33 protein-coding genes and 1 tRNA gene (1 of these 34 running past the window's edge) are annotated in these 57671 nt (G+C 68.3%); 18 read left to right on the forward strand and 16 right to left on the reverse strand.

Features of this window, described 5'->3' with window-relative positions; genetic code table 11:
- The 7 genes from CLV54_RS18150 to CLV54_RS14125 all read left to right on the forward strand — a co-directional run.
- Window positions 1-69 carry the 3' portion of a hypothetical protein gene (locus CLV54_RS18150; RefSeq protein WP_259978500.1) on the forward strand. 57 nt of this gene lie to the left of the window's left edge, so 69 of the gene's 126 nt are visible here — the last part of the coding sequence; its start codon lies beyond the left edge, outside the window; it ends in the stop codon at window positions 67-69.
- Window positions 70-168: 99 nt separating this feature from the next.
- Complete coding sequence (locus tag CLV54_RS14100; protein ID WP_100345630.1) at window positions 169-1953, forward strand: DEAD/DEAH box helicase; 1785 nt, start codon at window positions 169-171, stop codon at window positions 1951-1953.
- Complete coding sequence (locus CLV54_RS14105) at window positions 1946-2173, forward strand: hypothetical protein (RefSeq protein WP_100345631.1); 228 nt, start codon at window positions 1946-1948, stop codon at window positions 2171-2173. The genes CLV54_RS14100 and CLV54_RS14105 overlap by 8 nt, the downstream gene beginning before the upstream one ends.
- Window positions 2170-2676: a hypothetical protein gene (locus tag CLV54_RS14110; protein ID WP_157802981.1), complete on the forward strand. Its 507-nt coding sequence runs from the start codon at window positions 2170-2172 to the stop codon at window positions 2674-2676. Before CLV54_RS14105 ends, CLV54_RS14110 begins: the two co-directional genes overlap by 4 nt.
- A gap of 6 nt (window positions 2677-2682) precedes the next feature.
- Complete coding sequence (locus tag CLV54_RS14115) at window positions 2683-4011, forward strand: hypothetical protein (protein WP_100345633.1); 1329 nt, start codon at window positions 2683-2685, stop codon at window positions 4009-4011.
- 4 nt (window positions 4012-4015) lie between these two features.
- Complete coding sequence (locus CLV54_RS14120; RefSeq protein ID WP_157802982.1) at window positions 4016-5464, forward strand: recombinase family protein; 1449 nt, start codon at window positions 4016-4018, stop codon at window positions 5462-5464.
- Between the two features lie 141 nt (window positions 5465-5605).
- The gene (locus CLV54_RS14125; protein ID WP_245861771.1) at window positions 5606-6859 is read left to right on the forward strand and encodes a recombinase family protein; all 1254 of its coding nucleotides are present in this window, start codon (window positions 5606-5608) and stop codon (window positions 6857-6859) included.
- Here the strand turns inward: CLV54_RS14125 and CLV54_RS14130 are convergent.
- From CLV54_RS14130 to CLV54_RS14140, 3 genes are all read right to left on the reverse strand, one after another.
- Window positions 6848-8011 carry a helix-turn-helix domain-containing protein gene (locus CLV54_RS14130; protein WP_100345636.1) on the reverse strand — a complete coding sequence of 388 codons (1164 nt, stop codon included), beginning with the start codon at window positions 8009-8011 and terminating at the stop codon, window positions 6848-6850. The two genes, CLV54_RS14125 and CLV54_RS14130, sit on opposite strands and share 12 nt — an antisense overlap.
- The gene (locus CLV54_RS14135; protein WP_100345637.1) at window positions 7998-8723 is read right to left on the reverse strand and encodes a hypothetical protein; all 726 of its coding nucleotides are present in this window, start codon (window positions 8721-8723) and stop codon (window positions 7998-8000) included. Before CLV54_RS14135 ends, CLV54_RS14130 begins: the two co-directional genes overlap by 14 nt.
- Before the next feature lie 109 nt (window positions 8724-8832).
- A complete protein-coding gene (locus tag CLV54_RS14140; RefSeq protein WP_100345638.1) occupies window positions 8833-9543 on the reverse strand; it encodes an ATPase, T2SS/T4P/T4SS family in 711 nt (236 codons plus the stop codon).
- Window positions 9544-10264: 721 nt separating this feature from the next.
- Between CLV54_RS14140 and acs the strand changes: the two genes are divergently transcribed.
- On the forward strand, window positions 10265-12214 hold the full coding sequence (acs, locus tag CLV54_RS14145) for an acetate--CoA ligase (protein WP_100345639.1): 1950 nt from the start codon (window positions 10265-10267) through the stop codon (window positions 12212-12214).
- Window positions 12215-12363: 149 nt separating this feature from the next.
- Here the strand turns inward: acs and CLV54_RS17580 are convergent, their stop codons facing one another.
- From CLV54_RS17580 to sp36, 3 genes are all read right to left on the reverse strand, one after another.
- Window positions 12364-12825: a hypothetical protein gene (locus CLV54_RS17580; protein ID WP_157802985.1), complete on the reverse strand. Its 462-nt coding sequence runs from the start codon at window positions 12823-12825 to the stop codon at window positions 12364-12366.
- Window positions 12826-12983: 158 nt separating this feature from the next.
- On the reverse strand, window positions 12984-13454 hold the full coding sequence (locus CLV54_RS14155; protein ID WP_100345641.1) for a RidA family protein: 471 nt from the start codon (window positions 13452-13454) through the stop codon (window positions 12984-12986).
- Window positions 13454-13633 carry a Sp36 family protein gene (sp36, locus tag CLV54_RS14160; RefSeq protein ID WP_100345642.1) on the reverse strand — a complete coding sequence of 60 codons (180 nt, stop codon included), beginning with the start codon at window positions 13631-13633 and terminating at the stop codon, window positions 13454-13456. The genes CLV54_RS14155 and sp36 overlap by 1 nt, the downstream gene beginning before the upstream one ends.
- 119 nt (window positions 13634-13752) lie before the next feature.
- On the opposite strand from sp36, the gene CLV54_RS14165 reads away from it, so the two are divergent.
- Window positions 13753-16278, forward strand: coding sequence for a transglycosylase domain-containing protein (locus CLV54_RS14165; RefSeq protein ID WP_100345643.1), 2526 nt, complete (start codon window positions 13753-13755; stop codon window positions 16276-16278).
- A 7-nt stretch (window positions 16279-16285) separates the two neighbouring features.
- Window positions 16286-17281, forward strand: a complete 996-nt coding sequence (locus CLV54_RS14170; protein WP_100345644.1) for a metallophosphoesterase — start codon at window positions 16286-16288, stop codon at window positions 17279-17281.
- 120 nt (window positions 17282-17401) lie between these two features.
- Here the strand turns inward: CLV54_RS14170 and CLV54_RS14175 are convergent, their stop codons facing one another.
- From CLV54_RS14175 to CLV54_RS14195, 5 genes are all read right to left on the reverse strand, one after another.
- On the reverse strand, window positions 17402-18874 hold the full coding sequence (locus CLV54_RS14175) for an asparaginase (protein ID WP_245861747.1): 1473 nt from the start codon (window positions 18872-18874) through the stop codon (window positions 17402-17404).
- 357 nt (window positions 18875-19231) lie between these two features.
- Entirely contained in the window at window positions 19232-19837 is a 606-nt protein-coding gene (gene lepB, locus CLV54_RS14180) for a signal peptidase I (RefSeq protein WP_100345645.1), read from the reverse strand.
- A 2-nt stretch (window positions 19838-19839) separates the two neighbouring features.
- On the reverse strand, window positions 19840-20787 hold the full coding sequence (locus CLV54_RS14185) for a DUF305 domain-containing protein (RefSeq protein WP_100345646.1): 948 nt from the start codon (window positions 20785-20787) through the stop codon (window positions 19840-19842).
- Window positions 20788-20908: 121 nt separating this feature from the next.
- A complete protein-coding gene (locus CLV54_RS14190) occupies window positions 20909-22810 on the reverse strand; it encodes a copper amine oxidase (protein ID WP_170062006.1) in 1902 nt (633 codons plus the stop codon).
- A 28-nt stretch (window positions 22811-22838) separates the two neighbouring features.
- Entirely contained in the window at window positions 22839-23570 is a 732-nt protein-coding gene (locus CLV54_RS14195) for a hypothetical protein (protein ID WP_100345648.1), read from the reverse strand.
- Window positions 23571-24146: 576 nt separating this feature from the next.
- On the opposite strand from CLV54_RS14195, the gene CLV54_RS14200 reads away from it, so the two are divergent.
- A tRNA-Pro gene (locus tag CLV54_RS14200) sits at window positions 24147-24220 on the forward strand.
- 260 nt (window positions 24221-24480) lie between these two features.
- Here the strand turns inward: CLV54_RS14200 and CLV54_RS17825 are convergent.
- Together CLV54_RS17825 and CLV54_RS14210 are read right to left on the reverse strand one after the other, a co-directional pair.
- Window positions 24481-32070: a discoidin domain-containing protein gene (locus CLV54_RS17825; RefSeq protein ID WP_157802986.1), complete on the reverse strand. Its 7590-nt coding sequence runs from the start codon at window positions 32068-32070 to the stop codon at window positions 24481-24483.
- 167 nt (window positions 32071-32237) lie between these two features.
- Complete coding sequence (locus CLV54_RS14210; RefSeq protein ID WP_211294562.1) at window positions 32238-33452, reverse strand: ROK family transcriptional regulator; 1215 nt, start codon at window positions 33450-33452, stop codon at window positions 32238-32240.
- 78 nt (window positions 33453-33530) lie between these two features.
- Between CLV54_RS14210 and CLV54_RS14215 the strand changes: the two genes are divergently transcribed.
- The 6 genes from CLV54_RS14215 (at window position 33531) to CLV54_RS14240 (ending at window position 41224) form a co-directional block, all read left to right on the forward strand.
- Window positions 33531-34394, forward strand: a complete 864-nt coding sequence (locus CLV54_RS14215) for a LacI family DNA-binding transcriptional regulator (protein WP_157802987.1) — start codon at window positions 33531-33533, stop codon at window positions 34392-34394.
- 78 nt (window positions 34395-34472) lie between these two features.
- Entirely contained in the window at window positions 34473-35765 is a 1293-nt protein-coding gene (locus tag CLV54_RS14220) for an ABC transporter substrate-binding protein (RefSeq protein WP_100345651.1), read from the forward strand.
- Between the two features lie 80 nt (window positions 35766-35845).
- The gene (locus CLV54_RS14225; RefSeq protein WP_211294563.1) at window positions 35846-36796 is read left to right on the forward strand and encodes a carbohydrate ABC transporter permease; all 951 of its coding nucleotides are present in this window, start codon (window positions 35846-35848) and stop codon (window positions 36794-36796) included.
- Window positions 36797-36807: 11 nt separating this feature from the next.
- Window positions 36808-37704: a carbohydrate ABC transporter permease gene (locus CLV54_RS14230; RefSeq protein ID WP_211294564.1), complete on the forward strand. Its 897-nt coding sequence runs from the start codon at window positions 36808-36810 to the stop codon at window positions 37702-37704.
- Window positions 37701-40256, forward strand: a complete 2556-nt coding sequence (locus tag CLV54_RS14235; protein WP_100345653.1) for a glycoside hydrolase family 2 protein — start codon at window positions 37701-37703, stop codon at window positions 40254-40256. The genes CLV54_RS14230 and CLV54_RS14235 overlap by 4 nt, the downstream gene beginning before the upstream one ends.
- A 335-nt stretch (window positions 40257-40591) precedes the next feature.
- Window positions 40592-41224, forward strand: a complete 633-nt coding sequence (locus tag CLV54_RS14240; RefSeq protein WP_100345654.1) for a hypothetical protein — start codon at window positions 40592-40594, stop codon at window positions 41222-41224.
- Window positions 41225-41325: 101 nt separating this feature from the next.
- On the opposite strand, the gene CLV54_RS14245 is transcribed toward CLV54_RS14240, so the two are convergent.
- A complete protein-coding gene (locus CLV54_RS14245) occupies window positions 41326-42336 on the reverse strand; it encodes an LLM class flavin-dependent oxidoreductase (RefSeq protein WP_100345907.1) in 1011 nt (336 codons plus the stop codon).
- 184 nt (window positions 42337-42520) lie between these two features.
- Between CLV54_RS14245 and CLV54_RS14250 the strand changes: the two genes are divergently transcribed.
- Window positions 42521-43012: a VanZ family protein gene (locus tag CLV54_RS14250; RefSeq protein ID WP_100345655.1), complete on the forward strand. Its 492-nt coding sequence runs from the start codon at window positions 42521-42523 to the stop codon at window positions 43010-43012.
- A 46-nt stretch (window positions 43013-43058) separates the two neighbouring features.
- On the opposite strand, the gene CLV54_RS14255 is transcribed toward CLV54_RS14250, so the two are convergent.
- Both CLV54_RS14255 and CLV54_RS14260 read right to left on the reverse strand, forming a co-directional pair.
- Entirely contained in the window at window positions 43059-43364 is a 306-nt protein-coding gene (locus tag CLV54_RS14255; RefSeq protein ID WP_100345656.1) for a hypothetical protein, read from the reverse strand.
- A 37-nt stretch (window positions 43365-43401) separates the two neighbouring features.
- On the reverse strand, window positions 43402-57321 hold the full coding sequence (locus CLV54_RS14260) for an Ig-like domain repeat protein (protein ID WP_100345657.1): 13920 nt from the start codon (window positions 57319-57321) through the stop codon (window positions 43402-43404).
- Window positions 57322-57671 lie beyond the last annotated feature (350 nt).

Consider the following 57671-nt stretch of genomic DNA (forward strand, 5'->3'; position numbering starts at 1 on the left):
CGCTTCGTGAAGCTCAGCTACGCGAAGCGCAACCCGAGAACGACGGTAGTCCACAAGAAGAAGAGCTGAGCGGCTGAGACTTCGCGTGAACCAAGCGGGGCCGCCTTGGAGGGCGGTCCCGCTCCCAGCATAAACAACAACCCATCAGCATCATGTTCGGAGCAGTAAGTGAAGACCGACCAGTACGTCGTCGTGCAGCCCACGGTTGCCGGCAATCCCGAGCTGCGCGAGCCGCAGATCCTCGCCTATGAGGCGATCGAGAACCACGACTTTCAAGCTGCCGACGCCCGCGAGGTGTCGGTCGTCCTGCCAGTGGGGTGCGGCAAGTCCGGACTCCTCGCCCTCGCGCCCTTCGCCGCGAGGTCGAGGCGCACCCTGCTCGTCGCGCCGAACCTGAAGATCGCCGACCAGTTGCTTGGCGACCTCACACCGAGCAACCCGAAGTATTTCTACACGAAGCGGAAGGTCCTCGACCGCGAGCCGTTCCCTGAGCCCGCGGAGATCCGCGGCGCCTCGAGCAACGTCGGCGACCTCGAGGAAGCCGACATCGTCGTCACGAACATCCAGCAGCTGCAGCGCGAGAACAACAAGTGGCTCGCGAAGCTCCCCAGCGACTTCTTCGACCTGATCCTCTTCGACGAGGGCCACCACAACGTCGCCGAGAGCTGGGACGTGCTGCGACGCAAGTTCCCCGATGCGCGAATCCTGAACGTGAGCGCGACCCCGGCTCGAGCAGACGGAAAAGTGATGACCGGCGAGGTCATCTACAGCTACCCGATCTCCAAGGCCGTCGAGAAGGGGTACGTCAAGCGCATCAACGGATACCGGCTGAACCCGACGACGCTGCACTACGTTCGCCACGAGGGAGACGCCGAGGTCGAGGTCTCTCTGGATGAGGTGCGCCGTCTCGGCGAGGAGGATGCCGGCTTCCGACGCAGCATCGTCAGTTCCGAGGCCACCCTCACCACGATCGCCGAAGCATCCATCCGCAAGCTCCAGGAGATGCGAGAGGCCACCGGACAGCCCCGCCTGAAGATCATCGCCTCCGCTCTCAACATGGAGCACTGTAAGCAGGTCGTCGCGAAGTACCGCGAACTGGGGATGCGTGCCGACTTCGTCCATAGCCAGCTCGCGGAGAAGGCGAACGAGCGCATCCACGAAAAGCTCGACAACCACGAGCTCGACGTCATCGTGCAAGTGCGGAAGCTCGGCGAAGGCTTCGATCACCCGTACCTCAGCGTCGCCGCGGTGTTCAGCATCTTCAGCAACCTTGGCCCGTTCATGCAGTTCGTCGGCCGCATCATGCGCACCATCCCCGGCGTGGATCCCTTTGACCCCGTCAACGACGGAGTAGTGGTCTTCCATGTCGGAGGCAACATCACCGGGGTCTGGACAGACTTCCAGCAGTTCGCCGAAGCCGACCAGGCGTTCTTCGCCAACCTGATCGACGAAGACCTCATCGAACCCACCCCGACCCGCGAACCCGGCCCCGGAGGCAACGGCGGAGGCGGCAGCCTTCCGGTGATCACCGCTCAAGACGATGTCCTGCTCGAGAGCCTCACCCTGCTCACCGCCGACCCCAAGGTCGCAGCGGCGCTCGCAGTCCTGAAAGACGCCGGCATCAGCACGGGTGAGCAGTTCGACCGCCTGCAGCGGATCACCCCCACCAAGCAGGCGTCCCGCAAGGCGAAGCGGGCGCTTCTCGACGAGCTCGTGAAGACCGCCGTCGGCAAGCTCCTCGCCAAGCACAGCCTCAAGCACGCCGGCCGCGACTTCGATAAGACCCGTGAGAACTTCAAGGTCGTGAAGTCCGCGATCGACCTCCGGATCAAGAAGACGGTCCCCAGCGGCGCAACCACCCGCAGCGAGTACTCCGCCGCAGACCTGGACCATCTCATCAACGAACTGCCGAAGATCGTCGACAGCGTGGAAGAGGAGTTGCGTCATGGGTAGCCAACGATCCCTGCTCAAATCGCTCACTGCGGGTGTCGCGGGCAAAAAGCACTACTGCAAAGGGAACAAGCGCCACGTCCTCCTCAAGGGCGACCGCATCTTGGTGATCAAGATCGAGCGCGATAGCTTTCACTATTGCCTCGACTGCGGGCTCAAGTTCATCGCCACGGCCCGGAAAGACCTTGCCGCGCTTGAGACCGACCTGCTGGCGACACCATGACATTCGGCCCGCACCCGACAGCCTGGACCTTTGCTCTCGACAAACGATCCACGCACTCGTCGATCGTTGTGACCGGCAATGAGTCTGGCCCGATCTTCATGACCCCTGAGACGGTGTCAGTACACGCCCAGACCTTCCCTCGCACGACGAGTACCCCCGCGAATGTAGCCGCGCTCCTTCAACTGTCCGTCGACCTGCTCGAAACGAGTGTTATCCACTACGAGTTCGCGGCCCTCGCGATGGAGAAGAGTTTGCAGGCTGTCGAGGCCGCTCTTCGTCACCGTTTCACCGCGGGCAAGAACACCACATATAGCCAACTGATTGCACGTTTCCAACGAGAGACTGACCCTGAGTCCGATGTGGTTGAGACGCTGACGTTTGCCCGAGAGTTGAGGAACATGGCTGCGCACCCGGTGACTGCCCCGGCCTTTCCGATCGTCGTCACCGTTTCCTCCGTTCGCCGCTCCCACGACCTCGTGGCTGAGATCTTTCCTGAGCTCTGAGGTGCCATGAACGTCGTCCTTTATCGCGTCGCGGACGGCGCCGAGCTGGATGCGTTCCACCGACGGGCTCAGTTATCGGAACGCATGACCGTCGCCCTGCGTCGGGATGAAGTTCCTGGTGCCGGCAGCGTGCGGCTATGCATCGTGCTCGCTGACTCCGATGCGATGGAGTACTCCGACGGGGGCGCCGCCCCGTCCCCTGGGGTGTACATCGTCGGTGCCGGCGTTATGCGACCCGCGGGTCGCGCCACTACCGTGCAGACACGGTATGCATTCGATCCGCTGATCATGTTCGACTTCTTGCTCGATGTCGAGGAATTGCGCGCAGAGATCGATCTCACGACAGACCAGAAGCGCGTCTTCGAGGAGGGGCTCGACGGTCGACTCCTGTCGCCGAAAACCTCGCAGCTGGTTTGGGACGGACTTCTTCGAATCGCGGAGCCCACCCGCGCGAGGCTGAGGTTCTTGTCTGATTCCGTTCGTCCCTTCACGCCCCCAAGCGCTGCAGAAGGGCGCATACTTCTCCAGGAACGCGACGCTGTGATGGTCGCCACGGAGATTTTCGGAGGCAGCACCAATCTTCGAGGGGGCCTGCGATACATGTCGCGGGAGACCTCCTCGGCCCCCTTTCTCGCCCGGCTTGCGGATGCTCATCAGCTTGAAGACCAAGTGATCGATAAGGACGCCCGGAACTTCCTGGACTGGGTTGGCCTCGAGACAGAGCACGCAGCGGCGATGACCTTTCATAGCGGGCAGCGGACGCTGACTGTAGTGAACGCAAACAAAGGTCCGATCGAAAAGGCAACCGGCGCCGATCTCATCTACTACAACCACTCGAACGAATCGTTCGTGCTCGTCCAGTACAAGATGATGGAGCACCGCACCGCCGAGTGGGTCTACTACCCCGACCAACAATTCGAACTCGAGCGCCAGCGGCTCGTTGCAGTGGAGTCGATCCATCAGCAGGCCGCATTCGACTCGTCGAACCACTTGAACTACCGGCTGGGCGCACCCGTCACCTACTTCAAGTTCTGCCGCCGAAATGCGGCATTCGACGTAAACGATCTCAAGCTGATGCCAGGCAGCTACGTGCCCACCGACTATGTCCAATCGCTCATGGCGTCCATGCACGGCGAAAGAGGCGCCGCCCGCATCGTAGAAGGACCACTCAAGGCGAGATCTCTGGGCAACACATCCTTCGCTGCGCTGGTCAGCACGGGACTTATCGGGACACGCGGAACGGCAACCGAGGACCTTGTATCCGTCGTCCAAAACGCTCTCGACGCTGGCCGCAGTATCGTCATCGGGGTGGAGACCGGGGCACCGGACTCATGATCACGTGAACGACTTGAACCTGGACAGGGCCGAACGGGCCGCTGCGGCGGTGTATCTACGGATCTCGCAGGATCGCGCCGGGGTGCGTGCCGGGGTGCTGCGCCAGCAGGAGGACTGCCTGGCCTTGGCGGCGCGGTTAGGTTTCGATGATCCGCCGGTATTCATCGACAACGACGTCTCGGCGTTCGACGGGGGCCGGCGCCCCGGCTATGACGCCCTCATCGCGCAGGTGGAGGGCGGTGTCACCCACATCGTGGTGTGGCATGTCGATCGCCTCTACCGGCAGCCGCGCGAGCTGGAGGGCCTCATCGACCTGGTCGAGCACCATCCGGTGCGGATCGAGTCGGTGCAGGGCGGCGGGTTCGATCTGAACACGAGCGAGGGCCGGCTGATGGCCAGGCAGCTCGTCGCGATCGCCGCCTACGAGTCCGGGCACAAGTCCGACCGGGTCAAGCGCGCGAACCAGCGACTGGCGGAGCAGGGCCGCTGGCACGGGCCGGCCCGCTACGGCTACGGGCCGGGCGGGGTGCTCATCGCGGAGCAGGCCGCGGTGATCCGGCAGATGGCCGACCGCTTCCTCGCCGGCGAGTCGATCCGATCGATCACCGCCTGGCTGAACCGCTCACAGATCCCTCCGCTGCGCGCCGGGAGCGACACGTCGGGGCTGTGGCACCCGTACACGGTGCGCAGCGTGCTGGCCTCTGCGCGCATCTCCGGGCAGCGCGCGTACTCCCCCGGCACCCGCGCGGATCCCGCCGGCGGGCGGGAAATCCTCGGTCCTGGTGATTGGGAGCGGATCATCACCCCGGAAGAGACGGCGCGGATTCGTGCGATCCTCGCCGACCCGGCCCGGCGGCGCACCACGACGGCGCGGCCGAGCCTGTTGGGCGGGATCGCACGGTGCGGTAAGTGCGGTGCAGGCCTGACAATCGCCGGCCACACATCCGCCCCCGGCGCGAACCCAACCCTCCGATACGTCTGCCAGAAGGACCCTTCCCATCCGGAACGGGGCGGTCTGAGCATCAGCGCCCCATTGCTTGACGACGAGGTCACCAGGGGCATCCTCCACCGGCTCGGGCGGCCCCGGCCTGCCTCCGACACCTCGCCGATCAGTGCCCTGGTGGAACAGATCGTGGAGACCAACCAGCGGATCGCACTGCTTGAGCAGGACAGCGCCGCGGGGCTCATCACCCCAAGGGAACGTATGTCCGGGCAACGGGCAGCCGAGGAGGCGCTGCAGGCGGCGCACCGGCAGCTCGCCGCGGCCGGCGCCGTCGGGCTGCTAACGGTGCCGATCGGCGATCCTGCCGGGCTGGAATCCTGGTGGCGGCGCCTGAACGTGGCCGATCGACGCGCGGTGATCACGACGCTGATCCGCAAGCTCACCATCGCCCCCGGCCGCCCGGGTCGCGGCTTCGACCCTGCCCGAATCCGCATCACCTACGCGTCCTGACCTCGCGCCGCTGCGCACCCTCATGCCCCACAGCGGAGTGGCGACCAGGAGTGCGCGGCGGCGCCGGAGCCTGCCATCCAGCCCGACACCGCCCTGATCTACCTACGAATCTCCGCCAACCGCACCAGCGAGCACGCGTCCATACAGCAACAGCGCGACGATTGCACCGCCCTCGCCGCCCGCCTCGGCTACATCCGCACCGTCGAGTTCGTCGACGAAGCGGTCTCCGCCTACGGAGAACGAACCCGCCCCGGCTACCAGCAACTGCTGCAGCGGATCGCGGTTGCGCCGGCGACGGTGGTCGTGTGGCATCTGGATCGGCTCTACCGACGCCCGAACGAGCTCGAGCAGCTCCTCGATCTGCTCGACACCAGCCAAGTGCGGATCGAGGCGGTCCAGGGCGGCTCGTTCGACCTGAACCGACACGAAGGGCGACTGTTCGCGCGGCAGCTCGTCGCGTTCGCGAACTACGAGTCCGCCCACCGGGGAGCTCGCGTCGCCCGAGCCCAGCAGCAACGTGCCGGACGCGGGCTGCTACACGGCGGAAGCCACTACGGTTACCAGCACAACGGCGCGCTCGAGCCGTTCCAGGCCGGGATCGTGCGGCAAATCGTCGACGACTACCTCATCGGGCTCTCCCCCACCGCGATCGCCCACGAACTGACCCGAGACGGTGTGCCCGCCCCACGAGGCGGAAAGTGGAATGGGACAACCGTCAGCGAGATCCTCACCAGCGACCGACTCCACCACCGGCGCTTTCATCGCCCGACCGCGAACCTCATCGTTGCCATCTGGGACCAGCTCATCTCCGACGATGAATCGACGCTCGTCCAGCTAGGACTACTCCTCCCGCCGCGCGATGCAAGCCGCTCCTCAACCACCCTCCTGGGCGGCATCCTGCGCTGCCGAGGGTGCGGTCGGCGGCTGGTTGCTGGGGTGACCCGATTCGGGCGACGGATCTACAGCTGCCGCACTGCGCTCGCCCGATGTCCCGGCCCAACTCTTGATGCCTGCCAGATGGATGAGCAGATCACCATCGCGGCCGTGGAGCAGTTCAGCCACGCGTGGCGCCCTCATGTGCCACCCCCGGAAGAGCTGCTGCAGACTATACGAACTGCCCGCGAGGACCTCGCTTCGTTCGCCATCAGCTTCGGCGCCGGTCGCCTCGACCACAACGGCTACCTGACCATGCGTGATCCGCTCGACCGGGTGTTGACCGTCGGCGGGATCGGCTTCGCCGCGCACCGCCAAGCCCGGGTTCTCCGTCTCGCGACCGCCGAGTTTCACCACCGTTGGGCGACGTCGCTGCCCTTCCGGAGAGCGGTCATTTGCGCCCTACTCCCCGACCTCGACGGCACTAGTCCGCTCGAGCCGCGCGCTGATCTATCCGGGTGAAGGATCGGTGACAAGCTTCAACGTCGGCCGGGGATCGTCGACACCCAGGACTTCGCGCACCCGTGCCGGGTGCCAGCGCAGCTCGCGGGCGAGGTCGATCTGGGCGAAGCCGATTTGATCGGCAAGCCGGGCAGCCTCGGCCAACATCGATGGCATCTCACCCGGGTACGCGTTCACCGGCTCGGAGGCATCCAGTGAGGAGCTGCGCAGCTGGTTCAGCTTCTGATAGCCCCGACGGATCGAGGCGTCGGAGACCGTACCGGTCTCCTTCATCCGCAGCAGCAGCGAATCCACCGACACACCCCAATGTCGCGAGAGCTCATCGAGCCGGGAAAGATTCACCGTCCGCGGCAGCAAGTTCACGATCTGGGAACGTGGCGTCAGAAACTCAGCAGCGAACTGATCGGCTTCACGCTCCTGTTGCTGATCGCCCGGCACAGCCTCGCCATGCAACAGCAGGTGCCCCAACTCGTGGGCAACCGTGAACCGATAGACGAACACCGACTTCGCACGCTCGGGCGTCACCACGATGACCGGGCGAGCCAACCGAGACGTCGAAAACGCACCCACCCGGGCCACATCGGCATTCGCCAGCGTCAGCAGGCTCACGACGATCCCATGCGACTCCGTCAAAGCCACCAGATGCTTGACCGGCTTCACGCCCAGGCCCCAATGCTGGCGAAGCGCCCGCGCCGCGGAAACGGGATCTGCTTGCTGTCGATCCACCGCGGGCAAGTCGACCTCGGGGAACCGAACCTTCTTCTCCAGCGCGAACGTCAGCTCCCAGACCTGCTCAATGAACGCGATCGCCTTGGACCGATCCCGTGCAGTGGTCGAGCGCAGGCTACGGAAATGCGCCTCGGAACCGTCGACACGGCCGATCGGCCGACCCGTCGCGAAGTAGTCCACGGGAACATCGAGCTCACGCGCGAGCACCGGCAGCAAGTCACGACGCGGCGTAACCACCCGCGACTCGTACTGACCGATCGCCGCAGGCGTGACCCCGACAAGCTCGGCCAGTCTCGCCTTCGACAGGCCGGCTGCGAAACGTGCCTGTGTCAGACGGGCCGGATCGAACGCATCAGCGACGGCATCAAGATCGGGACGGTCGGCTGATCCGAGGAGCGAGAACAGGGTGTCACGGTCGTCCATCAGCCTCTCCGTCCACCTCGTCGCCCTTCACCCCCAGATCCGGGCGCGGGATCGGCCCGTCGGAGAACGACTCGTCCGTCAGGTCCACATCCACCAGCGAGCCCGTGCCCACCTCAAGCAGCGACTCCATCGATGCAAAGGTGAGATACCCGTCCCCACCCAAGGTCGCCTCGCCCCAGTTGACGCTGTAGAGCGCGAACGGGTTGCTCGCGTACGGCACGACGACCACGCGGGAATGCGTCGACAGCGCCTCCTCTAGCGCCTTGCTCTCGGTGTCGAGTAGCTCCCGTTCTTCCTCGGTCAACTCGGGGTGCTCGAACTCGATGTCCAGCTGCTGGGACGACTCACGCTCCTCACCGAAGAGGGAGACCCGCGTGTCCGACACGGCGAACGGGCGCGACCCGATGTCCGTGGACCGCTCCCGTGCGAACCGCCACGGGAACAGGATCACCCCGTTGAACGAGACCAGCTTGTAGCCCCGACGCGGAACGATCTCGGCCGAGGGCAGGCGGCCGAGCACAGTGACGAACTCGTCCAGGCACTTCCGCCAGATCTGCCCGTACACGCCGGTGTGCTTCATCTCGGCTTCCGCCTGCGCATTCGCCATCTTCTCGTGGCAGTCACGGATGATGGACGAGATCTGCTCTCGCACCAGCACACCGTCGGCTCCCAGCGTTCGCAGCGCCCACGCGCGCCCCTCGTCGATCGTCACAATAGGCTCCCTTCATCCGGATGCCCAAAATCTACCACATTGCTTTAGTTTTCGACGCCAAACGCTCAAATGGGGCTGTCGCGGGTCGCCGACGCGGTGTCTAGTGGAGTCAGAGATGCCATGTGGTATTGCCACTGCCGCCCGCACCTGTGATGAGCAGGTTGTGCCTCGCGGCCACGGCCGCCCGCACCACGCCCGCCTGGGGCGGCCCGAGCATTCCCGACTCCTCGAGGGCACGAAGGCTGAACGCCTGCGGGCTCGGGATGCGCACCGAGAGCAGCGTGCCGCCCGTCGAGATCGGCGGCAGCACGGCGTGCACACGGATGCCGCCGCGCAGACGCACGTCGACACAGGGGGCCGCCTCGTCGATGTGCCGGCCTCCGAGGGCGATGAGCCGAACGGCGAGCTCTCTCAGCGACGGCTCGTCGGCCTCGAAGCCGGGGGCGCGAACCAGACCGTCTCCGGTGTCGACCCACAGACCGTGCTCGCCGTTGACGAAGACATCTGTGGCCCCGAGGGCGAACGGCGCGAGCGAGCCGAGCTGCTCGAGATCCGGCGCGGTGAGCGCTCCCCCACCACTCGCACGGATGCCGCCGAGCGCGGGTTCCGGCGCGGGTTCCGGCGCGACCGTGCCGCCCTCGGCCCCGAAGCTCCCGCCGGGCGGCGTGAGCTCCGGCCTCCGCGCGACGAAGCGCGGCGGCGCATCGCGGTGGCGGGCGGAGGAGGCCACGAGGGCGACGGGCTCGACTGCGGCAGGGACACCGGATCGAAAGGGAACGGCCTCGGAGCCGGGGCTGAAGGATGCCGGAACGGGAAGCATGCGCCGATCGTAGGATCAGGCTGCCGCACGCGCCCCGGCTCGGGGCGCCGCTGGGGAGAACCCTCCCGCGCGGCTCTTGTGGAGGGGCAGAGCCTTGCCCCTGTCATCCGAAGACGTCACCCGCGAGTCGCGGCAAACCGTCGCATAGACGCGCGGATGCGACGGTTTGCCGCGACTCGCGAACGGCGGGCGGGCCGTGCACCGGCAGACGAAGGATGCCCCGCCGGCAACCGGCGGGGCATCCTGTGATCGTGCGGCACGTGCCCGGAAGACACGTGCTTAAAAGAAGGGGGCGGCACCTATTGGGGGGAACAGGTGCCGCCACAGCGGCGCGGGATTGGGGGGAATCACGTGCGCCGCATGCCAGAACTTTCATTCGGCCGTATGCAAGTGTACGCACAACGATCGCTTTCGCAAAACGTTTTGTCCCCCTAAACACCGACACTCACAGGGGGTACACGGGTTGCCCGAGGCTTTCCCTCAGCCACCCATCGCACACCCACGGGAAAAGGTCCCGGTCAGGCCCCAGACCGACCGTTCTCACAGCGGTCGAGTCCGCCTCGGGAGGCGTCGCGACGCCCCGAAAACCACCCTCCCTCTGGGGCCACACAAGGGGTGGTGAAAACTCTTTTCGCACAGCGAGAGACACGCAGACGGCCCGCGGGGCCTCTCGGTGTAGCCTCGAACTGTTTTCGACATCGCAAAGGAGCGGACCCCGCCGATGGCATCCCAGATCGACCACCTTCTCAACGAATCGCGTCGCTTCCCCCCGAGCGAGGAGTTCGCGGCGAACGCCGTCGCATCCCCGCAGATCTATGCGCAGGCCGCAGCCGGCAGCGCCGAGTTCTGGGCCGATCAGGCGCGCGAGCTGCTGCACTGGCACACTCCTTTCACGCGCACCCTCGACTGGTCGAACCCGCCGTTCGCGAAGTGGTTCGACGACGGCGAGCTCAACGTCGCCTACAACTGCCTCGACCGCCACGTGCTCGCCGGCAACGGCGACCGCATCGCCATCCACTGGGAGGGCGAGCCCGGCGACAGCCGCAGCATCAGCTACGCCGAGCTGACGGCCGAGGTCAAGAAGGCCGCGAACCTCCTCACGAGCCTGGGAGTCCGCACCGGCGACCGGGTCGCGATCTACCTGCCGATGATCCCCGAGGCGGTCATCGCCATGCTCGCCGTCGCCCGCCTGGGCGCCGTGCATTCCGTGGTCTTCGGAGGCTTCAGCGCCGAGAGCCTGCGCGCCCGCATCGACGACGCCAACGCGAAGCTCGTGATCACGGCAGACGGCGGATGGCGCAAGGGCAAGGTCTCGCCGCTGAAGCCCGCGGTCGACGCGGCGCTCGAGTCGCCCGGCCACAACGTCAGGAACGTGCTCGTCGTTCGGCGCGGCGAGAACACGGTCGATTGGGTCGAGGGCCGCGACCTGTGGTGGCACGAGGAGATCGCCGCCGTCGACGCCGATCACGTCGCGAAGGCCTTCCCCGCCGAGAACCCGCTCTTCATCCTCTACACGAGCGGCACGACCGGCAAGCCCAAGGGCATCCTGCACACGAGCGGCGGCTACCTCACGCAGGTGGCCTTCACCCACAAGAACGTCTTCGACCTGCGTCCGGAGAGCGACGTCTACTGGTGCACGGCCGACGTCGGCTGGATCACCGGCCACAGCTACGTGGCCTACGGCCCCCTCGCCAACGGCGCGACGCAGGTGCTCTACGAGGGCACCCCCGACAGCCCGCACCCCGGCCGCTGGTGGGAGATCATCGAGAAATACGGGGTGAGCATCTTCTACACGGCGCCCACCGCCATCCGCTCGTTCATGAAGCTCGGGCGGCAGATCCCGCAGGGCTTCGACCTCACGAGCCTGCGCGTGCTCGGCTCGGTCGGCGAGCCGATCAACCCCGAGGCCTGGATCTGGTACCACGACGTCATCGGCGGCGGCTCCGCCCCGATCGTCGACACCTGGTGGCAGACCGAGACCGGCGCGATCATGATCTCGGCTCTGCCGGGCGTCACGAGCCTCAAGCCCGGCTCGGCGCAGGTTCCGATCCCCGGCATCCGCATCGACGTGGTCGACGACGACGGCCAGCACGTGGGCACCGGCAACGGCGGCCTGCTCGTCGTGAGCGAGCCGTGGCCGAGCATGCTGCGCGGCATCTGGGGCGATCCCGACCGCTACCGCGAGACCTATTGGCAGAAGTTCGGCGACAAGTACTTCGCCGGCGACGGCGCCCGGCTCGACGACGACGGCGACATCTGGCTGCTGGGCCGCGTCGACGACGTGATGAACGTCTCGGGCCACCGCCTCTCCACGGCCGAGATCGAGTCGTCCCTCGTCTCGCATCCCTACGTGGCCGAGGCCGCCGTGGTGGGCGCGTCCGACGAGACGACCGGCCAGGCCGTCGTCGCCTTCGTCATCGTGAAGGCCAGCCAAGCGGATGTCGCGTCCGCCGCCGAGGCGAGCGATCTGTTGCGCGCCCACGTCGCCCAGCAGATCGGCGCCATCGCCCGACCCCGGCAGATCTTCATCGTCGCGGAGCTGCCGAAGACCCGCTCCGGCAAGATCATGCGCCGCCTGCTGCGCGACGTCGCCGAGGGCCGCGAGGTCGGCGACACGACAACCCTCGCCGACACCTCCGTCATGCAGATCATCACCGACCGGCTGCAGTAGCCAGCGGTCCGGCCCCGTCGGCAGGCCCAGCCGGTCACGGCACGTAAAAGTCCCACAGGCCCGTGGAATTCCACGGGCCTGTGGGACTTTGTCTTCATTCGGCCTAGCCGCCGACCAGAAGATTCCTCTTGGTTTCGGAATCACCGATTTTAGAGGCCAAAGTACTGAATCTTGACCGTCAGGGCAACTCCGTTCCAACTATTAACACCCATAACCCCGTCCTGAGGGCCGCCATAGTGACCGGCATCAGCAGCCCACTTCTGCATCGCACGATAGGTATTCGTCCCCGGCACGCCATCGATGGGACCGGTGTACCCATGACTCTGTAAGAACGTTTGCATGCCCTTCCAGCTGTTGACGCCCATAACACCGTCGATCGGCCCGGTGTACCCATGGGCTTCTGCAGGGCCGTCCTGGAACTGGCACCACAATGTCTGGTTGGGCAGGGCACCATCGTTCGCTGCGTTGTTGAAGACGTGGGTTTGACAATAGGGCGTCGGGACTCCCGCTTTAACTACTGTTCCAGATGCGTTCGCTGGAGATGCCCCGAACAACGCTGCACTCAGAGCACCCATCACAGCAGCCGTTGCCACTATTTTTTTCCATCGCATTTATCGATCCTTTCTTGCAAAGAGAGCACCTTGCCCTCACCTCAAGCTAGGGCCGAGTATTGATTTGCACAGTCGGTAAAAATGACGACATGTTTTTTTAAAAAAATGCTATACATAGCACATAGGCCGCATCGGAAATTCGTGTGCCTACAACGCCACTACTCGAAGGCGAGGATGACCTCGACCTCGACGGGCGAGTCGAGGGGAAGCACGGCGACGCCGACGGCGGAGCGCGCGTGACGACCCTCCTCGCCGAAGATCTCGCCGAGCACCTCGGAGGCGCCGTTGATGACGCCCGGCTGGCCGGTGAAGGAGGGGTCGGAGGCGACGAAGCCCGTGACCTTGACGACACGGGTCACCCGGTCGATGTTCCCCAGCACGGACGCTGCGGCCGCGAGGGCGTTGAGTGCGCAGATCCGCGCGTACTCCTTCGCGTCGTCGGCCGGCACCAGGCCGTGCCCGTCACCGACCTTGCCGCTGGCCGGGAGGGCGCCCGACACCATGGGCAGCTGGCCCGAGGTGAAGACGAGAGGGCCCTCGATGACGGCCGGGACGTAGGCCGCGACGGGCGGAACCACGGCGGGGAGCTCGATGCCGAGCTCGGCGAGACGCTGGGTGACGGTAGACATCAGGCACCCGCCCCGGAGACGTCGGAGCCGGCGACCGGGCGCTTGAGGTAGGCGACGAGTCCGCCCTCGGGGCCCGTGACGACCTGCACGAGCTCCCAGCCCTGCGAACCCCAGTTGTTCAGGATCGCCGCCGTATTGTGGATCATGAGCGGTGTGGTCAAGTACTCCCAAGAGGGCATGAAGACTCCAAATCGTGACCACCTCCGCCCCGCGCAGTCGGCACGAATCGGAGAATGGTATTGCGGGGACAGCGCTCGGTTCCGGCGGTTTGCCAGCTTTATCGCCTACTCTCAATTCTATGTCTGCCCAAAAACGTACCGCTAGCGGCGCGCTCGGAGGCCTCCTCGGCTTCGTCGGCGTGAGCGCTGTGGCCGGTGTGCTCGTCGTGGCCGCGGTGACCCCCGCGATCGCCGTGACCGGCATGGCCGCCAACAGCACCATCGGCATCTTCGAAGGCCTGCCCAGCTACCTCCAGCCCGACAAGCTCATGGAGCGGTCGAACATCTACGCCACGACGAACGAGGGCACGCCGTACCTGCTCGCGTCCTTCTATGACCAGAACCGCGTCGAGGTGCCGTGGGAGAACGTGTCCCAGTTCGCGAAAGACGGTGCGGTCGCGACCGAGGACCCGCGTTTCTACGAGCACGGCGGCATCGACATCCAGGGCACCGTGCGTGGCGCTCTGACGACGGCCTTCGGCGGCGATGTGCAGGGCGGGTCGTCGATCACCCAGCAGTACGTCAAGAACGTGCTCGTGCAGAAGGGCGTGCTCGAGGCGACGACCCCCGAGGAGGAGCAGGCGGCCTACGACGAGGCGACCGAGACGACTCCTGAGCGCAAGCTCAAGGAGATGCGTCTCGCGATCGGAGTCGAGAAGGAGTTCTCGAAAGACCAGATCCTGCTCGGCTACCTCAACATCGCCCTCTTCGGCGGCCGCGTCTACGGCATCGAGGCAGCGGCGCAGTACTACTTCGGCGTGAGCGCGAAGGACCTCAACCTGCAGCAGGCGGCGACGCTCGTTGCGATCGTCAACAATCCCGACAATCTGCGCATCGACCGGCCCGACAACGAGGTCAACGGCGCCGCCGACGGCTATGCCGAGACGAAGATCCGGCGCGACTACGTGCTCGACCAGATGCTCAAATACCAGAAGATCACCCAGGAGCAGTACGACGCGGCCATCGCGACGCCCATCGAGCCGACGATCACCGAGCCGAGCACCGGATGCCAGACGGCCGGCGGGTCCGGATACTTCTGCGACTACGTGACGAAGATCATCCAGAACGACCCGAACCTGGGCTACGACGCCCTGCAGCGCGGTGGCCTGCAGATCTACACCTCGCTCGACCTCGACGTGCAGGCCGCAGCCGAGACGGCCATCAACAACAACGTTCCGCAGGCCATGGACGGCTTCGACGTCGGCGCGGTCGCCGTGACCATCCAGCCCGGCACCGGGCGTGTTCTCGCCATGGCGCAGAACAAGATCTACAGCCAGGATCCCGAGGTGCAGGCCCAGGGGCCGCAGTACAGCGGCATCAACTACAACACCGACTTCGCTTACGGCGGCTCGACGGGCTTCCAGCCGGGATCGACCTACAAGGTCTTCACCCTCGCGGAGTGGCTCAAAGAAGGCCACGCCCTCAACGAGACGGTGGACGCCCGACGCAAGAACTGGACGAACTTCACAGACAGCTGCCTCGGCACCCAGTACTACTCCGATTTCAACCCGAGGAACGACGAGGGCGGCAACGGCGGCTTCTGGACGGCCCTCTACAACACTTACAGGTCCGAGAACACGGGCTTCATCGCCATGGCGCAAAAACTCGACCTCTGCGAGATCCGGAAGACGGCTGAATCGTTCGGAGTTCATCGGGCCGACGGCGAGCCACTCGCGCAGGGCGCGAGTGCCGTGCTCGGCACCAATGAGATCGCTCCGCTGACGATGGCCGAAGCCTTCGGCGGTATCGCGAACAACGGAATGACCTGCACACCCGTAGCGATCGACAAGATCCTCGACTCGGATGGCGCAGAGGTCCCGGCCCCGCAATCGACGTGCACGCAATCCGTCGATCCGAAGATCGCGGCTGGCATGGAGTACGCCATGCAACGGGTTATGACGTCTGGCGGCACAGGCGGCCCATCGGCAGGCGCCATCAACGGCAGCTGGCCGCTCATCGGCAAGACCGGTACAAGCGACAACAACGAGGCCACCTGGATGAGCGGCGGAAGCAACAAAGTCATAACGGTCACCGGTCTCTTCAACGTCACCGGCCACGTCGACCAGCGAGACACCTACATCAACGGCAACCAGGCCGCCGTCATCCGCCACACCATCTGGCCAGCCGTTATGAACGTCGCCCTGCCCAAGTACGGCGGCGACGCCTTCGCCGACGCCGACCCCTCGGTACTGCAGGCCACCTCCGTGACCATCCCCGATGTGCGCGGCATGAGCGCGGAGGACGCCGCGAGCGTCATCGAGAACGCCGGATTCAGCGCGGTCGTCGGCGATCAGGTCGACTCCGATCTGCCTCAGGGCCAGGTCGCGGGCACCACCCCGACCGGTGGCGCGAGCCGAGGCACCCTCATCACGATCAACGTGAGCAACGGCCAAGGCCTCACGGTGCCCGATGTCACGGATGCCAACGACTTCAACGGGGCCCGCGGCATCCTGCAGAACGCCGGGTTCACCAACATCGCCCAGAGCTGCGTCGTGGCGAGCAGCCCGGGCGACGTGAACAAGCCGCAGTCATCGAATCCGCAGGTGGGTGCGGTCGCGAACCGTTCCAGCACGGTGACGGTCGCGATCGCGAAGCCGAACTGCTGATCCTCCGGTGACGGCCGCACGAAACATCACCGTCGCCCTCGCAGCCGTCGCGGCTGCGGGGGCGGCGGCCTTCGCCTACGGCTCGCTCTGGGAACGCCGTCAGTTCACACTGCGCCGCGCGACCGTGCCCGTGCTGCCGTCTGGGGCCGCGCCCATCCGGGTGCTCCACCTCTCCGATCTGCACATGGCGCCCTGGCAGAAGGCGAAGCAGGAGTGGGTGCGCGCTCTCGCGGGCGAGCATCCCGACTTCATCGTCGACACCGGCGACAACCTCGGCCACCCCGATGCGATCGAGGCCGTCGCCTACGCCCTCGAGCCCTTCGACGGCATCCCGGGCGTGTTCGTCAACGGATCCAACGACTATTTCGGGCCGACGCCGAAGAACCCGCTCAAGTACTTCACCGGTCCGTCGAAGACGTCCCGCGCAGCGGCGACCCTCGACATCGAGCGGCTGCAGGGCGTCTTCGCGCAGCTCGGCTGGACGAACCTCAACAACGCGGCCGCGGCCATCGACGTGCGCGGCACCCGCCTCGAGCTCTTCGGCGTCGACGACCCGCACCGCCACTTCGACAGGCTCGAGGTGCTCACGACCGCCATCGACGAGCTGCACGAGAACGACCCGCTGCTCGTCGAGGGCGACACCTGGCCCGACTCGGCGACCTCGGCTCAGGATGCCGCGGACTCCCGTCGCTCCACCCTCACGGTCGGCGTGGCCCACGCCCCCTACCAGCGGGTGCTCAACTCGTTCCTCAACCACGGCGCGGAGCTCATCTTCGCCGGCCACACCCACGGCGGCCAGGTGTGCCTGCCCGGCTACGGCGCGCTCGTCACGAACTGCGACATCCCGCGCCGTCAGGCGAAAGGCCTGAGCCTGTGGCGCCACGGCTTGCGCTCCGCGTTCCTCAACGTCTCCGCGGGCCTCGGAACCTCGATCTACGCCCCCGTGCGCTTCGCCTGCCGCCCCGAGGCGAGCCTGCTCACCCTCGTGGCGGCCGACGCGTAACAGCGACCCGGCCGCGACGAACGGATGCCGCCGGCCGCACACCCGCGAGGGCGTCGGCCGACGGCATCCTGTCGTTGTGAACACGTGCCCTGACGCTCGCGCGCCAGGGCACGCCCTCGGTCAGTGGTTGAGCTGGGCCGCGTTCCTGCGGCGCACGATGAGCACGCCCGCGCCCGCCAGGAGCACGAGGAACGCGATCGCGGCGAAGGCGCCCGCGTTGGAGCCGAGGGCCGGCAGCAGCCCGGCGCTCGCGCCCGAGGACGGGTCGCTCGGGCCTCCGGCGCCGCCCGCACCCGGCGTGGGGGTGCCGCTCGCACCCGGCGTGGGCTCGGTGGTCGGCTCTTCGGTCGGTTCGGTGGTCGGCTCGGTCGTGGGCTCGCCGGTCGGCTCGGGGCCGGAGCTGCCGCGCACGGGGTTGACCGTTCCGGCGAGCGCCGAGCTGTCGAACGAGGGGGTGCCGAAGCTTCCGAACCAGCCGCGCGCCTCCTCCACGTCGCTCGTGAAGGCGAGGCTCAACAGCAGCAGGAGCCGCGCCTTCTGCGGCAGCAGGTCGTTCGCCGCGATGACGTTGCCCGAGCCGCCCGTGACCGCGCCGCTTCCGGTGCGGGTGGTGCTCGCGAACCAGACACCCGCGTTGGCCGCCGCCGTGCGGGCGGCGCCCTGGGCGGAGGAGATGCCGCCGGCGCCGGTTCCCGCCGTCACGATTCCCTTGACGCCCGCGTTCGCAAAGGCCGTGATCGCCTCGCCGCCCGCCTGCTGGTAGCCGTAGATGATCTCGGTGCGCGGGAGCGACGCGGGGTCGACGGTGTCGAGCTGGAAGGGGGTGAACCAGTCGTCGGTCGCGCACCTGTTGAGACGCGCGGGCGCGCGCTCGACGAAGATGTCGCTGCCGTCGAGCCAGCCGAGCGCCCCGAGGGTGCGGGTCTGGAAGGTGTCGTTGCGCGTGGAGTTGGTCTTCGTCACGTCGCGGGCGGCGTGGATCTCGTCGTTGAGCATCAGCACCGTGCCGAAGCAGAACGTCTTCTGGCTCGCGGCGAGCCGGATCGACTGCAGGAGGTTGGCCGGGCCGTCGGTTCCGATGACTCCCGCCTCCCCCGCCGTCGCGCCCGCAGCCCAAGGCCGCATGGCGCCCGTGATGACCACGGGCTTCTTGTTCTGCACCGTGAGGTCGAGCCAGTAGGCGAACTCCTCCATGGTGTCGGTTCCGGTCGTCACGACGACGCCGTCGGCCTCGGCGAGCGCCGCCTGCACGGCGAGGGTGAGCCCGTGGTATTGCGGGATCGTGTACCCGCCCGACCCGGAGTTGCCGAACTGCACGACGCTCACGTCGGCGAAGGCCGAGAGCTCGGGCTGCAGCAGGTCGACCATGTCTTGCATGGGGTAGGTGCCGGCGCGGTAGTCGGTGTAGGTGTCGCGGCCGTCGGCCTTGCCGGCGAGCGTGCCGCCGGTGGCGACGACGACGACCTTGGGCTTGTCTGCCTCGGCCGCGGTCGCCGCGGGAACGGCGCCCGCGACGAGGCCGGCGGCCGGGATGGTGACGGCGAGCGCCACGACGAGCATTCGCCTGAGCGAGGTGGTGCGTGTGTTCTTCACGGAAGGACCATTCTTCTTTCGCTTGACTGCACGGAGGATCTGCGTGGGGATGATGGAGCGATGACGAGCGCCGCCGAACGCGGGAGCGCGCGACGCAGCGCCGTGCGGGCAGCACGGCTGTCGGCGGGTGGCACGACGTGATCGACGACCGCGCGAGAACCGTCGCGGTCGGTCGGCAGACACCCGGCGCGACCCCCACGTCCCGGGTCGCATCGTGTTCTCATGGTGTCTTCATAGAAGAATCACAGGTGGATATTTCGGCCGTGTTTCCACCCCGGACACACTCCGTTACAAGTCCCCCAGACGGGTGACGGTCCACTCGGAGAAGACAGGGTCCGCCTCTGTCCACACGCCGGCTCAGTGCGCGCTGAACCCCGCCGCAGGCCCGTAGCCGAACGTCACGACCCCGACGAGCATGTCCTTCCGGACCCCGCCCCCGCCCTCGTCGGCGGCGTGGAAGCGCGAGTCCCGCGAGGCGCTGCGGTGGTCGCCCATGACCCAGTAGCTGCCCTCGGGCACGAGGATGTCGAAACCGAGGCTGCTCGCCGGCTCGCCCGGGTAGAGGTACGGCTCGTCGACCTCCGCGCCGTTGACGAGCAGGGCGCCGTCGCCGCCCGAGCAGCAGCTGACCCTGTCCCCCGGCAGCCCGATGACCCGCTTGACGACGTAGCCGTCGTCGTCCGCAGCAGGCTCCTCGGGCAGGTCCTGCGGGTACCCGATGACCGCCTCGACCGGATCGATCCAGCCCCCGGGATCGCGGAACACGACGATGTCCCCGCGTTCGACCGTGCGCAGCTTGTCCACGAGCACCTGGTCGCCGACGGCCATGGTGGGTGCCATCGATCCGCTCGTGACGACGAAGACCTCCACGACGAACGACCGCAGCCCCTGCGCGAGCAGGTAGGCCAGCACGGCGAGGGCGAGCACCCTCAGGAGCACCTCGCGAACGCCGAGCGAGGCCATGCTCAGCCGAGCTCGGCGATCATCGTGCGCATCGCATCCACCTCGCGCTGCTGCTCGTCGACCACGTGTTTCGCCGACCCGACCGCGAAGGCGTTGCTGCCCGTGGCGATGAGCTCCCGCGCCATCTGCACGGCCCCCTCGTGGTGGCGGATCATCATCTCGAGGAACATCGTCTGGGCCTGCGCCGTGGGGGCGTCGCGCAGTGCCGCCAGCTCCGCGTCGCTGAGCATGCCGGGCATCGCAGGCGACACGGACGCCGCACCCGCCGCATCCTCCCCGTCCGCCGTGCCGTCGTGGGAGGCATGGGTTCCGCAGTCCACGAGCACCCCGGCCGCGACGGTGGGCTCCTGCGCCGAGGGCACCGGCGTGGCCCCCGCGTGGGCGGAGTGCGGGCGTGTCGCGGGGGCCGCAGAACCCGCGTTCTTCGCGATCTCGGCGCTCCAGGCATCCTGCCAGCCGCGCATCGCGTCGATCTCGCGCGACTGGTCGTAGACGATGAACTCGGCGAGGGCGGAGGCGCGCGGCCAGACCCCCTCTTTCTCGAGCAGGTACCCGCTCATCGTGAGGGCCTGCTCGTGGTGGGAGACCATCTTCTCGACGTAGCAGAAGTCGACGGGCTCGGGCGCGAGGGGCGTCGGGGCGGATGCCGCGCCCGCACCCGCTCCCGGTGCGACCGCCGACCCGCCGGCCGCGCCTGCCGTACCCGCGCCCACGCCCGACGCGCCCACGCCGATCGCCGGCACCTCGGCCGCGACGAAGCGGGGCGCGACGAGGAGGACGGCCCCGGCCGCGACGACGACGGCGAACGCGATGACACCCCACCGCATCGCACGCCGTCGGTGGGATCGCGGCACCGGCTGCTCACCGGGCTGCCCGCCGGGCACCGGCGATGCGGGCTGTGCGTCCCGCGAGGATCGCAGGGGCCGCTCGGGCTGCTCGGGCTGTTCCACGGCCGTTCCTCTCTCGTCGCGCCGGTCTCGTCGCGCCGGCTCGCCTCACCGGCCGTCGAACACGGCCGGTGAGTGCGGGGGCGCGACCTCGACGGCCGCGCCCCCGCATCCTTCTATCGGGTCACACGCTCAGAGCCGTGTGCGACCTCCTCCGCTGGGTCCACGCCAGCACGGCGAGGCCCGCGCCCAGCACGAGCAGCGCGATCCCGCCGAAGGCGAAGGGGCCAGCACCGAAGCCCGTCGAGCTGAGGAACCCGAAGGCGGCGGCGGGTTGCACGACCTCGAACGGGATCTCGACGGTCGTGCCCGAGTCCTGTCCGACGAGCACGACCTTGTGGGAGCCCGCCGAGGTGCCTCCCGGCACCGCGAAGCTCAGTCCCACGTCGCCCGCGCCGCTCGCTGTCGTCGTTCCCACGGCGACCGGTTCGGAGTACATGGTCGCGCTCACGGTCTCACCCGGTGTGAAGCCGGATGCCGAGACGCCTTGCACCGAGCCGGGTGCGATCGGGCTCGTGGTCACGCTGCCTGCCGCGGCCCGCGCCACCGGCGGGGTCGTGGGGCTGCTGCTCGGCGTGGGTCCCGTGCTCGGGTCGGCGCTCGGGCCCGTGGTCGGGTCCGTGCTCGGGGTGGGGCTCGACGAGTCCGTGGGAGTCGGCATCGTCGTCTCCGTGGCGGTGGGCGTCGGGGTGGGCGAGGTCGTCTCCGTCGGGGTGGGCGTCGGCGTCGGGGTGTCCGTCGGGCAGGGGCGGCTGTTCAGCCGGGAGTTCTCCCCGTTCAGGCAGGCGCGCCCGGCCGGCACATCCGGAGCCTGCTTCGTCACGTCGCGCGGGTAGAGGGTGAAGCCCTGCCAGTGGATCGGCATGGGACTCTGGTCCTCGTCGCGCACGATGTGGTGGAAGCCGACGTTCACGTAGGCGACGGGATCGTTGAGATCCTCGTTGTCGGCGATGTAGTCGGTCACACCCTTGCCCGCGTTATCCGGCGCCAGGTTGTACGAGGCGTGGATCTCGTTGCTCTTCGGCTGGGTGAACGCGATGTCGTAGTCGGTCTCCGGGTTGAGCGCGTAGGCCTGGTCGCGTTCCATGATGATCTCGTACGAGCGCTCGTGGCCGTCGGGGTTGATGCTGTTCGGGTTGACGACTCGGTAGCCCTCGCGTTTGTCGACGATCACCTTGCCCTCCTTCTCGACAGGCGTCACCGCCGTCTCGAGCACGGCCGTGTGGCCGGTGTCGGTGTCGGTTCCGTACTCGCCGGTCGGCTCGGTGTCGAACTTCTCGACGAGCTGGGTGTTCGAGGCGTTGTCGAGGCCGAAGTCCACCCGCCAGAAGGCGCTGTGGTAGTGGCTCGTGGCGTAGTCGGTCTCGCCCTCGCCGATCGGCCAGCCCGTCGCGGCATCCGAGAAGCCGCTCGGTGCGAGGTCGCCCGTCGCGCCGATCCGCACGCTGATCTCGCCGTCGTCGTGGAAGCGGTACTCGGTCTGGTACTCGTACCAGCTGATGCGGGTCATGATGTGCAGCACGAGGTCGGTGCCCTGCTTCACGTAGAGACCCGAATTGGAGACGTTGGAGCGATAGGCCAGGCCCGAGTCATCCTCACTGATGCAGAGGGTGGGCAGATCGGGCAGCTCCTCCGTGGCGAAGGCGGTGCGCACCTCGCCGGTCGGGCAGTCGACCTCGGTCAGCGCCTGCAGACGTCGGCCGCCGACCTGGTACGAGGTGACGTCGTTGTACTCGGTCTGACCGTCGTCGTAGGGGACGTTGAGCTGCGACAGGCCGATCGAGTCGAGCACCATCATCGGCCGGTCGCCCTTCGGCGGCGTGAACGCCACCTTGTCGAGGATGAGGCCGCGGTAGGTGTCGACGCGCCAGCACATCTCCCAGCCGGACGAGTTCTTGAGGGTCTCCTGAACGAGCGATTTGCCGGTACAGGATGCCTCGGTGACGGATTGCGCCGCGGACGCGGGCTGGGCGATCGCCAGGGTTCCGCCTGTGGCTATGAGCACTCCGATGAGTGCGAGTTTCACGATACGCATAAGCTTCGATATCTCCAGATCACTTGATGGAAACGACGGTCTTGGTTGACAGGTTGACGACGAGGTTCGAGGTCGAGAGGAAGGTGCCGTCCGGCGTCTGAGCCACGATCTGCACGCATCTCTCGGCACCGCAGTTCTCGGCCCCCAGCACGGAGGCCTTCGACGAGAACGACGACGCCCCGTACTCGGTCTGCTCGGCCGAGGTGAACTCGCCGCCGGTCAGGGCCGTGAACTCCTCTTTCATGACCGCTCCGAGCGGGTCGGCGAGCGCGATCCTGAACGCCTCGATCGTCTCGGTGTCGGTCGGGGCGGGCTGGCTGCCCGAGCCCGCCGTGGTCGACTCCACGGTCTTGGTCGTCAGATTGGTGACGAACCGGATGAGCTGGTTGGCCGTGTAGTCGTAGTACAGCAGGTCGAACCGCCGCGCTCCGTCGGTGTAGGAGGCCGGCTCCGACACATTGGTCGAGATGTACTGGGCCCCCGGCTCGCCGAAGAGATCGGTCGCGCCGGCGAACTCGGGCGTCTGGCTCGCGAGGTACCGGGCGTAGCCCACCTCGTCGACCGTCAGCTGGTCGTGGGAGGTTCCGACGGTCGGCGGGGCCGGCACGGCGGTTGCGGCCTTCTCCGGGGCATCCTCATCGGTCGATTCGGCGGCGATCGTCGGGGCCGGCGAGCTCGAGCCCGGCTCCTCGCCGTAGACGGCGAGCTGGCTCGCCAGCACGAAGGCGACGGCAGCGCCTGCGACGGACACGGCCGAACCGATTGCGAGAGCACGCGTTGACGGTCTTTTCCCCCTGGAGTGGGGAAGTCCGCCTCCGCTTCCTTGGTCTTTCATAGGCGTGTTGGCTCCTTGATTAATCGTTTGTCTGACTCACCGATCCGCGCACGCCGACGAGCGGCGTGCGGCTGCTCGCGGGCACGACGATCGACGCCGTGGATCACGGCGTCCGCGCGTGCTGCCACGGCAGGGCGGTGCTGGGGATGATGCGTGGTGCTGTGGTGCGTACTGCGGAGGTGCGTGGTGCTTGTGGAGCGATGGATCGGTGACTCGATGGATCGCGAGGTCCGTCGGCGTGAGGGCCGAGCGAGATGTGCCCGGCGCGGCCTCGGGAAGGGCAGTGATGTCTGCTGGTGTCCCCCGTGTGTTTCCTATGAGTTTCCTCTGCACAGGTTTCACATGGGTTTCGCACAGGGTCGAACGTGTTACTGGTCGGGGGGCAAAAACATGAATCCGAAACCAGCGCGAAATACGGGAAGGGGCTCGGTTCCGGCTCCGGTATCTGAGCCGGGCTCGGACGGTGTATTCTTGTCAAGGCCTTCGGGCCATCGGGGTATGGCGCAGCTTGGTAGCGCGCTTCGTTCGGGACGAAGAGGTCGCAGGTTCAAATCCTGTTACCCCGACAGTGTGCTTTTCAAAGCAGTGTGATTTTCAAAAACGGTGGCTCCCGAGCAGCAGCCGACGCCGTTCGCCGCGATCCTGCGCAGGGCTTCTGAGCGTCGCGGCGCACGTCATTCGTGACGGCGCACGATAGAAGATGCGCCGCGACGAATACCGTGCGCCACGAACCACGGGAGAGAGCACGCGAACGCCCGCCCCTCTGCCGGGAGGATAGCGGCGGAGGGGCGGGCGCGGCGGCTCAGAGAGCCGGGGTGCGGTCAGATCAGCTGTCCGCCGGGCTCCCTTCCCGACGTCGGCGTACCATGACCAGCCCGCCCAGCACGATCAGCAGGGATGCCGCGAGTGCGAGGCCGAGGGGCAGCTCCGCGCCTGTGGCCGCGAGCGACCCGGCTCCGACGACGGTCACCGTGACCGAGATCGGCTCGAAGCCCTCCGACTCGATGACGAGCCTGTGCGCGCCCACCGGGAGATCCTTCGGGATCTGAACCGGGAACGAGACGCGGCCGTCCTGATCGGCGACCGGGATGCCGGTGACCACGAGCGGTGCACTGAAGAGCGTCGCGCTCACCTGCTGCCCCGGGCGGAGTCCGGAGACCGTGACGGTCAGCGTTCCGCCCTGCTCGACGGTGCCCGAGCCGATGTCGACCGTGGCCCAGTCGGCGCTCGGCGGCGTCGGCGTATCCGTCGGCGTCGGCGTATCCGTCGGCGTCGGCGTATCCGTCGGCGTCGGAGTATCCGTCGGCGTCGGAGTATCCGTCGGCGTGCTCGGGCTGGCGGCCGGGACGGTCACCCTCAGGCCGGCCGTGTTCGCCCTGCTGCCGTCCGACGTTCTCGTCACCGTCAGCACGAGCGTCACCTCCGTGGCCGCGTCCGGCGGGGTCACCGTGCCGTCGAGGCCGATCACCTCCGGCTTGTTCGAGCTGGAGATCACGACGCTGAAGCCGTCCGGCACTGCCGGCAGGGTCAGCGATGTCGCATCCTTGGCGGGCGCCGTGATCGCGGTGATGGATGCCGCGACCTCCGCCGCGGTCTGCTCGACCACGGTCTTCGCCGGAACGGTCACCGCCAGACCGGCCGTGTCGGCCGTGCTGCCGTCGGACGTCCTGGTCACCGTCAGCACGAGCGTCACCTCCGTGGCCGCGTCGGGCGGGGTCACAGAGCCGTCGAGGCCGATCACGTCCGGCTTGCTCGAGCTCGCGATCGCGACCGTGAAGCCGTCCGGAACGGTCGGCAGCGTGATCGACGTCGCATCCTTGACGGGCGCCGTGATCGCGGTGATCGAGGCCGCGACATCCGCCGCCGTCTGCTCGGCCACCGATTTCGCCGGAACGGTCACCGTGAGGCCGTCGGTGTTCCACGTGCTGCCGTCGGAGACCCTCGTCACCGTGAGCACGAGCGTCACCTCCGTGGCCGCGTCGGGCGGGGTCACAGAGCCGTCGAGGCCGATCACGTCCGGCTTGCTCGAGCTCGTGATCGCGACCGTGAAGCCCTCCGGCACCGCGGGCAGGGCCAGCGACGTCGCATCCTGGACCGGTGCCGCTATCGCGGTGATCCCGTTCGCGACGTCCGCCGCCGTCGGCTCGTCGGGCTCATCGCTCGCGAGGGTGCCGTAGACCTTCATCTCGTAGATCGAGTAGCCCCATTGCCCGGACTTCTCCACGCCCTGCATCCGGATGTACCGGGTGTCGACGTCGAGATCGATGAGATCCGTGCCTCCGTCGCTCGCCGTCTCGGTGAACGCGTCGGTCCAGTTCTCGCCGTCGGGCGAGGTCTGCACCTTGTAGCCCTTGGCGTAGGAGTCCTCCCACTCGATGGCGACGCGGTAGACGTCGTACTGGTCTTCGAGATCCACCTGCAGCCAGCTATCGGCGGGCTCGTGCGCACCCCAGCGGGTCGACATCTGCCCGTCGAAGGCGGCCGCCGAGGTCTGCTGCGGGTTCGACTCCGAGGAGGCGAGGGACGGCTTGTTCAGCGCGATGTTCGGTGCCTCCTGCCCGTAGACCTCCATCTCGTAGAGCGAGTAGCCCCACTGCCCGGATTTCTCCACACCCTGCATCCGCACGTAGCGGCCGACCGCGTCGATCGGGATGGTCTCCGTGCCGCCCGAGGAGTCGGTCTCGGTGTGCACGTCTGTCCAGTGCTCGCCGTCCATGGAGACCTGCAACGTGTAGGCCTTCGCGTACGACGCCTCCCACTGCAGATCCACCTCGTTGAGCGAGTAGACGTCGCCGAGGTCGACCTGCAGCCAGTTGTCGGCGGCCTCGTCGGCACCCCAGCGGGTGCCGGGGTCGCCGTCGAACGCCTGCGCGGCGGTCTGCTGGGCGTTCGACTCCGAGGAGGCGAGCGCGGTCTTGCCCTGCGCCAGGTTGACCTTCGTCGCATCCTTCAGGGTCAGCTCGACCGTGACCGGCACGCCCGCCTTCAGCGGGAGCACCCGTGCGATCCCGCCGAGAGGCGAGCTCTCGATCGCGACGTCGTCGCTCGTGATCGTCTCGATGCCCGAACGCTGGATGAGCGTCAGATCCTGATCGATGCCCGAGGTCACCGTCGCCGTCACCGTGCGCTGGCCCATGTCCCAGGCGAGGTTGTCGATCGTGAACTGGCCCTTGCCGAGCATGCCCGAGATGGAGCCCGTCGTGAGGTCCTTCGGCAGCGCCGGCAGCAGCTCGAGCGTGTTCTTGTCCGTTCGAGCCAGCATCTCCATCATGATCGTCGGAACCGAGTTGACGACGTCGGTGGCGAAGGTGCCGTGATTGTTGTAGTGCGAGGTGGACATGCTGCTGTAGTAGTAGTCGTCCTTCGCGAACCGCAGCAGCTTCGAGTTGACGGAGTCCGCGTCGTTCAGGTCGGCCGCGATCAGGGCGCCGTGCAGCAGGCCGTGGCCTGCGTTCTCGTAGTTGCCGCCGTCCTTCTTCTGGAGGAACACCCGGGCCGCGTCGTACAGCTCCTTGTCTTTCTCGGGCGTGATCTCACCGTACGGCCAGACGGGCATAAGACCGCTGGAGTGCCGGTGCTGGTAGCTGTTCTTGTTCGCCAGATCCGGCCAGGCCCACTCGGCGAGGGCGCCGTCGTCGTTGACGATGTACGGCGGCAGGTGGTCGAGCAGCTCCTGCCAGACCGGGATCTTGTCAGCGTCCTTGCCGAGCGCCGTGCTCGTCTCGATGAGGGTCGTCAGGGCGAACCGGGCTCCGGAGATGTCGTAGACCGAGTTGACCGAGAGCGGCACGCCGCCCGCCGGCCGGTTCTCGGGCGAGATCGATCCCGCGAAGATGTAGTCGCCGTTCTCATCCTTGTCGACGAGGAAGTCCTCGTAGAAGTCCCCCATGTCGCGGATGAGCGGGTAGTACTCGTTCTCGAGGAAGGACTTGTCGCCCGTCATCTCGTAACGCTCCCAGAACGGATACAGCAGCCAGGACTCGCCGCCCGTCACGTACTGATACGGGTAGTCGAAGTTGATGTTGGAGATGAGGCCCTCGCCGTTGGGCGTGTTGCCGCCCGTGAGCATTCCGCGGGTGCCGAGCAGCTTCTGAGCGTTGGTGCGGAAGTCCTCCTGCCACTGCTTGTTGAGGTCGAAGTAGCCTGCCATCACCTCCGGCATGTTCCCGATGTTGCCGCTCGAGATCTGCAGGTTGAGGTTCGCGTCGAGGTGGAAGTAGCCGTCCCAGCCGACGTTGCTGTCGCCCGTCCAGTTGCCGAGCAGGTCGGGTGCGGCCGTCTCGTTGCTCGAGCCGAGCAGGTGGTAACGACCCGAGTAGAACATCCGCTCGTAGAGCGCCGGGATCGGCGTCGGCGACGACTTCTGCTCGGCGAGCAGCTGCTCGGTCGACTTCGAGCGGTCTTCAGCGCTCGCCCCGAAATCGATCGAGACGCGGTCGAAGATCTTCCGGTGCTCGGTCACGTGGCGGCCGAGCAGCGTGTCGTAGTCGTCGGTGATGCCCGCGAGCTGCGTCTGGAGGGGCTGTGCGGCCCACTCCTGCTCGGCCGGGACACCGCCCTCGTAGGTGCCGTTGTAGCGCTGGGTGAGCGACAGCAGCAGCACGTAGCTCGCGCCCGTGACCGACACCTTCGTGCCCTTCATGGTCTTCGTGCCGTCGGTCACGATGCGCGTGACGCCCTCGTATCCGGCGTTGTAGCTGCCGTTCGGGTACTTCGCCCGCAGGTTGAGGTAGTCGGTGTTCGAGTTGTCGGTGTAGGTGACGCCCTTGCTGAGCAGGTTCATGCCCGGGTCGATCGAGAGCCCGAGGTCGACGTCGAGCGTCTGCCCGGCCGGGGCCGGAAGATACTGCGCCGTGACGCCGTCCGTCCTCGACACGAAGGAGTCGCGCTCCCAGTCGCCCTTGTCGTCCGTCCAGTTCACCGCGACGGTGCCCGACTCGTAGTCGGTCGAGCGCACGTAGTTCGTGACATCGCCGGCATCCGGCATCTCGATCGTCATCTTGAACCCGGGGTGCTTGCTGCCCTCACCGCCGCCCTGGTACCCCTGCACGTCGGCCGCGAGCTGATTGGCCTCCTGGTACTTGCTGCCGATCAGGAGCTCGCGGATCTTGTCGATGTTCTCAGGGCTGACGGTGTTGAAGGTGCGGTGCGGACGAGCCTCCGTGCGCGCCATGAAGAAGTCCTTGTCGTTGAACACGACCGTCTCATCGCGCGGGTTCCCGAAGACGATGATGCCCTGCTTGCCGTTGCCGGCGAGAAGGCCGTCCTCCCAGTCCGCGTAGTTCTGCGGGTAGGTGGTCGAGAGCGCCTTCGTCGCGGGGTTGCCGGGGGTCGTGAAGGTCGTCGTGAGACCTGCGCCCTCGTTGCCGTTCGCGTCGAGCGCCGTCACCTTCACGCTGTAGGTCTTGCCCGCGGCCAGCCCCGTCACGTCGTAGCTGCGCGCGTCGGCGCCCAGCGTGTCGACGAGAGCCGTGCCCCGGTAGACCCTGTAGCCGGTCACCGCGTCGTCGTCGACCGCAGCGGGCCACGCGATCGTCGCGCCGCTGTCGGTCACGCCGCTCGCCGTGAGCTGTGCACCCACGGGCCACTCCGGCGCCGTGTCGGCGGGCTTGGGCTTGCCGTAGACCTCGAACTCGTAGAGCGAGAGGCCCCACTGCGTCGCGGCCTTGGTGCCCTGCATCCGCACGAAGCGCGCATCCGCGGGGGTGTCGAGCGTGATCTCGTCGACGTGATCGCCCGTCGGGGTCGAGTCGTCGTGGCTGTGGACGTCGGTCCAGTCGCTGCCGTTCTCCGAGACCTGGATCGTGTAGATCGAGGAGTACGCGCCCTCCCACTGGAGGACCACCCTGTCGATGACGTGAGTGGTGCCGAGATCGACCTGGAGCCAGTTGTCGTCTCCGCCGTTCGAGCCCCAGCGGGTGCCGGAGTTGCCGTCGAAGGCGCGGAACGCCGAACGGTCGTACTGCGGCTGGCTGTCGTGCTCGCCGCTTCCGTCGTTGGACTGCGACGACGCCGTGTAGGCCGACGGCGGCAGGTTGAGCGCGACGTTGACCGGCACCTCCGGCGCGATGGGCGTGCCGTAGATCTCGAACTCGTAGAGCGAGTAGCCGTAGGCGCCGCTCGGCGTGACGCCCTGCATGCGCACGTAGCGCGCGTGCTCGCGGATCGTCACGGTCTCGACGCCGCCGGCGCCCGTCGTCGTCGAATAGGCGTCGTTCCAGTGCTCGCCGTCATCGGAGATCTGGATCTTGTACGCACGAGCGGATGCCGCCTCCCACGACAGCACGGCACGGGAGACGTCGTACTCGTCGCCGAGGTCGACCGTGATCCAGGCGTTCGGGTCGTTGCTGTGGTCGGTCGACCAGCGCGAGGAGCCGTTGCCGTCGATGGCCTTGTCGGCCGTGTAGCTGCCGTCTTCGTACGAGGCCGTGGCCGTCGCGTCGGGGTTGAGCGAGAGGTTGACCGGCACGTCCGACGGCGGCGCGGGCGGGGTCGGCACGGTCTGACCGCGCGGCGGCCACAGGGTGAAGGAGTTCGCACCCTCCTGGGCACCGGCGAAAGGGCCGGCCATGGTGTCGCTCGAGGCCACCGGGTCGCCGAAGAAGTCGGTCGCGACATCCGCGGGGATGCTCTCGTTCGCGTTCGGGATGATCCCGACACGCGATTGCGTCACCGGCGTCAGCCCGTCGATCCCCGTGGTGTCGAGGTCGAAGTCGAGCGTCATCTCGGTGTTCGTGGCGGTGTACTGCAGATCGGAGATGGCGCCGCTGACGTTGCCCTCCTTGATCTGGGTCTTGCCGGCCGCGTCGTTCGGAAGCGTCGAGCCCTCGACGATGTTGTTGTACCAGTAGAACTTCTGGGGCGAGGTGACCGCCGTCGTCTCGTTCATGGTGCCGGGCTCGAAGTAGTAGGCGTCCCGGCCGCCGCCGTCGACGTTGATGCGGCCGTTGTCGATGAACATGTTGTTCGCGAACGCGACCCCCGTGGCATCCAGCATCCGGATGTCGCTGTTGCCGATGAAGACGTTGTTGTCGACGAGGATCGGGCCGTGCACCGCCTCCGCGTAGTAGCCCCACGGGCTGTTCATCACGATGTTGCCCGTGATGCGCACGTTCTGGTTGCCCCAGTCCGTCCAGATTCCGGCGGAGTTGCCGCCCTTCGAGTTCTTGACGTAGTTGCCCTTGATCAGGCCCTCGTTCATGTAGTGCACCTTGATCGGAGCCGTCTCGGCGCCGCTGAACTCACCGCGGTAGTTCGTGTCCTCGATCATGTTGTAGAGGATGTCGGAGTTCCACGAGAACACACCCGCGATACCGGACTGGCCGGCCTTGCCGATGTAGTTGTTGCGCACGATGTGCGAGCCGTACTTGTCGGTGTCGCGGAAGTCGGTGCGTGTGTTGCCGGGCCGGTTGCCGGCCCACTCGTCGTTGCCGAGCCCGATGTCGATGCCGATCGTGCGCGCGTTGATGACGATGTTGTTCTCGATGATCCACTTGAGGCCGCCGTACACGCTGATGGCGCCGGCCTGGCGCCGCGCGGGGCTGCTCGGGAAGTCGGAGTAGGTGCCGGCCGCATGCTTGACGGTGAAGCCGTCGATCGTGATGTAGCCGAGGCCCCAGACGTCCGGGGCGATGACCTGCCGGCGCACGTTGATCTCCGCGAGCTTGGCGTTGGGGTCGGCGCCGTCGAAGTTCGCGTAGATCGTGGTGTTGCCGCCGGCCACCTCCGAGTACCAGGTGTTCGCCGAGCTCTGCACGTTGCTCAGGGCCGGCTTCTCGTAGAAGGCCTCCTCGTTGAGGTAGACGTCTCCCGCCGTGTAGCCCGGGAAGACGCCGTCTCCGCCGCCCTGGGGCTGGCCCGTCGCGTAGGGGTTGTAGTCGCCGAAGTAGCTGTCGGGCAGGGTCACCCGCCACACGTCGCCGCTGTCTTTGACCCAGGTGTCGATCTCCTCGGAGCCCTTGACGACGACCTCGCCGTCGCCCGCGTTGGTGTAGGTGATGCGGTCGTCCTCGCCGGTGCCCCCACGGGCGGGCTTGACCGTCTCGCGGTAGAGACCCGCGTGCACGACGACCGTGTCGCCGGGCTGGGCCTCCTGTGCCGCGTGGTTGATCGTCTTGTACGGCGAGGCCTCGCTGCCGTCGCCGGAGTCGTCGCCGTCTGTGGCGACGTGGAGAAGCCGCCCGTCGGCCGGGGCCGGAGCGGCCATCGCGATCGACGGGATCGCCATCGTGGTGAGCAGAAGAGCGCTCACGACGACGGCGAGCGCCTTCTTGCCGCTGCCCGAGACGGCCGATGTCACCCCGTTCCAGAAGGATGTTCGCGTCGCCCCCTGCGTCGCGATGCGGGTTCGGGGGCTCGGTGCGGGGCCGGTGAGGGCCGCTGCGCGCACGGTCGAGCGCATCCTGCTGTGATTCATGGGGCTCCTTTGCTCGAAAGTGAATCATCCAACAGGATGACCGAGCAAAGGTCGGATGTCAACGACTTACATAAATAATATATGTTTCTTGTTTCTCGGCGCTTTATCCCATTCGATGGGCTGAATCGCGAGGCCGGCGACAGGCCGTGCCGAGGGTCAGTCGCGCGTCAGCCGCGCGCGATCCCGGGGCCGTGGCCGGGGGCCACCGCGCTCTGCAGGACGAGCGTGGCGGCGCCGATCGCCGCCGAATCCCTCGGATCGATCGCGAGCTCGACCCGGATCGGATGCAGGGCGCGGGCGAAGGCCCGGGTGTCCACCCGCTCCTGGGCCGCGGTCACGAAGATCGACCCCGCGACGGCGAAACCCGCACCCGCGAGCACGATGCGGTCGAGGTCGAAGAGGTTCACGAGGGTCACGGTCGCGAGCGCGAGCCGATCGGCGGCGATGCGCACGAACTCGGCGGCCGCGGTGTCGCCGGTGACGGCCGAACGCGCGACGAGGTCGAAGAGCGCGGCATCCGGAAGATCCTGCCAGCCGGGCGTCTCGACTCCCCCGGCGTCTCGAACCTGCTGCGCAACGGCGGCGGGCGAGGCGTAGCACTCGAGGCAGCCGACATTCCCGCAGGGGCACTCGACGCCGTCGGGCACGACCGTGATGTGGCCGAGCTCGGCGGTGTTCGAGCTCGCGCCGCGCAGCAGAGAGCCGTCGAGCACAACGCCCGCGCCGATGCCGCCGTCCATGTAGATGGTCGCGAAGGCGTCCGAGCGGGAGACGTTGCGGCTCCAGAACTCGCCGATCGCCGAGAGCGAGGCGTCGTTGTCGACGAAGACGCGGGTGGCCAGCCGGGCCTCGAGCTCGTCGCGGAGCCAGACCCCGTCGAGGCCGGTGATCGCGGACGGGGCCGGCACCCGCCCCGTGACGACGTCGGTCGGGCCGGGCACAGCGACGGCCAGGCCGACGATGTCGTCGGGGTCGAGCCCGACGGCGGCGACGAAGCGGCCGTACAGCTCGGCGATCCGCTCGGCTATGCCGTCTTCGAGCGGGCCGACGGCGGCGATGGCCTGTCGTGCGACGACTCCGCCGAGCGTGTCGGTCGCGACGCAGATGATCGTGTCGGGGCTCACGTGCATGCCGATTCCGTACGCGGCATGGGAGTCGAGCTCGAGAAGGGAGCGGGGCTTTCCGCGCGTCGAGACGACGGCGCCGGTCTCCCGGATGACCCCGTCGGCGATGAGCTTGCGCACGATCCCCGACACCGCCGGCTGGGTGAGGCCGGTGAGCTCGGTGAGCTCGACACGGCTGATCCCGCCGGCCGACCGGATGAGGTCGACGATGAGTGCGCGGCTGCCCGGACCTGCTGCGACCTGCTCACGACGTGCCACGCTGTCTCCTCCCGTCACAGTAGGTTAGTTCACCAGGGTGCAACCATGGACGACGGGGAGGTGTCAGTGCATCACACAGTGGGATTCGCACTGGCCAAGCCGGCCGAGGTGCTCGGCGCCGAGCCGTACATGCACGAGCTCGTCGCCGGGATCGAGCGTGTGCTCGTGCCGCGCGGCGGCTCGCTCCTGCTGAGGATCGTGCCGACCGCCGCCGAGGTCGCCGCGACGATCCGCCGCTGGGCGGAGGGCGGTCTCGTCGACGCCGTCGTGCTCATCGACCTCGTGCCGCACGACCCGATCGTCGACCTCGTGCGCGATCTCGCGATCCCCGCGGTCGTGAGCGGCGACCCCGAGACCGCGGGCGGCCTCACGACCGTCTGGTCGCAGGACGACCTCGCGATGGAGACCGCCGTCGAGGCGATGCTCGAGCTCGGCCACACCCGGATCGCCCACCTCACGGGCCCCGCGCACATGGCGCATACCCGGTTGCGCATGTCGGCCTTCGAGCGGCTCGCCGGACGGGGCGACGCCGCGACGAGCATCCACGAGGGCGACTACACCGAGCGCAGCGGCCGGGAGATCACGCTCGAGCTCCTGCGCGGAGAGCACCCGCCGACGGCCGTCATCGCCGACAACGACCTCATGGCGATCGGCGCACTCGCGGCCGCCGCCGAGCTCGAGGTTTCCGTGCCGTCGCAGCTGTCGATCCTCGCCTGGGACGACTCGCCCCTCTGCCAGCTCTCCGAGCCCCCTCTCTCGGCCATGAGCCACGACGTGCAGACCATCGGCGAGCTCATCGCCATCGCGGTGCTCGACGCCGAGGCCGGCCGAGCGAGCGAGTCGATCCGGGCCCCCCGCGCCGAGTTCGTCGCGCGGGGGTCGACGACTGCACCGCCCGTGACGGAGGCATCGGCATCCGTGCTGGGAAAAATACAAACATAAATTAGTTATGTAAGTAATTGACATCCGACCTCTCGTCGGTCATGCTGTTGGGGATTCGCATTCGAGCAAAGGAGCCCCATGAATCACAGCAGAACCCGAACGGCCGCGCTCGTCGCGGCCGTCGCCGTCCCGGCACTCGTCTTCACCGGTTGTGCCGGCTCGGGCGGTTCGGAGGCAGCGTCCGACACGATCTCAGTGGTCACTCGCTGGGCGTCGGGCAGCACCGAGGCCGAGATCCAGCAGCGCGTCTTCGACAAGTTCACCGAGGACACCGGCATCAAGGTCGAGTTCACCGACGGACTCGAGGAGATCGACGACCAGGTCGAGACGGCCGTCGCGGCGGGCAAGGCGCCCGACCTCGTCATCGTCAACCTTTACGACAAGACCCTGGGATGGCTCGACGCCGGCGTGACCGTGCCGCTCGACGACCAGATCGAGGAGTGGGGTCTCGCCGACCGAATCCAGGAGAGCGCGCTCGACGAGTGGCGGGTCGGAAGCGTGCCCTCGGGCGAGCTCCAGGGCCTGCCCTACAGCGGCTTCAGCTGGCCGATCTGGTACAACACCGATCTGCTCGCCCAGGCCGGCGTGACCGAGGTCCCCGAGACGACCGATGACCTGATCGCGGCGTCCACCGCCCTCCGCGCGGCGGGCATCCCCCCGCTCATCGTCGGCGGCAACGACTGGTCGGGCCAGAAGCTCTTCTACCAGATCATCCAGTCGTACGCCGACGCCGACGCCACGAAGAAGGTCATGAGCGAGGGCGGCTACTGCGAGAGCGACGACATCATGAAGGGCATCGACCTCTTCACCCAGCTGCGAGACGCCGGCGTGTTCGTCGACGACGTCGCCGGCTACACGGCGGATGACATGTACGCGACGTACTTCGCCGAGAAGGCGGCCATCATGCCCGCCGCCTCCTGGGAGTTCGCGCCCGCCCTCGAAGCGGGCACCGACATCCAGGACGTCACCCAGCTCGGCGGCCTCGCCATTCCGGCCGACGGCACCTTCACCCAGCCCACCGCCTACCAGGGCTTCACGGGCGTGGGCTTCATGGTGACGAAGCAGGGCGCCGAGTCCGACCGCGTCGACCTCGTGCGCCAGCTCATCGAGGCGTTCTACTCGGATGACGCGGTCGCCGACTTCGTGACGAACGGCAACAACGTCACGCCCGTCATCGGCGACTTCGCCGACAAGGCCGAGAACCCGCTGCTGAAGGCCGCACTCGACCTCGGAGACACGGTCGACTACGCGGTGCTGCCCGACGTCTGGATCGGCTCGTCGTCCGACCCGCTCATCCAGGTGATCACGAAGGCGTACGGCGGCGGCGACGCGCAGGAGATCTGCGCGGGCCTCGACCAGGCGACTCTGTAGCCCCATCCGAACGATCTGCGTGGATGGTGCGGGGACCGGCTGCCAGCCGGTCCCCGCACCTGCCCCGCGAAAGGACCACCGTGATCGAGACTCACGTGAGCCGGGACCAGCTCGCTCCTCCGACTGCCTCCCCCGCTGATCACCCCGAACCACCCCTGCCCCGCCGCCGAGGCCGGCAGAACCGCCTGCTCTGGCTCACCGCACCCTCGATGGTGTGGTACCTCGTCTTCACCATCGGGCCGCTCGCGGGCATGTTCGTCATCGCCTTCCTCGACTGGAAGGGCCTGATCTACACGCCCAGCTTCGCCGGGCTCGACAACTTCGCCCGGGTCTTCAGCGACCCGACCTTCTACGACGCCCTGCGCAACAGCGCCGTCCAGGTCGCCGTCGCGATCCCGGTCATGCTGCCGCTCGCGTTTATGCTCGGCTACTTCCTCAACTCGAAGCCGCGCGGCCACCGGGTGCTGAGCGTGCTGTTCTTCACCCCCGGCCTCATCTCGATCTCGATCAAGGCCACGATGTTCTACGGCGTGTTCTCTCCGACGGGCGGCCTCAACGGGCTGCTCGACGTGATCGGGCTCGACTCCGCCACGACGGCGTGGCTCGCGAACCCCGCCACGGCACTCGGCGCGATCATCTTCGTCGACCTCTGGTCGGGCATCGGCTGGACGGCGGTCCTCTTCGCCTCCCGGCTCGCGAGCGTGCCGACCGAGATCCTCGAGGCGGCCGACCTCGACGGCGCCGGCCGCGTGCGCAAGATGTGGCAGATCGCGTTCCCGATGATCAAGGACTACTTCGCCACCCTCACGATGCTGCAGTTCCTCTGGACGCTCTTCACCTCGGCCGCCCTCATCCTGCTGCTCACGAGCGGTGGCCCGGGCACCTCCACGACGACCCTCTCGTACCTCGTGTATGCGAAGGCGTTCTCGCAGCAGGACCTCGGCTACAGCCAGGCCGTGGGCATCATCCTCCTCGTCGTCGGCGTGCTGGGCATGGTGCTCATCCGCCGCCTCCTCCGAACCAAGATCTGAACGGAACGACCGTGACCGCAACATCCGCACCACGTCCCGCCGCTCGGCGCGCCGGCACCCCCGTGCGCCGCCGCAAGCGGCTGCCGTCGCCGACGAGCTCGGGGCCCGCGGCGACCATCCTGGCGTGGCTCTACGCCCTCGTGCTCGCCATCCCGCTCTACTATCTGCTCGTCAGCTCGCTGAAAGACAACATCGGGATCTTCACGAACCCGTTCGGGCTGCCGACCGAGCCCATCTGGGAGAACTTCGCGCAGGCGTGGAACCGGGCCCAGCTCGGCACGGCGCTCCTGAACTCCGTGCTCATCTCGGTGGTCGCGGTCGCGCTCACCCTCGTGCTCGCGATCCCGGCGGCCTACGCACTCGCACGGAGCGAGAGCCGTTTCGCCCGCGCGATCACGGGCGTCTACTCGGCCAGCTTCCTCATCCCGCCGTTCGCAGCGCTCATCCCCACGGTCATCCTCGCGATCCAGCTCGACCTCTTCTACACCCGCGAGTTCCAGATGCTCTTCCTGCCCGCGAGCGCCCTGCCCCTGTCGATCCTCCTGCTCACGCAGTTCATGAAGACCGTGCCGCCCGAGCTCGTCGAGGCGGCCTCGATCGACGGCGCCGGTCAGTGGTCGATCCTTCGGCGCATCTTCATCCCGCTGAGCATGCCCGGCATCGTGAGCGTCACGATCCTCCAGGTTCTGACCTTCTGGAACGAGTACCTCTTCTCGCTGACGATCACCGGCACCTCCCCCGAGATCCGCACCGTGCAGGTCGCCCTGCCGAGCCTCATCTCGGATTCGACGCGGTTCGGCGTGCTCGCGGCGGGCACCGTCATCACCCTCGTGCCCGTCTACCTCGCCTACGCCATCCTGCAGAAGCGGATGCAGGAGGCCCTCACGGCAGGAGCGCTGAAGGGATGACCGACACGCAGATCGCCACCACCCGCGCGGTGGAGCGCCACGACCTCGGAGGCGCCTGGACGCTCCGCCTGCTCGGTGGCACGCAGACCCCTCCCGGTGTGCCGGACGTCCCCGCCCTCCCCGCCACGATCTCCGCGGTCGTCCCGGGCCAGGTGCACATCGACCTGCTGCGCGCCGGACTCATCGACGACCCCGACGTGGGATTCGGCGAGCTCGCGCAGGGCTGGGTCGGGCACTCGGCGTGGGAGTTCTCGCGCACCTTCGAATGGACGCCGGAACCCGGCACCCGCACGGAGCTCGTCGCCGAAGGGCTCGACACCTTCGCCGAGGTGCTGCTGAACGAGCAGCCGATCGGCCGCACGGCCGATCAGCATCTCGAGTACCGCTTCGACGTCGGCGAGCTGCTGCGCCCCGGCACGAACACGGTCACCGTGCGCTTCGACTCGGCATGGGAGGCCGCTTGGGCCGACGAACGCGCCCGCGGGCCGCTGCCGAGCCCCTACGACGAGCCGTACCCGCACGTGCGCAAGGCCGCGTTCAACTTCGGCTGGGATTGGGGCCCCCACCTCGTGACCGCGGGCATCTGGCGGCCCATCCGGCTTGAGCGCTTCACGGCGCGGCTCGCCGGGGTGCGCCCGCTCGTCGACGTCGCGGACGACCTCTCCTCGGCCTCGGTCGTCGTGGTCGTCCGCGTCGACGGTCTCGACGGCGATGCGGCGGATCTGATCGAAGCCGTCCTGCTCGACCCGCGCGGTGAGATCGTCGCCCGGGCACAGGCACCGGTCGATCCGGATGTCGCGGAGCAGCGGCTCGGGCTCGAGATCGCGAACCCGGCCCTCTGGTGGCCGGCCGGCCTCGGTGAGCAGGAACGCCACCGTCTCGAGGTGCGTCTCGTTCGCGACGGCGGCCTCCTCGACCGCTGGGATCGGCAGATCGGCCTGCGCTCGGTCGCCGTCGACGACCGGCCGGGCCGCTGGGCGATCGTCGTGAACGGCCGACGGGTGCGCATCCGCGGCTACAACTGGATCCCCGACGACCCCTTCGAGGCCGAGGTCACCGACGAGCGTCTCGGCCGACGGCTCGACCAGGCCCTCTCGGGCGGGGCCAACCTGCTGCGGGTCTGGGGCGGAGGCGTCTTCGCGAGCGACTCGTTCCTCGACGGCTGCGACGAGCGCGGCCTGCTCGTCTGGCACGACTTCCTCTTCGCCTGCGCCGTCTACCACGAAGACGAGGATGTCGCCGAGCTCGTGCGCCGGGAGGCGGAGCAGTCGATCGAACGGCTGTCGAGTCATCCGAGCGTCGCCATCTGGTGCGGCGGAAACGAGGCCGTGATGGGATGGCACGGCTGGGGCTGGCCGGAGCTCATCGGCGACCGCGCGTGGGGCGCCGACTACTACACCGAGCTGCTGCCGGGCATCGTCGCCGAGCTCGACCCGAGCAGGCCCTACGTGCCGAACAGCCCGTGGGGCGGAAGCCTCGACATCGACCCCAACAACCCGGATGCCGGCCCGACCCACCTGTGGGACGAGTGGAACGAGATCGACTACGCGGGCTATCGCCGGCACGATCCCGTGTTCGTCTCGGAGATGGGCTGGTGCGGCGCGCCCGCCTGGTCGACCCTGCGTCGCGCGGTTCCCGAGGGCGACCTCATGCCCGACAATCCGCAGCTCGTGCATCACATGCGGGCGATCAACGGGATGCACAATCTGGCCCGCGGTCTGCAGCCGCACTTCCCCGTTCCCCGCACGCCGCAGACCTGGCACTTCGCGACCCAGCTCGTGCAGGCCCGTGCGGTCTCCTCGGGTGTCGAGTGGCTGCGCAGCCGCGAGCGCAACGCGGGTGTCATCGTGTGGCAGCTGAACGACTGCTGGCCCGTGCTCAGCTGGTCGGCCGTCGACGGCGACGGCATCGAGAAGCCGCTCTGGTACGCGCTGCGCCGCTCCTTCGCCGAGCTGCTCGTCACCGTGCAGCCGGTGTCGCCCGGTGGCCCCCTCGACCCGGGTGGCACGGAAGGGCTGGAGCTCGTCACGGTCAACGACGGCACGGATGCGCGCTCCGTCACCGTGCTCGCACGACGGGTGCACCTCGACGGGCGCACGCTCGCGACCGAGGAGATCACGGTGCAGGTGCCCGCCGACGGCACCAGCCGGGTTCCGCTTCCAGCCTCGATCGGCTCGCCCGACGATCCGGCGAGCGAGCTCGTCGTCGTCGACTCGCCGGCCGGCCGCTCCGTCTGGGCGCACCGGCCGGACCGGATGAGCACACTGCCCGCGCCGCATTTCGAGCTCGACGCCGAGCTCGATGACGGAGCGCTACGGGTGATGATCACCGCCGGAACGCTCCTGCGGGATGTCGCGCTGCTCGCCGACCAGCTCGGCGACGCGCTCGACGTTCCGCCGTCGGAGCTGTTCGTCGACCGGATGCTCGAGACGCTCCTGCCCGGCGAGCGCGTGGAGTTCCGCGTCGCGCGACGGGACGGGCTCCCGCTCCAGACCGCGCCCGGTCGCGACGTCGTGCGCGACGTCGTCCGGTGCGCGAACGACCTCGTCTAGGCCCGACGTAGCGCCGATCGAGGCCGCAAACGGCCTCCAGGGCCCCTCTGTGCCCTGGAGGCCGTTTGCGCGTGGTCCGTGCCCCACCCGCCGTCCCCATCTCAAAACGACGGACTTTCCTTCTCAAACGACCTTTTCCGGGCGAAAAAGGCCCGTATTGGGCGAAATCTCCGTCGTTTTAAGGGGGAAAGGGCAGGAAGGCGGGAATCCTCGACAATTTTTCTTAACCGAGGTGAACCATCTTCGGTCGGTTCTCGTTGTTAGGTATGACAAACCTAACTAGCTGCACCGCGGTCGGTCACGGTCGCGGCGCAGAACCGACCGAAAGGCACCCGGTGACAACCACCTTCGAACCATCGAGCCCCGACTCCGCGGCGGGCCCGGCCCGTGGCTCCACGATGGGCTCCACCCCCACGACTCGCTCCTCCGGTGTCTTCGGCACCCGCTGGTTGCGCGGCGCCGCCGTCGTGCGCATCCTCTTCGGGGTGCTCTGGGCCATCGACGCGATCTTCAAATGGCTGCCCGGCTTCATCGGCGGCGAGACCCTCGCCGACGAACTCGGCAAAGTCGACAGCGTCGAACTGCCTGTCGTGCACGAATGGCTGCAGCTCTGGAACACCGTCGGCCTGGCGAACCCTCCGGCCTTCGCCGTCGTCATCGCCGTGATCGAGACGCTCGTCGCGATCGCCCTCATCACGGGAACGCTCTCCAACGTCGCCTTTCTCGGAAGCGCGCTGCTCTCCTTCGGCATCTGGTCGGGCGCCGAAGGCTTCCACCTGCCGTGGAAAGACGGCATGACCGATCTCGGGCCGTCGGTCGGCTACATCTTCGCGTCGCTCGCGCTCTTCTACGCCGCCGCCGGCTCCACATGGAGCGTCGACAGCCGGTTGCGGCCTCGTCTCGGCCGCGCCGGGTGGCTCAGCTCGCCGGCCGTCCCCGCGTTCGCGCGGCGGGGTGCATCCGACTGACCGTACGTCACCCGATGAAAACGACGGAGATTTCGCCTCAATTGCCCAGTTCCAGGCGAAACGGGCCCGATCGAGGCGAAATCTCCGTCGTTTTGAGAACTTTAGGAGGGAGGGAGTAGCCCGGCGACGATCTCGAGCGAGCGGATGCGCGACTCGAGGGTCGCCGCGCCCGACGACAGCATGATCTCGTCGGCCCCGGTCGACTCGAGCAGCGCGCTCAGACGCCGTTCGACGACATCCGGGGTGCCCACCGCCTGCCGAGCCGTGCGCTGGTCGGCGAAATCCTGCTCGAGCGGCGAGAACTCGTACGCGAGGGCCTCCTCCATCGAGACGGGCTGGGGCTTGCCGCCCTGCCGCATCCGCAGGAACGACAGGATGCCGGGCAACGACTGCGCGCGCACGACCTCCGGATCGTCGTCGGAGATGACGTTGACGGCGATCATCGAGTGCGGGGCGTCGAGGAAGCCACCCGGAACGAACTTCTCCCGGTACAGCGCGAGCGCCGCCTCGGTGTTCTCGCCGGCGAAGTGGTGCGCGAAGGCGAACGGCAGGCCGAGGGCGGCCGCGACCTGGGCGCTGTAGCCGCTCGACCCGAGCAGCCAGATCTCGGGGGCGTCGCCGAGCCCCGGGATCGCCGTGATCGTGTGCAGCGGGTTGCTCTCGCTCATACCGCCGTGGAAGAAGCCGATGAGGTCGAGCAGGGTCTGCGGGAAGTCGTCGACGCTCAAGCCATGCTCGCTGCGCCGCAGCGCCATGGCCGTGACGCCGTCGGTTCCCGGCGCCCGGCCGATGCCGAGATCGATCCGGTCGCCGTAGAGGGCGCGCAGAGTGCCGAACTGCTCGGCCACCACGAGGGGAGCGTGGTTGGGCAGCATCACTCCCCCGGAGCCCACCCTGATGCGCTCCGTCGCGGCGGCGACCCCCGCGATGAGCACGGCCGGCGCGCTCGAGGCGATGGCCGGCATGCCGTGATGCTCAGCCACCCAGAAGCGCTCGAAGCCGAGTCGCTCGGCCTCCTGCGCGAGGCGGATCGTGCCCGCGAGGGCGTCTGCGTTACTGCCGCCGTAGGGCCGGCTGGCGAGGTCGAGGACTGAGAGAGGTACACGCTTCATCTCCACCATGCAACACCCGGATGCCGCAACTGATTCCCTCGGTGAGGCAGAACATCTCGGCGCACTCCGTCGCGCACTCCGCCGCCAACTCCCATCGCCCACGCGTCACGCACGTGTAAACATGCTGTGAACACGGAGCGCGCTTTCAGCAGACGCCCACTCCCGGGCAATAAAGTCTGCGGTTATGGCCCATATCCCCGAGCGACGCACCGCCTCCTGGCTGGCTGTCGCCTACGCGATCGCGGTGGGCCTCATCGCGTTCTGGCCGGTGCCCGTCGACCGCGCCGGCTACGGAACCCTGCTGCGGGTCATCGACTGGCTGCAGGAGCACGGGATGCCGTGGCTCAACTACTCGATCGTCGAGTTCGGCGCCAACATCCTGTTCTTCGTGCCTTTCGGCATCCTGGGCGTCTTCATCCTCGGTGCCCGGCGCTGGTGGCTCACGATCGTGCTCGGCTTCGTCGCGACGGCCGGCATCGAGATCGTGCAGTACACCTTCCTCTCGAACCGCTACGCGACCGCCGACGACATCATCGCCAACACGACGGGCGCCGTCATCGGCACCGTCATCGGGCTCGTCGCGATCGGCATCCGGGCGGCCACCCGTGCCGCCCGGCGGCCCCGGCCCGTGCCCGCACGCGCACCGTCGTACCCGCAGCGCACCCCCGTGCGCTGAAGCTCTGCCCCTCGTCGTCGCTCCCTGAGCCCGGGCACCGCGAGGGTCAGCCGCGACGCGAACGGAGGGCCAGCGCGACCACCGCGCCCGCGACAGCCAGGACGGCGCCGCCGAGGAAGACCCAGGAGAAGCCCGCGGTCGCGGCATCCGCAGCACTGACTCCGAGCTTCTCGAGCTCGGCCGTGGGAGCCGTCGCGGTCGTCGTGAGCACCACGAGGCCGAGCGCTGCGCCGATCTGCTGGCTCGTGTTCACGAGCCCGCCGGCGAGACCCGCGTCGGAGCCGTCGACCTCGTGAATGGCGAGCTGCGTGCCCACCATGCACGTTCCGCCGAGGCCGGCGGCGAGCACCACGGACTGCCCCGCACGAACGCACGAGCACCCGTTGCGACTAGGCCTTCCGCGCACGCCGCCGGCTGTACGCCACGAGGGCGAGCACCGCACCGAGCGCCAGAAGCGCTCCCGCCAGCGCAAGCGCGCCGTCGGCATCCGCGCCCGTGCGCCCGATCCGGCCCGGCATCGCGGATGCGGGAGGCACCGCTGCCGGCTCGCCGGCCGCGCCTTCCCCGCCGAGACCAGTGGGCTCGCCACTCTCGGGCCCACCCGCATCCGGATCCGCAGCCGCGGGTGTCACCTCGAAGAGAAGCGAGAACGTGCCCGAGTCCGCGCGCACCTCGATGCGGTGCTCACCGGGAACGAGGTTGGCCGGAACCGTGAAGGTGAGGGTCGCGTGGCCCTCGGCATCGGCGACGGCCGAGCCGACGAAGATCGGCGAGGAGTACAGGTACACGTGCACCGTCTCGCCGGGGACGAGCCCCGACAGCTCGATGCTCTGGGATGCCCCGGCGGCGACGGATCGCTGGGCCGTCGCACCGCTCGGCTGCGAGCCCGGGTCGCCCGGGCCTCCGGGAACACCCGTCCGGTCCACGGTGAAGCTCAGGGGCGCGCTCGTGCCGGCGAGAACGCCCTCCTCCCCCGCATAGGAGACGACGATCGAGTAGCGGCCGTCCGGCAGCGACGCGGGGATGGGGATGACCGCGGAGCCGCCGACGAGCAGTGCGGAACCGAGACCAGCGGCATCCGACGTCGCGCTGACCCGCCCGCCGGGAACGAGGCCGGGAGCCGTCACCCTGACACGAATCTCGGCGAGAGCATCGGGTCCGGCGGCGCCCGTCAGGTGAGCGTCGACCGTCGCCTGGACGGGGACGACCGTGACCGTTCGGGTCGCCGTGGCCGGCGAGAAGGATGCCGTTCCCGCGTAGTCGACGGTGAAGCCGTGCACGCCCGGCGCGCGTCCGGCCGGAATGGCGATCGCCGCGCTCCCTCCCGCGATCGGGACGGTCACGCTGAAGCCGGCGCCGTCCGTCGCCGTCACGGTGCCGGATGGCGAGCCGGCAGGGCTCGAGACCGAGACGTCGAGGGTGAAGGGCTGACCGTACTCCGCCTCGTCGGGTGCGTCGAGCACGAGCGCCGTGGAGGCGGGGGCGACGCTCACCGAGCCTGCGGCCCGAGCGGCGGCGAGGTCGGCCGACCCCTCGTACGTCACGACGAGCACGTGGTCACCTCCGGCGAGCCCGCCCGGCAGAGCGAGCGTCGTCGCTCCCCCGGCGTCGAGCGCCGACGTCAGTACCGGCTGCCCGTCGACCAGCAGCGTCACCACTCCGCTCGGCATGAAGCCTCCGTCGACGACGTTCTCGTCGACCACATCCGGCGCGCTGACGGTCACGATGACCGAGCCCGAGACGCTTCCGAAGACCTGAGCGCCCGGCCACACGACGTCGAGGCTCGTCTTGGCCTTCTCGACGATCAGCACTGCGGATGCCTCGGAGCTCCCGAACACGTCGTCGCCGGCGTAGCGCGCGGTCACCGTGTGACTGCCTGGCCTCAACGCTCCGCCGACGGCGAAAGCCCGGCCATCCGCTCCGAGGGGCAGAACCGCGAACGGCTCTCCGTCGACCTCGATCGAGACGACCCCGGAGGGCCGACCCGACGACGATTCGGCGAAGGAGACGGTTCCTGCCGTGCCGGCTCCGCCGAAGACGACGCTCGGCTGGTCGAGTACGAGCTGCAGCTGGCCGGCGGCCTTCTGCACGAGCAGGGTCGTCCCGGCCTGGGAACCCGCGACATCGGCCGTTCCCGCGTACACGGCCTTCACCGCGTAGCTTCCCGCGGGAAGGTCGGCGGGCAGCAGCGCACTGCCACTGCCCGTCGCCGACAGGGTCACCGTGGCGGAGCCGTCGACGGGCCCGCTCCAGCTCACCTCGAGCGTGCCTGCGTGAGCCTCGGGCACCGTGACGGTCGCACGAATCGGCGCTGCACCGACCACGATCGTCGAGCGGTCGAGCCCGATCGTGGTGTGCGAGAGCAGCCGTCCCACGGCGACCGTCGCGTCGCCGCTCGATGCAGCCACGTTGGGCGAGGAGGGCACGAATGCCGCAGTCACTGTGTGGCTGCCGACACCGAGGTCGGCCTCGGCGGGGAAGCCGAAGGCCCATCCCCCGGCTGTGGCCGTCGCGGTCACGGTCTGCGAGCCGAGGGTCACCGTCACGGTACCGGGCGCCGCCGCACCGAGGGCCGCAGCGGTCACGGTTCCGCTGACGGGAGAGCCGTAGTCGATCGAGTCGTCGTCGAGCGTCACCGTGACGCTCGAGGGGGCGCGCGTGACATCCAGTGCCGTGGTGGCGGAGGTCGCTGTGGCGAAGCGGGTGTCGGTCCCAGGACGGTAGGCGGCGTAGAGACCGTACGATCCTGCGTCGAGAGCCGGCAGCGCGATCGACGCAGCACCGGTCTCGCTCACCTCGCCGATGCCCAGCACGAGGTCGGTCGGGGAGGGTTCGTCACCGCTGAGGGCTCGCAGCTCGACCGTTCCGGTGGGCCGTAGCCCGCCCGCCGTCACCGTGACCTCGGCAGATGCGGAGGAGCCGTGGACGAGCGTGCCCGGCGCCGTGAGCTCGACGGCAGGGGTCACCGCGCGGATCTCGATCGCCCCGCCGGCCCTGCTCGCGGCGTAATAGCCGTCGCCGCCGTAATCGAGGAGATAGTCGTAGACGCCCGTTGCGAGATCGAGCGGCAGAGCGAGTGTCACGGAGCCGCCGACGACGGTCCCGCTGATCGGCGCCCAGGCTCCGGTCGAGCTCGTGAGCACTGCCGTTCCGCCATCGGGGCCGGGATAGTCGGCGGATGCCGAGGTCACCTCGGCCTCGACGGACGCCCGCGTGCCGTAATCGACGACGACATCGCCCGAGTCGACCGACGTGGACACGAGCACGAAGAGCGGGACGCTCTCGGAAGCCGAGGAGGCCAGTAGGTTCTCGTTGCCCGCATAGCTCACCCGCAAGCTGTGCGCCCCGGCGCCCAGGCCGTCCGTGCCACCCGTGGGCACCTCGATCACCGCGGCCACTCCGCTTCCGCCGTTCGGGGGATCGAGCGACGACACGACACCCGTCGCGACGGTCGCACCGGCCTCGTCGACGGAGACGGAGTCGCCGAGGGCGAGCCCCCGCTCCGCGCCCGGCGCCTCGATCACCACGGGTATGCTCGCGGTCGCGCCCAGGAGCACCGGGTCGGTTCCGACGACGGCTCGAATGGCGGATGCCGCCCTCGCCACCGTCACCGTCACCGCCTCGCTCGTCGCAACGCGCGACTCGTCGTCCGATCGGTAGCGCACGGCGAGTAGCCGTTCGCCGGCGGGCGGAGCGATCGTGTCGAACACCGCGTCTCCGTCGATGACGCGAGCGGTCGCGATGGCATGCTCATCGTCGGCATCCGTCCGATCGATGAGGGTGGCCACGCCCTCGGGCGCCACCGCTCCTCCGCGTTCGACGCGCGCCGAGGCGCCGAACGGGGTGCCGAACACCTGCGTGCTCCCGATCGTCAGCACGACCGTCGTCGGGATCTCGTCGACGACGACACCCGATACGACCGCTTGTGTGTCGGCGTAGCCGTCGGCGGAGACCGTGACCCTCACCGAGAGTGTGGCTCCCCCATCGGCGAGCACCGGGGTGTATGAGGCCTCGATCGCCCCGTCGATGTCGTGACCGTCGCGCATCCACTGGTATTCGACGCGCGCGGGTCGCGGGGACCAGCCGCCGTCGCTGACGGCGAGCTGCTGGCCCACCGCGGCCGTGCCGGAGATCTCGGGGGCCTGATAGCCGAGCAACGGGAGCACGGGTGCCCCGTCGAGCCTGATGTCGGAGTGGGTCGTCGTGCCGTCGGCGCTCGTCACCGTCAGCACACCGCCCACGGGCAGGCCCTCGGCGAAGCTCTTGGTCTGGATCGCCCCGCTCGCCCGGGTGTCGTCGGAGAACCACCACTCGTAGGCGACCGCACCGGACGACCCGGACGCGTCGAAGACGTAACCGTCGGCCGTCGCGATGACGGTGGCCGAGGGCACGGGCACGATCGTGTCCGCCTCGGCGAGGTCCACCGTGATCCGGGTGCTCTCGGAGGCGTCCTCCACCTCCGTGCCGGCAAGCGCGGCGAGGGAGCGCCCGGCCCGCGAGAGGATGTCGCCGCCCGAGGAATAGAGGGCGACGCGAACGCTCCACTCGCCCTCGACCGGCGCCGGCACGGTGATGTACTGGTGCCCTGCGTTCGTCCCGGTCGTCGCGCCGTCTGCGAACCCCGTGTAGACACGGCCGTCCGGGTCGACGAGCTTGAGGTCGAGAAGCCGCTCGCCCATGGGGGCTTTCGCCGTGATCGACTTCATCGGGCCGTCGACCGTGATCGTCGTGACGGTATCCGGCTCGTTCGTCACCGGGACGACGAGCGTGCGATGGTTGGCCTTCATCGTCTGCGCGAAGGCCTGCGCGTAGGAGCGCTGGCCCTCGGCGTTCGGGTGGAACGAGAACGACACCGAGTCGTAGGCGCCCGGCCAGCTCAGCACGTCGTTGATGAGGGGGTGGAACGCCGAGTCCGGGTTGCGTTCGCCGTCGACGCAGAGCTCTTTGCCGTCGAAGAATCCGCTGTCGTCGGCGTCGACGACCGTGATGCCCGCCGACCCCGTGTGCGAGGCGTTCACACTGTCGCGCGCCTGCTTGATCGCGCCGTTGATCTGGTCGACGAAACCGTTGAGACGCTCGCGGTCGGCGCGGCTGAGCCCCGGTCCGAGAGGGGCGACCATGCACTGCACACCATCACCGGTGCCGGTGGAGAAGTGCGGATAGGTCGCCACGTAGACCGAGGCGTTGGGCGCGTCGTCGAGCACCTCGGAGTAGATCCGCTCGAGACGTCGGCGCAGCTCACCGCTGAAGGCGAACGAGGGCGAGGCGATGCGAGCGGGATCCTGCGTGACCGTCTTGAAGAGGTCGATCCCCTTCCTCACCGTCTGCACGCAGGAGAAGAACGCGGCTCCCGCCGTGGCGACGCACTTCGCGCCGTTCGAACCCGTGCCGTAGGCATCCTTGGCCACCGCAGCGGCCTGGCCGATCACAACGTCGAGGTCGAAGGTATTCTTGAAGTACTCCTCGACGGAGCCCGCGGCGACGCTCGCATCACCCGCGGCACCGCACACGGTCTCGCCCAGCAGGCACGCCGTGGCCATCGTCTTGAAGCCCGCGTCATTGCCGCCCAGTGTGAAGGTCACGTATTGGGTGAACTCGTCGAGGCGGTCGAGTTGCGCCACCTCGTCGTCGTTCTTCGGGTTCGGCTCCTCGAAGTCCTTCGTCACGGCGCCGCTGCATGCCGCGTAGAGCGACGGACCCAGGTCGAGCTGCGGGTCGGCGCTCAGGATCCGGCTGTACGACCCCTGCCAACTGCGGTGGCACTCGTTGGTTCGCTCGCTCGGGACGAGCGAGTTCCACATCTCGGCCGCCGTCGTGACCTCGCCCATCGCCTCCCTGTCTGTGTCCGTGCCCGGCTCGAAGTCGGGCACGCCCTCACCCGAGCTGAACGAGTCGCCGAGCGCCGCGTAGCTCACCGGGCCCTCGACGAGCGGATGCACCGCCCGGGGTGCCGCCCCGCCTCGGGTCATCACGGTGAAGTAGCGCCCGAGGCCCCGTGTGGCCGCTGTGAAGTCGACGCTCGAGTCGACGGCGTCGACGTTCCTCACGACGCGCCAGCTCGAGGTGCTGTCGAGGGTGTCCCGGGTCCACACCGTGTAGCCGCTCACGACACCCGACGGCCGATCCCAGCTGAGGGTGAAGACGTCGGGGTCGTTCGGGTTCTTGACGGTGGCGCCGCTCAGACCGCCGCGTTCCGTGCTCTGCCGGTGCGCCGCCAGATGGGTCTCGATGGTCACGGAGCCGCCGGTGCGCGCGATGAAGCTCTTCTCGAGGTCGAGCTTAAGAGCATCGACCTCCTCGTTGCCGAGGCCCGGATAGAGGATGTAGTCGGTCGTCACCGATTCGCCGGCGGGCAGGGAGTACTCCCATTGCGACAGCGCGGTTCCCGGCGCGAAGACGTAGACGGCCTGCTCGGCAGGAGCGTCGAGAGGGCGGTCGAGAAGCTCGTAGCTGAGGTTGTTGACGGCGGTCGCGTCATCCCCCGAGGTCTCGTTCGTGAGTGTGAGGGAGACGCGGTAGGCACCGAAGCGCACGGCATCGGGATCGACGGTCACCGTCATCGACAGGGCCGACCCGCCCCACACCTTGAGCGGCTCGGCCGTCGTCGAATCGAGACGGATGGGAACGCCGATCGGGTCGACGACGCCGGAGTAGCTGGCGCTCAACTGATAGCTGCCTTCTGTGTCGCCGCGCACGTACCAGGTCGTGCTCGAGCTGCTCTGACCGGCGATGTCGGCGACCTGACGGGTGAGCGACTGACTGCTGCCCACCATGCTCGCGAGCGACAGCCCTGAGGGGAGGTTCAGCTCGGCGACGCCGCCCGTGAAGTCGAAGCCCGTCGCGAGGTTGGTGACGACGAGCTTGACCTCGAACATCTCCTTGAGGAAACTGGCCCGCACGGGGATGACGAGCCACTGGATGACCGGCTGGCCCTCGACGACCTCGATGACGGGAGTCGAGGCGAGGCGCCCGATCCCGCCGCCGGTGCCGCTGCCGCCTCCTCCGCCTGACGAGCCGCAATCGTCTCCGCACCCGACGCTCACGACCGTGTAGACGCCGAAGTGCTCCGTGTAGACGACCTCGTACGGTGTCTCCTCGGGTTCCTCCTCGTCGCCGACGGGCTCGAAGTGGAGGTTGATGTTGGCCTCGAAGACGTTGGTGTTGTCGGGGTCGGTCAGATCGATGTCCGCCTCCTCGATCTCCTCGACGGTCATCCTGTGGTGCTCGATGACCGAGGAGCCGATCTCGCCCGAGGCGAGAGCGACCTCGGCCGAGCCGACCCCGCCGTTCACCGTCGCGGTCAGTGTCTGGGGAACGTAACCATCGGCCCAGACGTAGACGGTGCTCTGGCCTTCGGGCAGCCCGCGCAGAGTGGCGACGCCGTCGCCGCCCGTCGCCGCCTGAAGCTTCGAGCCGTCCGGCCGCACATAGCTCACCTGGGCGCCGCTGAGCAGCCCGCCGCCCGTGCGAACCGTGACGGAGAGGCCGGTGGCGGCGGGAACCTCGACCACGGTCACTACGGTCTCCGCGCTGCTCGTCGCACCGGCGACATCCGTCACCGTCACGCGAGCCGTGTAGCTGCCGGGTGCGTCGTAGCCGTGGGCCGGATACGCGCCCGACCCGGCCTGGCCGTCGCCGAAGTCCCAGCTGTAGTCGACGATCGCGGCACTCGGACGCGATCCGCTCGCGTCGAACCACGCCGTGTCGCCCGCCCGCACCTGCAGGGCGTCGCCGGCGGATGCTGCGAGCGGCTCGTCGACGTAGACGGTGACCCGCGCGGTGTAGACCGCGACGTAGGTGTCTGCGCCTTCGGTCGTCGTCACCTCGACCCGCACGGCGAAACTTCCGGGCGCCGCGTACAGGTGGTCGAGGGCGAGGGGCGTCTGGTACTCGCCCGTGACCGGGGCGCTGCCGTCGCCGTAGCTGACGGTGTAGCGCAGGGGCGAGGTGCCGGCCGAGCTGGCCTGTACCGCGAGACCGAGCGGGGTGCCGAGGGTGAGAAGGGTCGCCGAGGGGGTCACGACGACATTGGCGGGGCCGCTGCGCACCCGGTGGCTGAAGGCGTCGGCCTCCGAGCCGCCGAAGTTCGCGTCGCCGTCATAGCCGATGACGACGGAGTGCAGGCCGAGGGCGAGGTCGGCGGGGAGCTCGATCGAGGCGGTGCCTCCCACGAGGGTCGCAGAGGAGGCATCCGCGCCGTCGACGAGGGCGCGCACGATGCCGTCGGCGGGATAGCCAGCGGCCGTGCGCACGTGCACGCCGATCGCGGCGGCGGTACCGAACTCGGTCGACGACGGGCGATCGACGGTCACGGACGTCTCGGCGCGAACGATCTCGAGCGATTGGGCGGCGGATTCGGAGGCGGCGAGCGCTCCGCTACCCGGGTAACGCACGACGATCGTGTGGCTGCCGAGTCCGGCGCCCGCGCCGTAGGCCATCGTCGCCGAGCCGTCGACGAGGTTCGCCGTGCGCACGTGCTCCCCGTCGAACACGAGCTCGACCTGGCCCTCGGGGGCAGTCGCGAACTCCGAGCCCACGACGACCGTCGCGCTGATGTCGGCCCCGTACTCGGCCTGAGCCGACGACAGCGACAGCGTGGTCTGGGAGGGCGCGCCGATGATCGTGACCGTGCGGGTGGCCGTGCTCGGGGAGAGCGTGTCGCTGCCGTCGTAGCGCACGAGCAGATCCCGGACGCCGACGCCGATCGCCGAGCCGTCGAGCTCGAAGTGCGCGATGCCGTGCGCCTCCTCGTTGATCGCCACTGCCGCGAGAGTGCCGTCGTCGCTCGTTACGGTGACGGTGCCCGTGACCGACAGGCCGTCGGCGTCCACGCTCGCGTCGAAGGAGAGCGTGTCGTCGTAGTCGATCTCCCCGGGTGTCGCCGTGAGGGTCACCGTCGTGGTCGCGGGCACAACGTACAGGCTGCCCCGACCCTCGGCATCGAGCACGGTCTCGCTGCCGGAGTAGCGGGCGACGACGTCGTACAGGTCCACGGCGAGGTCGTTCGGCGCGGTCACCTGCGCGAAGCCGTCGACGAGTTCGACGGTCTGCTCCCACACCTCCTCGTTCATGTCCTCATCGCTCTGGGGCTCGAGCCCGATCTCCACAGTCCCGTTCACGGGAACGCCGGTGACCGAGGCGACGTTCACCTCGACGAGCGCACCCTCGCCGCCGTATTCGACGACGCCGGGATTCGTGACCGTCAGCCCTGAAGCGGCCCTGGCCACATCGACGACGGCCGCCTCGGACTCCGACGGCCGGATGTCGCCACTGCCCGAGTACCGCGCGACGACCGAATGGCCGCCGACACTCAGGTCGGCGGGCAGAGCGAAGGACACGTACCCGTCGGCCAGAGCCGTGCTCTCGCGCTCCTCGCCATCGATGACGAGCAGGACCTCCCCGTGCCCGGGATCCCGGTCGCGGTCAGCCGTGACCTCGACCTCGACGGTGCTGGCCTCGCCGTACTGCAGGCTCGGCGCTGTCGTGATCGCGGTCGTCGACTCCACCCAGTCGCGGCTGAGCTCAGCGGACACAGCCAGCGGAACCCCGTCGCCGCGCACGACGAGAGGCACGGCGTCCGCGGGGTCGGAGCTCGTGCCGGCACCCGTGAGATATATCGTGCGGTAGTCGGTGGCCGAGATCTGGACCGTGTAGTCGCCCGGTTCGATGCCGCCGACGACATCGCCGAACGCGCCGTTCATCGCGTCCCAATCGCGTTCGTAGGCCACCTCGCCGTCGACTCCGCCCCTGTACAGGGTCAGGGTGACGACATCGTCCTCCTCGAGCGGGTCGGCGAAGCTCGCGGAGAACTCGATGCTCGTGTACCGGGAGAGGGTGCGCTCGACATCGCCGTGCCCGTCGAGTGCGACCGCCAGAGCGTCTCCTGTCTCGGATCCGAACTCGGTCGTGATGTAGTCGCCACCCGAGAAGCCCCTGTCGACGATCACATCGTAATCACGGGGAAGAAGTGCCTCGAAGCTCACGGAGCCGTTCTCGTCGGTGTAGCCGGTGACCGAACAGAGGTCTCCATCGCAGTGCCCGCTCGGGCCCTCTGACGAGGTGCCCGCATATGCATGCACCGAAGCACCCTGGACGGCGGTTCCGTCGACGTCGACCACGCGGATCGTGGCCGAGCCGTAACGGTGCAGCGCGGCATCCACGGTTCGGGACGCGCCGATCCCGAGGGTCGTCACCGGAAGGATCTGCTGCGGATAGAGGCCCTCTCCCGGCAGGCCGACGACGACCTCGTAGTCGCCGGCGCGGAGCTGGCCGAAGCTGTAGCGGCCGGCCTCGTCGGCGAAGGTTCTGTCGAGCTCGTCGTCGTCCGATGCGCCCGCGCTGCGCAGGGTCACGAACGCGCCCGCCGCAGGCTCGCTGCCGTCGGCGTTCGTCAGCGTGCCGGAGATGTCTGCGGCGGGCTCCGTCGCGCCCTCGAGTCCGTCGAGATAGGTCTCGCCGCCGACGACGGTGACGATCCGGGCCCCCTCATCGCCCCTCGTGAGCAGGCCGCCGGCCTCGGCGAGATAGCCTCCGAGATGGTCTCCTGCAGCTCCGACGAACAGGCGGTAGTCGCCGTCCGGCAGATTGACGAAGGCGAAGACGCCGTCGGTGATCTGCCCGAAGGATCTGCTGCCGGTGCCGCGGTCGATCGCCGTGATCGAACCCCAGCTGCGAGCCCCGGTGTCGGCGTCGACGACGGTGCCCCGGATGACGGTGCGCACCGACTCGGCGGCGGCGTCGATGTCGTGCACGTTCTGGCCGGCGGAGAGCGTGACGGTCTCATCGGGCCCGATCGGCTGGCCGTCCCACAAAGCGCGGATGGTGACGGCCGCGTCGCTCGGCAGCACGTTCGGGAACGAGTAATCTCCGTTCACATCGGAGGTCGTGCCCCCGAGGCTCTCGCCGTCCACGATCAGCTCTACGGACGCGTCGCCGAGCGGCACCCCGCCGGCCGCGACAGTTCCGCCGATCGTGGCGCCCGGTTCGAGCTCGGTGTCGATCCCGGATGTGGACCGGCCCGCCTCGACCACGACCTCGGTCGCCCCGCTGCGGGTGAACGAGCCGTCGTAGTAGTCGTCGGCCAACAGATCGGAGGAATACGGGCTGCTGAAGTGAACGACGTAGCGGCCCGGCTCGAGCGGGCCGACGCTGTACAGCTCACCCGGCCGCTGCGGGTTGAAGCCCCAGCCGACGCTCGAACCACCGGTGACGGAGTCCACGCCCACCTCGACGTAGCGGTCCCCGCTCGGATAGCCGAGGGAGCCGTCGATGCGACCGCCGAGCCGTAACACGGCATCGGCGGAGGTTCCGGACGACACGGACGAGAGCTGGCGTGGGAAGTGATAGCCCTGGTAGTCAGGCTGGATCGAGAGATCGGTGGCGCGCCCGGGTGCGAGACCGGCCACCGTGTAGCGGCCGTCGGCGTCGGTGTAGGCGTAGCGCTGAGCCGCGCCGGGCACGAAATCGCTCGCGTAGACGGTCGCGCCGTCCACGGGGACCATCTGCGAGTCGCCGTCGGGGTCGTCGGGCGTTCCGCCGCGGATCGTGCCGGTGATGACCTCGCCGATCTCGAGCTGGGCGTCGAGCACGATCGGGCCCTGGCCGATGTCGAGGGTGCGGGAGAAGACTTGCGGGGTGTAGACCGAATCCGGGTTGGTCGCGAACACGATGCGCGGGGACCGGTCGGAACGCACGGCTGTAAAGGAATACGAGCCGTCCCATCCCGTTCTCGTCGTCGTGCTGTAATCCGGGTAGTCGCCGCCCTCGGGGATCTGCGCGTACTGCACCTCGACGTCGACGAGCGGCGCTCCGTTCGGGCCGGTCACCGTTCCACTGATCGTCGTGAGGCCGTACGACAGGCTGAACACCGGGTTGACGGTCGCAGCCGGATGCTCGTCGTCGAGCGCGATCACGGATGCCTCGTCGAGCGACTCCGCATCGTCGTAGAAGTACTCGAACGATGTTCCCGATACCCAGTAGTCGGCGGACAGGAGGTACCGCCCGTCGATGAGAGGGCCGAAGGTGTAGCTGCCGTCGGCTCCGCTCGTCTCCGCGGTCTCGCCCAGCCGGTTGCCGTCCTCGTCGACGAGGTACAACCGCACGGTCGCGAACTCGAGAGGCGTGCCGTCGTCGGTCGCGACGATTCCCGAGATCGTTCGGCTGCCCGAGATGTCAAGCGTCAGCGGAGTGCTCACGCCGGCGTCCGCGACGACGATCTCGGAGCGCGGAGTGCCCGCCCACGACGAGGACGCGCTGCCGACGTAGGCCAGTCGGTACCGGCCGGGCGTCATCGTCACGACGCTGGTTCCCCTGCTGTCCGTGACGATGATCGACGACAGCACGCCGCCATTGTCGTCCAGCCGTTCGAGGCTCACCTGCGCGCCGCCGAAGGGAACGCCGTTGGAGGTCGTCGTGACGACGATCGTCGCGGCCTGTTCCATACCGATGTCGAGGGGGCCGTTCGGCCCCTCGGCCAGCTCGACCGTCCCGAAGCCGCCCACGTAGCCGCCGAGGCTCGTCGAGTACTGATAGCTGCCAGGGGAGAGGCCTGTGATCGTCACGCGCCCGTCCTCCCCGCTCGTTCCGAAGGCGCTCTCCGAGCTGCCGAACCGGTACAGGCTGATCGAGGCGCCCGAGAGCGGGGCGCCGAGGCCGTCGTGCACGATGATCTCGAGACTCAGCCCGAGCGTGAGGGCGATCGGATCGAGCTTCGTCGTCTGTCCTCGGGCAACCGTCACGCCGCTCACCCTGGCCGCCGGCAGACCGGTGATCTGCACCGTGACGTCGTAATCGCCGCTCTCGAGGCTCGTGACCGTGAACGTGCCGTCGGGCGCGATGCTTCCGTACACGCCGCCCACGAAGGGCTCGTTCGCGGGGGTCACCCGCACGCTTCCCGACACGCTTCCCGTGTAGCCATCCGGAAGCCTCACGCTTCCTGCGATCGCGCCGCCGGCTTCTGCGACGACGTCGACCTCTGTGACGGCCTCGGCTTGCACGACGACCGTCTGAGCGCCGATGGCGAGGCCCGTGCCTGTGCCACCTCCGCCGACGAGCAGCGAGGCCGAGAAGGTGAGCCTCCAGGTACCCGCCGGCAACGCGGGGAACTCGAACTCGCCCGTCACGACGTTCGCGTTGGTGTATCGGCTCGTCCCGCTGCCCTGCATCGTGGCGACGACCGAGATGTACCCGGATGTCGCGGCCGTGAGGTCGATGTGCCCGACAACGGCGCCGCCCGAACCCAGCCTGCCGTCGATCCCTTCGACGGAGGCCGCCGCGACGATCACGTTCCGCGCCGTGTAGTAGTCGTCGACGATCGTACCGTCGGCGCGCAGGTACCCGCCGAGTTGGAAGCGTTCGGTCGATGTGGCGCGCACGCGGTACGACCCCGGCGGCAGCGCGTGCAGTGTGTAGCTGCCGTCGGCTCCCGTCGTCACGGCGGGCGTGCCCGGGTTGTCGCTGGAGACGCTCACACCGGCGACGGGGATCCCCGAGGCATCCGCGATGACACCCGAGATGGATCGGCCGACGGCAAGGCGGGCTGTGAAGTTCGAGGGGGTCGTGCTGCCGTCGGCCGCGATCGTGACCAGGGCGGCGGTCTCCCACGCGCCACCGCCGAGACCCTCGCCCTGCCAGATGCCGCCGATCGCGTCGGAGCCCGCCGGTGAGGAGAGTGTGAGACGGATCGAGCCGGGCCTGAGACCGCGGAGCAGAACCGCACCGCTCTCATCAGAGGTGCTCTCGGAGTCGTAGTTGCCGCGCACGATCGCGCCCGCGATCGGAGCGCCCGCCGAATCCAGGATGAGGCCGGCCATCGTGCCGCCACGTCGGAGCACGAGATCGAGGCCGACGGGGTCGTGCCCGACGACGATGGTGCCGATGTCCTCAGCGCGAGTCGGATCGCCGAGGGATCCGTCGGGAGCGTAGCTGCCGCCGATGAGCTCGCTGTCGGCGACGTCCCCGACCGTCAGCTCATAGCTGCCCGGCTCGATGTCGGTAAGAAGCAGTTCGCCGTCGGCATCGGTCTGGGCGACGATCGGGCCGTCGGCACCCGCGCCCTCTCCGTCGGCGGGCAGGAGCCGCACGCTGACGCCTTCGAGCGTGTAATCGTCGGAGTGCTCCGGCGCGACGTAGCCGGCGGGCTCCAGGAGCCTCAGATGCACCGAGTTCGGAGCCGACGCGGAGCCGACCGGAGACCCCGCTGCCCGCGTCGCTGAGTCCGGGTGCACGGGGGAAGCCGAGGCGACCGCTGGCGCGAGGCCCAGGGTCGCGATCAGAACGGCGACGACGACTGCAGAAACGCGGCGGATCACGAACTTCTCCCATCAACCGCAGCACCCTCCGCGGTGGAACTGTCTCGCGACGGGAGTGCAGAAACCATCACCCCTCATAGGGCGTTCTCAGGTTAGTGGTGCCGAGCCGACGCCTCATCCCCCAATACCGCGAGATCGTGCCCCAATTGGAGTGCCGCCAGTAGTGAGGGCGGATGCCGCGCTGCTGCGGCATCCGCCCTCAGCCTCTTAGGCATGACACCAGCGAGGCTCTGTCTTCTCGTTCTGCGCACGTGCCCACACTGTCGATGCACGTGTTACGCGCGCCTCTGTGCAGCACCGAGACTTCGTTACCCCCCTGTTGTCGGGCTGATGCTCATGACCGATGGTGA

Origin of the sequence: Compostimonas suwonensis (genome assembly GCF_002797855.1) — a bacterium.
GTDB classification, from domain to species: Bacteria; Actinomycetota; Actinomycetes; order Actinomycetales; family Microbacteriaceae; genus Compostimonas; species Compostimonas suwonensis.

Excerpts from the sequence above, each read along its gene's own strand:
- CLV54_RS14105 (WP_100345631.1), top strand. The coding sequence starts at position 1,946 with ATGGGTAGCCAACGATCCCTGCTCAAATCGCTCACTGCGGGTGTCGCG.
- CLV54_RS14110 (WP_157802981.1), top strand. The coding sequence starts at position 2,170 with ATGACATTCGGCCCGCACCCGACAGCCTGGACCTTTGCTCTCGACAAA.
- CLV54_RS14115 (WP_100345633.1), top strand. The coding sequence starts at position 2,683 with ATGAACGTCGTCCTTTATCGCGTCGCGGACGGCGCCGAGCTGGATGCG.
- CLV54_RS14130 (WP_100345636.1), bottom strand. The coding sequence starts at position 8,011 with ATGGACGACCGTGACACCCTGTTCTCGCTCCTCGGATCAGCCGACCGT.
- CLV54_RS14140 (WP_100345638.1), bottom strand. The coding sequence starts at position 9,543 with ATGCTTCCCGTTCCGGCATCCTTCAGCCCCGGCTCCGAGGCCGTTCCC.
- acs (WP_100345639.1), top strand. The coding sequence starts at position 10,265 with ATGGCATCCCAGATCGACCACCTTCTCAACGAATCGCGTCGCTTCCCC.
- CLV54_RS17580 (WP_157802985.1), bottom strand. The coding sequence starts at position 12,825 with ATGCGATGGAAAAAAATAGTGGCAACGGCTGCTGTGATGGGTGCTCTG.
- CLV54_RS14155 (WP_100345641.1), bottom strand. The coding sequence starts at position 13,454 with ATGTCTACCGTCACCCAGCGTCTCGCCGAGCTCGGCATCGAGCTCCCC.
- sp36 (WP_100345642.1), bottom strand. The coding sequence starts at position 13,633 with ATGCCCTCTTGGGAGTACTTGACCACACCGCTCATGATCCACAATACG.
- CLV54_RS14165 (WP_100345643.1), top strand. The coding sequence starts at position 13,753 with ATGTCTGCCCAAAAACGTACCGCTAGCGGCGCGCTCGGAGGCCTCCTC.
- lepB (WP_100345645.1), bottom strand. The coding sequence starts at position 19,837 with ATGGCCTCGCTCGGCGTTCGCGAGGTGCTCCTGAGGGTGCTCGCCCTC.
- CLV54_RS17825 (WP_157802986.1), bottom strand. The coding sequence starts at position 32,070 with ATGAATCACAGCAGGATGCGCTCGACCGTGCGCGCAGCGGCCCTCACC.
- CLV54_RS14220 (WP_100345651.1), top strand. The coding sequence starts at position 34,473 with ATGAATCACAGCAGAACCCGAACGGCCGCGCTCGTCGCGGCCGTCGCC.
- CLV54_RS14235 (WP_100345653.1), top strand. The coding sequence starts at position 37,701 with ATGACCGACACGCAGATCGCCACCACCCGCGCGGTGGAGCGCCACGAC.
- CLV54_RS14245 (WP_100345907.1), bottom strand. The coding sequence starts at position 42,336 with ATGAAGCGTGTACCTCTCTCAGTCCTCGACCTCGCCAGCCGGCCCTAC.
- CLV54_RS14250 (WP_100345655.1), top strand. The coding sequence starts at position 42,521 with ATGGCCCATATCCCCGAGCGACGCACCGCCTCCTGGCTGGCTGTCGCC.